This is a genomic window from Bradyrhizobium sp. IC4060 (genome assembly GCF_020193715.1).
Classification (GTDB): Bacteria; Pseudomonadota; Alphaproteobacteria; order Rhizobiales; family Xanthobacteraceae; genus Bradyrhizobium; species Bradyrhizobium yuanmingense.
The window spans coordinates 1-56289 of record NZ_JADYVJ010000002.1 but is presented as its reverse complement, the minus strand read 5'-3'; the positions used below and the strand labels follow the sequence as shown (position 1 = coordinate 56289).

51 protein-coding genes and 1 pseudogene (1 of these 52 only partly in view) are annotated in these 56289 nt (G+C 65.3%); 20 read left to right on the top strand and 32 right to left on the bottom strand.

Going from position 1 to position 56289, the window contains the following annotated elements; translation table 11 throughout:
• Together I6F16_RS07145 and I6F16_RS07140 are read left to right on the top strand one after the other, a co-directional pair.
• On the top strand, nucleotides 1-1016 hold the 3' portion of the coding sequence (locus I6F16_RS07145; protein ID WP_128263021.1) for a hypothetical protein. 34 nt of this gene lie to the left of the window's left edge; 1016 of the gene's 1050 nt are visible here — the last part of the coding sequence; its start codon lies off the left edge, out of view; it ends in the stop codon at nucleotides 1014-1016.
• Nucleotides 1017-1119: 103 nt separating this feature from the next.
• Nucleotides 1120-1323, top strand: a complete 204-nt coding sequence (locus I6F16_RS07140; RefSeq protein ID WP_036024831.1) for a DUF2158 domain-containing protein — start codon at nucleotides 1120-1122, stop codon at nucleotides 1321-1323.
• 216 nt (nucleotides 1324-1539) lie between these two features.
• On the opposite strand, the gene I6F16_RS07135 is transcribed toward I6F16_RS07140, so the two are convergent.
• From I6F16_RS07135 to I6F16_RS07110, 7 genes and pseudogenes are all read right to left on the bottom strand, one after another.
• On the bottom strand, nucleotides 1540-1893 hold the full coding sequence (locus I6F16_RS07135; RefSeq protein ID WP_109145945.1) for a cupin domain-containing protein: 354 nt from the start codon (nucleotides 1891-1893) through the stop codon (nucleotides 1540-1542).
• Nucleotides 1894-2056: 163 nt separating this feature from the next.
• Nucleotides 2057-2902 carry an outer membrane beta-barrel protein gene (locus I6F16_RS07130; protein ID WP_225114471.1) on the bottom strand — a complete coding sequence of 282 codons (846 nt, stop codon included), beginning with the start codon at nucleotides 2900-2902 and terminating at the stop codon, nucleotides 2057-2059.
• Between the two features lie 211 nt (nucleotides 2903-3113).
• Nucleotides 3114-3237: pseudogene (locus I6F16_RS38160) on the bottom strand (sulfite exporter TauE/SafE family protein); the annotation flags it as partial.
• Between the two features lie 61 nt (nucleotides 3238-3298).
• Nucleotides 3299-4555, bottom strand: coding sequence for a CCA tRNA nucleotidyltransferase (locus tag I6F16_RS07125; protein ID WP_225114472.1), 1257 nt, complete (start codon nucleotides 4553-4555; stop codon nucleotides 3299-3301).
• Between the two features lie 10 nt (nucleotides 4556-4565).
• Nucleotides 4566-4829, bottom strand: coding sequence for a DUF6111 family protein (locus tag I6F16_RS07120; RefSeq protein ID WP_036013774.1), 264 nt, complete (start codon nucleotides 4827-4829; stop codon nucleotides 4566-4568).
• On the bottom strand, nucleotides 4826-5497 hold the full coding sequence (locus I6F16_RS07115; protein ID WP_225114473.1) for a CoA pyrophosphatase: 672 nt from the start codon (nucleotides 5495-5497) through the stop codon (nucleotides 4826-4828). Before I6F16_RS07115 ends, I6F16_RS07120 begins: the two co-directional genes overlap by 4 nt.
• A gap of 2 nt (nucleotides 5498-5499) precedes the next feature.
• Entirely contained in the window at nucleotides 5500-6111 is a 612-nt protein-coding gene (locus I6F16_RS07110; RefSeq protein ID WP_057026263.1) for a DUF1285 domain-containing protein, read from the bottom strand.
• 268 nt (nucleotides 6112-6379) lie between these two features.
• Between I6F16_RS07110 and I6F16_RS07105 the strand changes: the two genes are divergently transcribed.
• From I6F16_RS07105 to I6F16_RS07080, 6 genes are all read left to right on the top strand, one after another.
• A complete protein-coding gene (locus I6F16_RS07105; RefSeq protein WP_036013780.1) occupies nucleotides 6380-7378 on the top strand; it encodes a MoxR family ATPase in 999 nt (332 codons plus the stop codon).
• Nucleotides 7378-8322, top strand: coding sequence for a DUF58 domain-containing protein (locus I6F16_RS07100; RefSeq protein WP_036024824.1), 945 nt, complete (start codon nucleotides 7378-7380; stop codon nucleotides 8320-8322). Before I6F16_RS07105 ends, I6F16_RS07100 begins: the two co-directional genes overlap by 1 nt.
• Nucleotides 8319-11129: a DUF4159 domain-containing protein gene (locus I6F16_RS07095; RefSeq protein WP_225114474.1), complete on the top strand. Its 2811-nt coding sequence runs from the start codon at nucleotides 8319-8321 to the stop codon at nucleotides 11127-11129. The genes I6F16_RS07100 and I6F16_RS07095 overlap by 4 nt, the downstream gene beginning before the upstream one ends.
• 7 nt (nucleotides 11130-11136) lie before the next feature.
• Nucleotides 11137-13200 (top strand): hypothetical protein, encoded by a 2064-nt coding sequence (locus I6F16_RS07090; protein ID WP_225114475.1) that lies wholly within the window; start codon nucleotides 11137-11139, stop codon nucleotides 13198-13200.
• Nucleotides 13201-13343: 143 nt separating this feature from the next.
• Complete coding sequence (locus I6F16_RS07085; RefSeq protein ID WP_036013788.1) at nucleotides 13344-13751, top strand: DUF2946 domain-containing protein; 408 nt, start codon at nucleotides 13344-13346, stop codon at nucleotides 13749-13751.
• Between the two features lie 144 nt (nucleotides 13752-13895).
• Nucleotides 13896-16298, top strand: coding sequence for a TonB-dependent receptor (locus I6F16_RS07080; protein WP_225173517.1), 2403 nt, complete (start codon nucleotides 13896-13898; stop codon nucleotides 16296-16298).
• Between the two features lie 279 nt (nucleotides 16299-16577).
• Here I6F16_RS07080 and I6F16_RS07075 read toward each other — a convergent pair whose 3' ends face one another.
• From I6F16_RS07075 to I6F16_RS07065, 3 genes are all read right to left on the bottom strand, one after another.
• The gene (locus tag I6F16_RS07075) at nucleotides 16578-17093 is read right to left on the bottom strand and encodes an N-acetyltransferase (RefSeq protein WP_036013792.1); all 516 of its coding nucleotides are present in this window, start codon (nucleotides 17091-17093) and stop codon (nucleotides 16578-16580) included.
• A gap of 91 nt (nucleotides 17094-17184) precedes the next feature.
• Nucleotides 17185-18126 (bottom strand): glycosyltransferase family 2 protein, encoded by a 942-nt coding sequence (locus I6F16_RS07070; protein WP_036024815.1) that lies wholly within the window; start codon nucleotides 18124-18126, stop codon nucleotides 17185-17187.
• Between the two features lie 87 nt (nucleotides 18127-18213).
• Entirely contained in the window at nucleotides 18214-18705 is a 492-nt protein-coding gene (locus tag I6F16_RS07065; protein ID WP_036013806.1) for an NUDIX domain-containing protein, read from the bottom strand.
• A 106-nt stretch (nucleotides 18706-18811) separates the two neighbouring features.
• Between I6F16_RS07065 and I6F16_RS07060 the strand changes: the two genes are divergently transcribed.
• Nucleotides 18812-19696: a metallophosphoesterase gene (locus tag I6F16_RS07060; protein ID WP_036013809.1), complete on the top strand. Its 885-nt coding sequence runs from the start codon at nucleotides 18812-18814 to the stop codon at nucleotides 19694-19696.
• 105 nt (nucleotides 19697-19801) lie between these two features.
• Here I6F16_RS07060 and I6F16_RS07055 read toward each other — a convergent pair whose 3' ends face one another.
• The 3 genes from I6F16_RS07055 to I6F16_RS07045 all read right to left on the bottom strand — a co-directional run bounded on the left by I6F16_RS07055 (nucleotide 19802) and on the right by I6F16_RS07045 (nucleotide 22456).
• Nucleotides 19802-20356 carry a hypothetical protein gene (locus I6F16_RS07055; protein WP_036024814.1) on the bottom strand — a complete coding sequence of 185 codons (555 nt, stop codon included), beginning with the start codon at nucleotides 20354-20356 and terminating at the stop codon, nucleotides 19802-19804.
• Nucleotides 20357-20540: 184 nt separating this feature from the next.
• Entirely contained in the window at nucleotides 20541-20750 is a 210-nt protein-coding gene (locus tag I6F16_RS07050) for a hypothetical protein (protein ID WP_036013800.1), read from the bottom strand.
• A gap of 71 nt (nucleotides 20751-20821) precedes the next feature.
• Nucleotides 20822-22456, bottom strand: a complete 1635-nt coding sequence (locus I6F16_RS07045; RefSeq protein ID WP_036024812.1) for an isocitrate lyase — start codon at nucleotides 22454-22456, stop codon at nucleotides 20822-20824.
• Between the two features lie 229 nt (nucleotides 22457-22685).
• Here I6F16_RS07045 and I6F16_RS07040 point away from each other — a divergent pair, with 229 nt between their 5' ends.
• The gene (locus tag I6F16_RS07040) at nucleotides 22686-24131 is read left to right on the top strand and encodes a short-chain fatty acyl-CoA regulator family protein (protein ID WP_036013804.1); all 1446 of its coding nucleotides are present in this window, start codon (nucleotides 22686-22688) and stop codon (nucleotides 24129-24131) included.
• A 148-nt stretch (nucleotides 24132-24279) separates the two neighbouring features.
• Here the strand turns inward: I6F16_RS07040 and I6F16_RS07035 are convergent, their stop codons facing one another.
• A complete protein-coding gene (locus I6F16_RS07035; RefSeq protein WP_036024810.1) occupies nucleotides 24280-24573 on the bottom strand; it encodes a hypothetical protein in 294 nt (97 codons plus the stop codon).
• A gap of 227 nt (nucleotides 24574-24800) precedes the next feature.
• Here I6F16_RS07035 and I6F16_RS07030 point away from each other — a divergent pair, with 227 nt between their 5' ends.
• Nucleotides 24801-25601, top strand: coding sequence for a hypothetical protein (locus I6F16_RS07030; protein ID WP_036024809.1), 801 nt, complete (start codon nucleotides 24801-24803; stop codon nucleotides 25599-25601).
• Nucleotides 25602-25765: 164 nt separating this feature from the next.
• Nucleotides 25766-26116 (top strand): hypothetical protein, encoded by a 351-nt coding sequence (locus I6F16_RS07025; protein WP_225114477.1) that lies wholly within the window; start codon nucleotides 25766-25768, stop codon nucleotides 26114-26116.
• Between the two features lie 418 nt (nucleotides 26117-26534).
• On the opposite strand, the gene I6F16_RS38155 is transcribed toward I6F16_RS07025, so the two are convergent.
• From I6F16_RS38155 to htpX, 3 genes are all read right to left on the bottom strand, one after another.
• Nucleotides 26535-26927, bottom strand: coding sequence for a DUF3551 domain-containing protein (locus I6F16_RS38155; RefSeq protein WP_081494629.1), 393 nt, complete (start codon nucleotides 26925-26927; stop codon nucleotides 26535-26537).
• A 209-nt stretch (nucleotides 26928-27136) separates the two neighbouring features.
• Nucleotides 27137-27778: a tetratricopeptide repeat protein gene (locus I6F16_RS07015; RefSeq protein ID WP_192893321.1), complete on the bottom strand. Its 642-nt coding sequence runs from the start codon at nucleotides 27776-27778 to the stop codon at nucleotides 27137-27139.
• A gap of 135 nt (nucleotides 27779-27913) precedes the next feature.
• A complete protein-coding gene (gene htpX, locus I6F16_RS07010; RefSeq protein ID WP_036037078.1) occupies nucleotides 27914-28852 on the bottom strand; it encodes a zinc metalloprotease HtpX in 939 nt (312 codons plus the stop codon).
• Nucleotides 28853-29139: 287 nt separating this feature from the next.
• On the opposite strand from htpX, the gene I6F16_RS07005 reads away from it, so the two are divergent.
• Both I6F16_RS07005 and I6F16_RS07000 read left to right on the top strand, forming a co-directional pair.
• The gene (locus I6F16_RS07005; RefSeq protein WP_036013829.1) at nucleotides 29140-30486 is read left to right on the top strand and encodes an HlyD family secretion protein; all 1347 of its coding nucleotides are present in this window, start codon (nucleotides 29140-29142) and stop codon (nucleotides 30484-30486) included.
• Nucleotides 30483-32423, top strand: coding sequence for a glycosyltransferase (locus I6F16_RS07000; RefSeq protein WP_074448122.1), 1941 nt, complete (start codon nucleotides 30483-30485; stop codon nucleotides 32421-32423). The genes I6F16_RS07005 and I6F16_RS07000 overlap by 4 nt, the downstream gene beginning before the upstream one ends.
• Nucleotides 32424-32462: 39 nt before the next feature.
• On the opposite strand, the gene I6F16_RS06995 is transcribed toward I6F16_RS07000, so the two are convergent.
• The gene (locus tag I6F16_RS06995) at nucleotides 32463-34787 is read right to left on the bottom strand and encodes an AI-2E family transporter (protein ID WP_050995924.1); all 2325 of its coding nucleotides are present in this window, start codon (nucleotides 34785-34787) and stop codon (nucleotides 32463-32465) included.
• A gap of 281 nt (nucleotides 34788-35068) precedes the next feature.
• Here I6F16_RS06995 and I6F16_RS06990 point away from each other — a divergent pair, with 281 nt between their 5' ends.
• The 3 genes from I6F16_RS06990 to I6F16_RS06980 all read left to right on the top strand — a co-directional run bounded on the left by I6F16_RS06990 (nucleotide 35069) and on the right by I6F16_RS06980 (nucleotide 38259).
• Nucleotides 35069-36364, top strand: a complete 1296-nt coding sequence (locus I6F16_RS06990; RefSeq protein WP_225143357.1) for a lytic murein transglycosylase — start codon at nucleotides 35069-35071, stop codon at nucleotides 36362-36364.
• Between the two features lie 111 nt (nucleotides 36365-36475).
• Complete coding sequence (locus I6F16_RS06985) at nucleotides 36476-36979, top strand: DUF1993 domain-containing protein (RefSeq protein WP_036013837.1); 504 nt, start codon at nucleotides 36476-36478, stop codon at nucleotides 36977-36979.
• Between the two features lie 179 nt (nucleotides 36980-37158).
• Complete coding sequence (locus I6F16_RS06980; protein ID WP_225173516.1) at nucleotides 37159-38259, top strand: alkene reductase; 1101 nt, start codon at nucleotides 37159-37161, stop codon at nucleotides 38257-38259.
• Nucleotides 38260-38495: 236 nt separating this feature from the next.
• On the opposite strand, the gene I6F16_RS06975 is transcribed toward I6F16_RS06980, so the two are convergent.
• The 7 genes from I6F16_RS06975 to glpD form a co-directional block, all read right to left on the bottom strand.
• Nucleotides 38496-40238, bottom strand: coding sequence for an ABC transporter substrate-binding protein (locus I6F16_RS06975; protein WP_036013842.1), 1743 nt, complete (start codon nucleotides 40236-40238; stop codon nucleotides 38496-38498).
• A gap of 130 nt (nucleotides 40239-40368) precedes the next feature.
• On the bottom strand, nucleotides 40369-40698 hold the full coding sequence (locus I6F16_RS06970; protein ID WP_036013844.1) for a DUF2160 domain-containing protein: 330 nt from the start codon (nucleotides 40696-40698) through the stop codon (nucleotides 40369-40371).
• A gap of 10 nt (nucleotides 40699-40708) precedes the next feature.
• Nucleotides 40709-41515 carry a carbohydrate ABC transporter permease gene (locus I6F16_RS06965; protein ID WP_036013847.1) on the bottom strand — a complete coding sequence of 269 codons (807 nt, stop codon included), beginning with the start codon at nucleotides 41513-41515 and terminating at the stop codon, nucleotides 40709-40711.
• Nucleotides 41515-42489 (bottom strand): sugar ABC transporter permease, encoded by a 975-nt coding sequence (locus I6F16_RS06960; protein ID WP_036024799.1) that lies wholly within the window; start codon nucleotides 42487-42489, stop codon nucleotides 41515-41517. The genes I6F16_RS06965 and I6F16_RS06960 overlap by 1 nt, the downstream gene beginning before the upstream one ends.
• Nucleotides 42489-43574, bottom strand: a complete 1086-nt coding sequence (locus tag I6F16_RS06955; protein WP_225114964.1) for an ABC transporter ATP-binding protein — start codon at nucleotides 43572-43574, stop codon at nucleotides 42489-42491. The genes I6F16_RS06960 and I6F16_RS06955 overlap by 1 nt, the downstream gene beginning before the upstream one ends.
• A 14-nt stretch (nucleotides 43575-43588) precedes the next feature.
• Nucleotides 43589-44665, bottom strand: a complete 1077-nt coding sequence (locus I6F16_RS06950; RefSeq protein WP_057026248.1) for an ABC transporter ATP-binding protein — start codon at nucleotides 44663-44665, stop codon at nucleotides 43589-43591.
• Nucleotides 44662-46212, bottom strand: a complete 1551-nt coding sequence (gene glpD / locus I6F16_RS06945; protein ID WP_036013856.1) for a glycerol-3-phosphate dehydrogenase — start codon at nucleotides 46210-46212, stop codon at nucleotides 44662-44664. Before glpD ends, I6F16_RS06950 begins: the two co-directional genes overlap by 4 nt.
• Before the next feature lie 228 nt (nucleotides 46213-46440).
• Between glpD and I6F16_RS06940 the strand changes: the two genes are divergently transcribed.
• Together I6F16_RS06940 and I6F16_RS06935 are read left to right on the top strand one after the other, a co-directional pair.
• The gene (locus I6F16_RS06940) at nucleotides 46441-46725 is read left to right on the top strand and encodes a type II toxin-antitoxin system Phd/YefM family antitoxin (RefSeq protein ID WP_057026246.1); all 285 of its coding nucleotides are present in this window, start codon (nucleotides 46441-46443) and stop codon (nucleotides 46723-46725) included.
• A complete protein-coding gene (locus I6F16_RS06935; RefSeq protein WP_225114965.1) occupies nucleotides 46722-47147 on the top strand; it encodes a type II toxin-antitoxin system VapC family toxin in 426 nt (141 codons plus the stop codon). The genes I6F16_RS06940 and I6F16_RS06935 overlap by 4 nt, the downstream gene beginning before the upstream one ends.
• A gap of 3 nt (nucleotides 47148-47150) precedes the next feature.
• Here the strand turns inward: I6F16_RS06935 and I6F16_RS06930 are convergent, their stop codons facing one another.
• Together I6F16_RS06930 and I6F16_RS06925 are read right to left on the bottom strand one after the other, a co-directional pair.
• A complete protein-coding gene (locus I6F16_RS06930; protein WP_036013860.1) occupies nucleotides 47151-47996 on the bottom strand; it encodes a DeoR/GlpR family DNA-binding transcription regulator in 846 nt (281 codons plus the stop codon).
• Nucleotides 47997-48102: 106 nt separating this feature from the next.
• Nucleotides 48103-48789 (bottom strand): HAD-IA family hydrolase, encoded by a 687-nt coding sequence (locus I6F16_RS06925; protein WP_225114966.1) that lies wholly within the window; start codon nucleotides 48787-48789, stop codon nucleotides 48103-48105.
• Nucleotides 48790-48941: 152 nt separating this feature from the next.
• Between I6F16_RS06925 and I6F16_RS06920 the strand changes: the two genes are divergently transcribed.
• Nucleotides 48942-49394: a nuclear transport factor 2 family protein gene (locus I6F16_RS06920; protein WP_036013866.1), complete on the top strand. Its 453-nt coding sequence runs from the start codon at nucleotides 48942-48944 to the stop codon at nucleotides 49392-49394.
• A 246-nt stretch (nucleotides 49395-49640) separates the two neighbouring features.
• On the opposite strand, the gene I6F16_RS06915 is transcribed toward I6F16_RS06920, so the two are convergent.
• The 5 genes from I6F16_RS06915 to I6F16_RS06895 form a co-directional block, all read right to left on the bottom strand.
• A complete protein-coding gene (locus I6F16_RS06915; protein ID WP_036013862.1) occupies nucleotides 49641-49832 on the bottom strand; it encodes a hypothetical protein in 192 nt (63 codons plus the stop codon).
• A gap of 233 nt (nucleotides 49833-50065) precedes the next feature.
• The gene (locus I6F16_RS06910) at nucleotides 50066-50419 is read right to left on the bottom strand and encodes an acyl-CoA thioesterase (protein ID WP_225114967.1); all 354 of its coding nucleotides are present in this window, start codon (nucleotides 50417-50419) and stop codon (nucleotides 50066-50068) included.
• Between the two features lie 60 nt (nucleotides 50420-50479).
• Complete coding sequence (locus tag I6F16_RS06905) at nucleotides 50480-52576, bottom strand: 3-hydroxyacyl-CoA dehydrogenase NAD-binding domain-containing protein (protein WP_225114968.1); 2097 nt, start codon at nucleotides 52574-52576, stop codon at nucleotides 50480-50482.
• 2 nt (nucleotides 52577-52578) lie between these two features.
• The gene (locus tag I6F16_RS06900; RefSeq protein ID WP_225114969.1) at nucleotides 52579-53862 is read right to left on the bottom strand and encodes an acetyl-CoA C-acetyltransferase; all 1284 of its coding nucleotides are present in this window, start codon (nucleotides 53860-53862) and stop codon (nucleotides 52579-52581) included.
• Nucleotides 53862-56129 (bottom strand): acyl-CoA dehydrogenase, encoded by a 2268-nt coding sequence (locus tag I6F16_RS06895; protein WP_225114970.1) that lies wholly within the window; start codon nucleotides 56127-56129, stop codon nucleotides 53862-53864. Before I6F16_RS06895 ends, I6F16_RS06900 begins: the two co-directional genes overlap by 1 nt.
• Nucleotides 56130-56289: the final 160 nt, after the last annotated feature.

Sequence of the window (56289 nt, the reverse complement as noted above, 5' to 3'; positions counted from 1 at the left end):
CGCGATCCCCGGTGAAGGCGGCGGGTATCTGGCAGAGAATTCAATCCTGGGACAGCCGCCTCTCGGTCACCAAGGGACTGACGGCCGTGACCCTGCTGACCGGCTTCCTGGGCGGATATTTCCAGTACCTGAATTCCTATGAACAGAAGGTCGGCGAGCAGGCCAAGGCGGACATGCAGAAGGCGACCGACACCTTCCTCGAGATCTCGGACGCCTTCGCCGACGTGCAGATCCAGCAGGAGACCATGCTGCGCGAGCAGTTCGGCTCGCTGAAGGCGCAGGCAAGCCCCGCTTTCATTCCGGTGGACTCCAAGACATTCGGCTCGTTCTCGGACTATTGGAAGGCGCGCACGTCGCTGCGGCGGAACGGCGCCATCTTCGCGCGCAAGGCGGAGATCTACATCGACTGGCCCAGCGACCTCGGGCGCGACCCGGCCGCAGAGCACACGCTCGACCAGGATCCCCTGACGGCAACGCTGCTCACCAAGTACAATTTCGATTGCGATTCCGACGCCAACCTTCCTCAGTTCAAGGGTGCGATCTTCAATGGCGCCGATCCCGGACGCCCCAGCGACGAATTGTGCAACGACCCGACGGCCAATGGGCTCAAATCCTACGTCAACCTCTGTGCCAGGCGGGCGGATGGCGAGATCGATGCGTTGCAGAAGGTCGTGACCATCAACTGGTGGAGCGCCAAGCACCACGTCCTGGTGATGCACCATTGCTTCGAGGTGCTCCGCGGCGGACCGAATGCGTTGCAAGCTCCGGCCTCCGGCAACGACGTGCCGAACGATCGCAAGCTCGACAAACCACGCGACAGCAATGAGCACAGGCTACAGCTTCAGGCCCGCCGGCTGGACGCGTTCATGACGCTGACCATGGCGCAGCTGGATCGTATCAGGGTGCGATACCGCCCCACCGGCTTCTTCTGCCATGTTCCGCTCGCGCGCGATGCCATCGGCTATTTCAGCAACCAGTGCCTGCCGAACCAGCCGGTCACGAGCGAGCGCAGCTGAGTCGTACCGCGGAGACACCTTCCGGCGCCGGCAGCCGGCGTGATCGGCCTGTCATGACGGCCTGTTAGCGTCGGCCGTGTCGATCAACCCGAAAGGACAATCCATGGATCTGAAGGCCGGCGATGTCGTGATGCTGAAATCCGGCGGTCAGCCGCTGACCGTCGCGGAGGTGAAGGAGAACGAGGCGCTGTGCCTGTGGATGGGCATGGAAGGCGACCTGTTCCGCGAGACGCTGCCGCTCGCCGTGCTCGTGCAGGTGGAAGAAGACGACGAGGACGACGAAGACGAAGATGATGACGAGGAGTAGGCACTTCTCGGACTGCATTCTCGTGCGAGCCGAGTTCGGCTCCGGCGCGCCCGATGTCCGCTTCCCTGTCAACCACAGGGCGATAGCGGACATCGCTGGATGTCGCAGAAGCGCAAGCGATGGATTTCGCAAGCGAAGCTCGCCGCCAATGGCTCGACGGTGAAGGCGCTGTGCGTCGAGGGCCTCACCGCGGCCCCGATGACGGGCGCGGGTTGATCAGACGAGGATACGAGGCGCCGCCGTGGCCCTGTCTCCGGAATTCGGCGTCCCCGTCGGTTCGATCAAGAGGATGTGCACTTCCCCACGCGCCACCGGCCGGTGCTCGACGCCCTTCGGCACGACAAAAACCTCGCCGGGGTTGAGGGTGACCGTGCGGTCCCGCAGCTCGATGTCGAGCGTCCCGCTGAGCACGAGAAAGAAGTCGTCCGTGTCCTCGTGCTTGTGCCAATGAAACGGCCCCTCAAGCTTGGCCACCATGATGTCGTTGTCGTTATAGGTCGCCACCGTGCGCGGGGAGAAGCGATCAGTAAAGGTTGCGAGCTTCTCGGCGAGATTTGCGGGTGCTTTCATGGCGTCTCCCTGGACAAGCAGCAGTCTGGTCCGCGTTTGCAAGACGAGCTGCGCCGGTTAGCACGAGCTGAATCACAATACGAGACTGCTGCGACGCCGGGAGTGGCACAAGGATGGGTTTCGCAACGGCGAAACCCATCCCTACGAGCTGATGCCGATCGGATCAGAACCGATAGTTGATGCCGCCCTTGGCTGTATGAAGCTGAACCTCGGTGTCCGTGAAGGACGCTCCGGGGAATGCAAGAGCATTGCCGTTCGACTTTCCGAGATTGATGTAGATGTACTCGGCCTTGAACGTCCAGCGCGGGTCGAAAGCCCATTCAATGCCGCCACCCGCGGAGAAGCCGACCTGGACGTCGGACGATGACGCGCTTCGCGTCAGGGCCGGGAAGAAGCCGTTGAAATTGGCGATATTCGGCGTGGCGAGATTGGAGGTGAAGATGCTGTTCTTGACGTGGCCCCAGGCGAAGCCACCGGTACCGTAGATCAGCAGGTTGTTCGCCGCGTATCCGAGACGTCCGCGGATCGTGCCGAAGACATCGATTTCCTGCTTGAGATTGAACACGCCGGTGAAGGCGCCATTGTCGCCGCCGATCGTTCCGGTGACGCTGAAGGGACGGCTCGCCGTTTCCCTGATGGCAGCGCCGCTGACATCCGCTTCCAGACCATACACGAACGTGCCGGACTGCCAGTTATAGCCGATTTGGCCGCCGCCGAATCCGCCCTTGGGGCTCACATCCAGGGTGAACGGCCCAGTGCCACCCGTGACGACATAGCCGGGCACCGTCCCGGTTGCGAGCGCGCCGGGATCGAAGGTCGCCGTCGGATCGCTCCAGCCATAACCGCCATGCACGCCGGCGTAAAAACCGGTCCAGCTGAATGCGACCGGCGCGGGCGGCGCCTTGGTGTAGGCCCTGGCAAGATCGGCCGCGGAGGCGGCGTGGGAGAGACACACAGCCGAGGCCAGAAGGGCAGCAGAGACGATGGATTTGGAGACAATGGATTTCATGACTTCCCTCGAACGCTGTGCGCGTGACAAGGCGGCACCGCCTGAGCCAAGGTATAGAGGTGGTCTCGCAATATTGCTGTAGCGTCGGCGACACAGCGTGGAACTGCGGAACACGGTTTGTGCGCGCGAAGTTCGCCTGACGCGACGCCGCCAGATTTTCGCGACATCAGATGCTCCTCAGACGCCAAGAACGCCATTTCAGCCGGCGTCGTTAGACCACGAGCTGCCTCGCCGCTGCCGAGATCATCACCAGCCCGCCGGTGATCACGGCGGCATCGAGGATCGCGGTGCGGATGTGCACCGGCATCGACGAAGGCCTTGGCGAAGAACGCCGGGCACGGCCATACCGAAGTAGAAGCTGCAGAAGCGAGATATCGGCGAAGCCCGAGACGATGGTCAATCTTTCTGGTCGCCTCTGATGCGGGCCACGGCTTGATCGGCGAGCGTAGCGAGCGCGGCTTCTTCCAGCGGGAAATCCGCTGCGAGCCAGGCGTCTTCAGCGAGCGCCAACACATGGCCGAGCGCAGGTCCTTCGGCGAGACCGCGGGCGATGAAGTCGGCGGCCTTCAGCGGAAATTTCGGCGCGGTCCAGCGCTGCGGCAGCTCGGCAAGCGCGCGCCAGCGCGGCGAATGCACGTCAGCGGCGGCGCGTGCCCAGCCAAGCAATACGCGATCGTGATAGCTCTCGGGCCCGAGCCGGTACAGCAAGCGCCGTGCATTGGCTTCGTCCTTGGTGGCGAGGCGCCACCAGCGGTGCCCCATCGAATCCAGCGCCTTGGCCTCGGCATTGGAGAGCCGCAGGCGCACGGCGAGGCGCTTGGCGTCTTCGGTGACGGCGACCGAGAGCGCGGCCAGGCGCCGCGTGCTGCTGGGGCTGAGGCCGAGCTCGCGCTCGATCGCGATCATCGTGTCCAGGGGACCCGTATAGACGACGCCGCCAGTCAACGCCTGCAGCAATCCGCCCTCGGCCATGGCTCGCACGGCCGCAGCCGCACCACCGGCGACCAGCAGCTTGAGCATCTCCATGCGCACCCGCTCGGCCGACAGGCTGGCCAGGCCCGCGCGTCGGCGGATGCAGGCGAGATAGCCGTCCGGGTCGGGATCGCCGGCGCCGAAGGCGGCATGGATGCGGAAGAAGCGCAGGATGCGTAAGTAATCCTCGGCGATGCGCTGGTCGGGATCGCCGATGAAGCGCACGCGCCGCGCTTTGGCGTCGTTGATGCCGCCGACATGATCGTAAACCACACCGCGTGCATCGACCGACAGGCCGTTCATCGTGAAGTCGCGCCGCTCGGCATCCTTCACCCAGTCGCGGCCGAACGCGACCTTGGCCTTGCGGCCGAAGGTCTCGGTGTCCTCGCGCAGCGTCGTGACTTCATAGGGGTGGGCATCGATCACCAGCGTGACCGTGCCGTGGTCGATGCCGGTCGGCACGCTCTTGATGCCGGCAGCCTTGGCCCGCCGTATCACCTCGTCCGGCAGCGCCGTGGTCGCGATGTCGATGTCACCCGGCGCAAGGCCGAGCAGCGCGTTGCGCACGGCACCGCCGACCACCCGCGCCTCCTCGCCATCGGTGCCGAGCAGCGCCAGGACGCGCGCGGTGCCGCCTGCGGTCAGCCAGGGCGCATCGGCGAGTAAAGGCTCCGCGCTCATGGACCCGCCCCTACTTTTCCGTGCCCGGCACGAGCTTGCCGTCCTCGATATGGGCGGGGACGTAGGTCGAATCCGGCGGCGCGCCGGAGAACTCCGCCAAGCCGATGAGGCCCGCGATGACCAGCACGATCGCCACCAGCGCAAGACGCGCGACGATCGCGACCGGCCATGAGGAGCGTGCGAACACACCGGACCGCGTCGCCGCCAGGAACAGCGCATAGACGGCAAAGGGGATGAGGAAGATTCCGATCTCGGTCAGAACCGTCCGGATCATGACGAATAGATCCGCTCATACAGCACACGCAGCATGCCCGCCGTCGCCCCCCAGATGTAGCGTTCCGCGAACGGCATCGCGTAGTAGGACCGCGGCGTGCCGCGGAATTCCTTGCTGTGCACCTGGTGGTTCACCGGATTCATCAAGAAGGATAGCGGCACCTCGAAGGCATCATCAACCTCGGAATGGTTGATGCTGAGCGAAAAGCCGGGCCTGACCTTCGCCACCGTCGGCAGGATGCGGAAGCCGAAGGCGGTGCCGTAGAGATCGAGATAGCCGAGCGGCTCGACGAAGTCGCGTGCCAGCCCGACCTCCTCCTCGGCCTCGCGCAGCGCCGCATCGAGCGGCGAGGCATCGATCGCGTCGATCTTGCCGCCGGGAAAGGCGATCTGGCCGGCATGGTCGTTGAGGTGCGCCGAGCGCTGCGTCAGCAGGATGGTGGGCTCGGGATGGTCGACCACCGCGATCAGGACCGCTGCGGGACGCACCGGCTGCTCGCGCGCGATGATCTCGAGCATCTTGTCGGTGCCGGGATCGCCCGAGGCGGGGATGATGTTGGGATCATAGAGGCCGGGCGGCACGTCGAAGCCGAGCCGCGCCCTGGAGCGGGCGAAGAAATCCGCAGCGCCAAGCGCGACCGGCTCGTTCGTCAGGATAGGGTTGTTCAAATTCAAAGCGCCGCCCTCACCTGCTCCGCATCGGCCATGGCGAAGAACTCGCCGGCCGACTCGACACCGAACATCGGCTGGCCATCGACCATCCGCTCCTCGCCCATGTCAACCAGATCGTAATAGAGCGCGCGCGTCACCTTGGCCCAGAGGTCCGCGCGGACGTGCAGATAGGGCGTCAGCCCGCCATCCTCCGCCTGCTCGAAGCGCAGCCGGTGCGCCGCGTCGCAGGTGACCCAGTCGTCGACGTTGGTGCGGAAGTGCAACACGCGATGGCTGCCCTCGCCGTCCTTCTGCATCTCGACCGCCATGAACGGCGCATCGTCGACGCGGATACCAACCTTCTCCACCGGCGTGACCAGGAAATGCTTGTCGCCCTCGCGCTTGAGAATGGTCGAAAACAGCCGCACCAGGGCGGCACGCCCGATTGGCGTCCCCATGTAGAACCAAGTACCATCGGAGGCGATTCGGATGTCGAGATCGCCGCAAAACGGCGGATTCCACAGATGCACCGGAGGCAGGCCCTTCTTGGCGCCTTCGGCATTGGCAGCGCTTTTGGCGGCGGCAGTCAGTCCCTCGAGACCCCGATCGGCGCTCTGCCCTTGGTTCGCCATGGTTTGCCCTGACTTTGTGATTGGCACGATTGGTGCAGGTCTACGTTGTACTTAGGTGCGCGGTTCCATCCGGAATAGCCCGGTGTGGAGGTCGCCACTTCGTGATGCCGTACATACCCCGAAGCCGATAAGGTGGGGATAGGTTAATTCAACGAATACATGGCCTTCCTGCAAGTCTAGCATGGGGCCCATGATCTGGCGTGATGACCTGACGTGACAGGCTGACGATGCAAGCAAGCCGCGTTGCACAGGCTGAAGGAGCAAGCGAATGGCGGAGAGTGTCGAGAAACTCGAGGACGGGATCGTCCGATCGGCCGAGCAGGTGTCGAGCCAGGTTCGCGCGGCCAAGGACGCGATCGCCTCGGTCATCTTCGGCCAGGATCGCGTGATCGAGAACACGCTGGTCACCATCCTCTCCGGCGGCCATGCGCTCCTGATCGGCGTGCCCGGCCTTGCCAAGACCAAGCTGGTCGAGACGCTCGGCGTCACGCTCGGTCTCGATGCCAAGCGCATCCAGTTCACGCCCGATTTGATGCCCTCCGACATTCTCGGCGCCGAAGTGCTGGACGAGAGCACCGCGGGAAGGCGCGCCTTCCGCTTCATTGCCGGTCCCGTGTTCGCGCAGCTCCTGATGGCCGACGAGATCAACCGCGCCTCACCGCGCACGCAATCGGCGTTGTTGCAAGCGATGCAGGAGCAGCACATCACCGTCGCCGGCGCGCGTCACGATCTGCCGAAACCCTTCCACGTGCTCGCGACGCAGAACCCGCTGGAGCAGGAAGGCACCTATCCGCTGCCCGAAGCCCAGCTCGACCGCTTCCTGATGGAGATCGACGTCGACTATCCCGACCGCGATGCCGAGCGCCGCATCCTGTTTGAAACCACGGGCGCGGAGGAGACGCTGGCCAAGGGCGCGATGACGCCGGATGCGCTGATCACCGCGCAGCGCCTGATCCGGCGCCTGCCGGTCGGCGATTCCGTGGTGGAAGCAATTCTCTCGCTGGTGCGCTCGGCCCGCCCGGGTCCGGACTCCGGCGAAGCCGGCAAGTTCATTGCCTGGGGTCCCGGCCCGCGCGCCAGCCAATCCCTGATGCTGGCGGTACGCGCGCGTGCGCTGATCGACGGGCGCCTGGCACCCTCGATCGACGACGTGCTCGACCTTGCCGAGCCCGTGCTGAAGCACCGCATGGCGCTGACGTTCCAGGCGCGCGCCGAAGGCCGCACGATTCCGGACGTGATCCGGCAATTGAAGACACGGATCGGTTGATGGCAGCGGAGAACGGGCGGGCAGCGAAGGAGATATTGGCGATCCGACGTGCCGATGGCGAAAGCCGCACGCTCGCCGCTTCGTTGCCGCGCTTGGTGCTCGAGGCCCGCCGCATCGCCGCCAACGTCATCCACGGCCTGCATGGACGGCGCCGCGCCGGCTCGGGCGAAAACTTCTGGCAGTACCGCCGCTTCGTCTCGGGCGAACCGTCGCAGAACGTCGACTGGCGCCGCTCGGCGCGCGACGACCATCTCTACGTGCGCGAGCTGGAATGGGAAGCCTCGCACACGGTCTGGATCTGGCCGGACCGCTCGCCCTCGATGGCGTTCGCCTCGAAGACCGCGCGCGTGTCCAAGCTCGAGCGGACACTGATCGTCGCCTTCGCACTGGCCGAGCTGCTCGTCGCCGGCGGCGAGCGCGTCGGCATTCCCGGGCTGATGGCGCCGACCGCAAGCCGCAGCGTCATCGACAGGATGGCGCAGGCGATGCTGCATGACGATGCAGACCGACTGAGCCTGCCGCCATCCTTCGTTCCGGCCGCGCTGGCCGAGATCATCGTGCTGTCGGATTTCTGGTCGCCGATCGCCGAGATCAGGACGACGCTCGCCGGGCTGTCCAGCTCCGGCGCGCACGGCACGATGGTGCAGGTGGTCGATCCCGCCGAGGAATCGTTCCCCTATTCCGGCCGCGTCGAGTTCGTCGAGCCCGAAGGTTTTGGCGTGATCACCGCCGGCCGCGCCGAGAGCTGGGCGCAGGATTACACCGCGCGGCTTGCGCTACACCGCGACCAGATCCGCGCCGAGACCAACAAGCTTGACTGGCTGTTCACGACGCACGCGACCGACCGCTCCGCCGCCGAGCTCTTGCTGTTCCTGCATGCGGGCATGCAGGTGAGCAAGTCGGGCGCCCGCACCACGACGATCAAGGCGGGGCCGGCCGCATGATGGGATTGCCGCTCGCCTTCACGCAACCGCTGCTCCTGATCGGCCTCCTCAGCCTGCCCGTGCTGTGGTGGCTCCTGCGCGTGATGCCGCCGCGGCCGCGCCGCATCGAGTTTCCGCCGACGCGGCTGTTGTTCGACATCACGCCGCGCGAAGAGACGCCCTCGCGGACGCCATGGTGGCTGACCGCGCTTCGCCTGCTCGCCGCCGCGCTGGTGATCTTCGCCGCCGCCGGCCCGATCTGGAATCCGCAAACGGGCGTCGCCGGGAGCAAGGCGCCGCTGATGATCATGTTCGACGACGGCTGGAGCGCCGCATCGCACTGGGACGTCAGGATCAGGACCGCGGACGAGCTGATCGCCAATGCCGACAATGACGGCCGCGGCATCGCGCTGGTGCCGCTGTCCGAGCCGAACCGCGACATCACCCTGATGCCGGCGGGTGCGGCGCGCGTCGCGCTGCGGCAGCTGGCGCCAAAGCCCTATTCGATCGACCGCGTCGAGACGCTGGCGGCGGTCGACCGTTTCCTCAAGGTGACCGGCGACTGCGAGATCGCCTGGCTCTCGGACGGCGTCGACACCGGCCGCGGCGAGGACTTCGTGGCCGGCCTCGGCAAGACCATCGGCGACCGCAGCCTGACCGTGTTCCAAGGCGGCACCTCCTCGCCGTTGGCCCTGGTCGCCGCCGAGAATGCCGCAGCGAAGATGACGGTGAAGGTGCTGCGCACCGACGGCGGGATTGCGGTCGGCACGGTACGCGCGCTGGACCAGAAGGCGTCGCCGATCGGCGAAGCGCGCTATTCGTTCGGCCCGCAGGACAAGGAAACCGAGGCGGCGTTCGACCTGCCGGTCGAGCTGCGCAACGACATCACGCGGCTCGAAATCTCCGGCGAGCGCTCGGCCGGCGCGGTGCAGCTGCTCGACAAGCGTTGGCGCCGCCGCGCCATCGGCATCATCTCGGGCGCGACCAGCGAGACCGCGCAGCCACTGCTGGCGCCGACCTTCTATCTCACCCGCGCGCTGGCGCCGTTCGCCGACGTCCGGCTCGCCGACAAAGGCTCGCCTCAGCAGGGCATCACGCAGTTCCTCGACCAGAAGCTGCCGATGATCATCCTCGCCGATGTCGGCACCATCGCCCCCGAGCTGCGCGAACGCCTCAATGCCTGGGTCGACCAGGGCGGCGTGCTGGTGCGGTTCGCTGGGCCCCGGCTGGCACAGGCGGAGGACGACCTCGTGCCGGTCAAGCTGCGCAAGGGCGGCCGCACGCTCGGCGGCAGCCTGACCTGGGAGAAGCCGCAGCGTCTCGCCTCCTTCGCCGTCGACGGCCCGTTCGCCGGCGTCGCGGTCCCCAAGGACGTCACCGTGAGCCGCCAGGTGCTGGCCGAGCCCGACGCCGTGCTCGCCACCAAGAGCTGGGCCTCGCTGGAAGACGGCACGCCACTCGTCACCGGCGAACATCGCGGCAAGGGCCTCGTCAGCCTGTTCCACGTCAGCGCCGACATGCGCTGGTCTGACTTACCGATGTCGGGCACCTTCGTCGAAATGCTGCGGCGGGTGGTCGACATGTCCGGCTACACCGCGAAGCCAGGCGCTGGCGTTGCCGGCGAAGCGACCGCTGAGACCGTGGCGCCGCTGCACATCCTCGACGGATTTGGCGCGTTCGGTCCGCCGCCCGCGACGGCCAAGCCGCTTCCTGCCGATTATCGCGACCGCGCCACATCAGATCATCCGCCCGGCTTCTACGGTCCGGCAGAAGGACCGCTCGCCGTGAACACGCTTGCCAGCGCCGACCGCATCGCCGCCCTGAACACCGCGAGCCTGCGCGCCCGGCACGCCACCTACACCAATGCCGAGCCGCGCGATTTGCGCGGCTGGCTGCTGTCGACGGCGCTCGCGCTGTTCCTGATCGACGCCATCATCATCGCGGTGCTCGGCGGCGGCATTGCCGCGCTGCTGCGCCGCCGCGCCGCGCCCGCGATGATCGTGCTCGCCCTGCTCGCGGGATTCGCGGCGCTCTCGCCGGCGCCGTCGCGCGCCGACGGCGTCACGGACGAGTTCGCGATGAAGTCGGTGTCGCAGACCCGCCTCGCCTATGTCGTCACGGGCAATGCGGATGTCGATTCCATCGTCAAGGCGGGAATGAACGGGCTGACGCTGTTCCTGGCCCAGCGCACGGCGCTCGAGGCCGGTGATCCCGTCGGCGTCGATCCCGCGCGCGACGAGCTCGCGTTCTTCCCGCTGATCTACTGGCCGATCGTGCCGGGCGCGCCGAAGCCGCCGCAGGACGCCATCAACAAGATCGACGTCTACATGAAGCAGGGCGGCACCGTGCTGTTCGACACCCGCGACGCGATCGAGGCGCCGCCCGGCGCCAACGGCGCGGCGCAGACGCCGGCGATGCAGACGCTGCGCGAGATCCTGTCCTCGCTCGACGTGCCCGAGCTCGAGCCCGTGCCGCGCGAGCACGTGCTGACCAAGACCTTTTATCTGCTGCGCGACTTCCCCGGCCGCTTCACCGCCGGCCAGACCTGGGTCGAGACCTTGCCGCGCGAAGACGACGATGAGAGCGCGCAGCGGCCGGCGCGCGGCGGCGACGGCGTCTCGCCGATCATCATCACCTCGAACGACCTGGCCGGCGCATGGGCGGTGCGGCCCGACGGACAGGCCATGCTGCCGGTGACCGGCGGCGACCCCCGCCAGCGCGAATTCGCCTACCGCGCCGGCGCCAACATCGTGATGTACACGCTGACCGGCAACTACAAGGCCGACCAGGTCCACGCTCCGGCGCTGATCGAACGGCTGGGGCAATAGGATCGACATGAACTACGGCATCGCGTTCACACCGCTTGTTCCTACCATCGTGCTGTGGCTCGCGCTCGCCGCGATCGTCATTGTCGCGCTCGTGCTGCTGCTGGCGCGCGCGCGCGGCGCCGCGGTGCGGGTGGCCGCGCTGGCGCTGTTCCTGCTGGCGCTTTCCAATCCCTCCTTCACCCGCGAGGACCGCGATCCGCTCACCTCGGTCGCCGCTGTTGTCGTCGACAAGAGCCCGAGCCAGAACTTCGGCAACCGCAATCGCGAAGCTGCGCAAGCGCAGGAGGCGCTGGTCGACAGCCTGAAGAAGATCAAGGGCCTCGAGGTCCGTGTCGTCGAAGCCGGACAGGCCGACGGCGAGACCGACGGCACCAAGCTGTTCGGCGCGCTGGCCTCGGCCTTGGCGGACGTCCCGGTCGACCGCGTCGCCGGCGCGTTCCTGATCACCGACGGCCGCGTCCACGACATTCCCGCGAACGCCGCCGCGCTCGGCTTCCAGGCGCCGGTGCACGCGCTGGTCACGGGCCAGAAGGACGAGCGCGACCGCCGCATCGCGATCACCGCCGCGCCGCGCTTCGGTATCGTCGGGCAGAGCCAGACCATCTCCTACCGCCTCGACGACCAGGGTGTCACCGGCGAGCGCGCCAGGGTCACGGTCCGCCGCGACGGCGAGGTCATCAACGAGCGCACGCTCTCCAGCGGCCAGGCCGCGAGCGTCGACGTCGACATCAAGCATGCCGGGCCGAACATCGTCGAGATCGAGGCCTCGCCGCTCGAACGCGAATTGACGCCGGTGAACAATCGCGCCGTCGTCGCCATCGACGGCGTGCGCGACAAGCTGCGCGTGCTGCTGGTCTCGGGCGAGCCGCATTCGGGCGAGCGCACCTGGCGCAACCTGCTCAAGTCCGACGCCAGCGTCGACCTCGTGCATTTCACCATTCTGCGCCCGCCGGAGAAGCAGGACGGCACGCCGATCAACGAATTGTCGCTGATCGCGTTTCCGACCCGCGAGCTGTTCCAGCAGAAGATCAACGAATTCCAGCTGATCATCTTCGACCGCTATGCCCGCCAGGGCGTGCTGCCGATCCCCTATTTCGAGAACATGGCGCGTTACGTGCGCGCAGGCGGCGCCGTGCTGGTCTCGGCCGGCCCCGACTATGCCTCGAACAGCAGCATCTGGCGCACGCCGCTCGATTCGGTGCTGCCGGCCGAACCGGTCGGCGTCACCGAGAAGCCGTTCTATGCGCATCTGTCCGACCTCGGCAAACGCCATCCCGTCACGCGCGGGCTGGAAGGCTCCGCCAGCGAGCCGCCGCGCTGGAGCCGGTTCTTCCGCACCGTCGATACCCGCAATGCGGTCAACCCGCCCGTCATGACCGGCGTCGACGGCAAGCCGCTGCTGTTCCTGTCGCGCTTCGGCGAGGGCCGCGTCGCGCTCCTGCTGTCCGACCACATCTGGCTGTGGGCGCGCGGCTATGAGGGCGGCGGTCCGCATCTCGACCTGCTGCGGCGGATGTCGCACTGGCTGATGAAGCAGCCTGATCTCGACGAGGAGGCGTTGCGCCTCCAGGTGCAGGGCAAGGACCTCGTCGTGGTGCGTCAGACCATGGCGGACAGCGTCCAGCCCGTCAGCGTGACATCGCCGTCGGGCGTGTCGCAGGATCTGACGCTGAGCGCCGGCGATCCCGGCGAGTGGCGCGCCAGCCTGCCGGCGAGCGAGCTCGGCCTGTGGCAGGCGACCGACGGCACGCTGAAAGCGCTGATCAATGTCGGCCCGACCAATCCGAAGGAATTTTCGGAAGTCACCTCCACGGTCGATACGTTGAAGCCGCTGACACAGGCGACGGGCGGCGATGCCGTGCGCGTGGCTACTAGCTCGAGCGTCGAGCTGCCGCGCATCCTGCCGGTGCGCTCGGTCGGCATGTTCCACGGCGACGGGTGGATGGGTGTGCGGATGCGCGATGCCAGCGTGGTCAAGGGCGTCGGCGTGCTGCCGATCTTCTCCGGCCTGATCGGCCTGCTGCTGCTGCTCGGCGCATTTGCGGCGACCTGGGTGCGCGAGGGGCGGTAGTTGCCCGAACGACACATCGGCTTGGCGGCTTGCATGCGCCGATCCCCCCGCCGTTGACATCGGTGAACCGGTCGGGCGATGTTATACTATAACATCGCGGCGTCCTGGGATTGACGCCTCGGTGTGGGGGTGGCGTTTTCCAGATGAAGTGGTTCCGGTCGAATAGCAGGCACGGCGCCCGGCTCGCGTTGTTCGCGATGCTGGTGCAGCTCGCGCTGACGTTCGGCCACAGCCATTGGTTCGCGCAGGCCGCGCCTTTTGCTCAATCATCGGTCCAGCACATCGAAGGCGGCGCCAAGGACGTTGCAGCAACCGACGGCGCCGCCGTCGAGAAGCAATCGCCCTCAAGTCCCGACCGCGAGCATTCGCGCGACGAGAGTTGCGCCATCTGCGCCATCATTGCGATGGCGGGCACGATCGTGTCGGCGACGCCGCCCGTGCTGTTGCTGCCGCAGGCGATCGAGCTGCTCCGGCGCAGCCTCGACGCCGAGTTCGCTCATCTGACATCGGCCCGCACGGCGTTCCAGCCGCGCGCCCCTCCTGCGTCCTGACTCCAACGCTTGATCACACCCAGCCTCGCCGCACATCGGCAAGAGCCTGGGAGAAGTTGAAGTCGAATTCCGTCGCGTCGCGACGGCAGGCCGCCTCCGATCAGCAGAGCATCATTCGGACGGCGCCTGAGTGGAATCAGGACCATGTCATTTCAATTGCGACGCGCGCAGCGCCTTGGCGGAGCAAGTCTGCTCCTGCTTGGCGCCGCCGCCACATCCGCGTTCGCCCAAGACTCGGCACAACGACCGGCACAACAGCCGGCACAAGACAAATCGTCGACCGAGCTCCCAGCCATCACCGTAACGGCGCCGAGCCCGATCGTACGCAGAGCAGTGGTGCCGACCCGCAACGCAGGCCGAGGCACGCGGACCGCGCGGGTGCGCAGCCGCGAGCAGGCAGCTGAAGCGGCACCGGCAGCTCCCGTGCCCGCCGCGCCTCAGCAAGGCGTGCTGCCTGTTGTGACCGATCAGTTCGCGACCGTCACCGTGGTGCCGAACGAGGAGATTCGGCGCAACGGCGGCGGCACGCTCGGCGATCTCCTGTTCTCCAAGCCCGGCATCACCGGCTCTGAATACGCACCCGGCGCATCCAGCCGCCCGATCATTCGCGGGCTCGACACCAACCGGGTCGGCATTATCGAGAACGGAACAGGCAGCAACGGCGCGTCCGATCTCGGCGAGGATCACTTCGTGCCGATTGATCCGCTCGCAGCCACCCAGGTCGAGGTCATCCGCGGACCGGCGACGCTGCGCTACGGCTCCACCGCGATCGGCGGCGTGGTCAGCGCAACCAACAATCGAATTCCGGATGCCTTGCCGTCCTGCACGGCGCCCTTCCCGACTTACGGACTCCCGACCAAGGCACCGCTGGCAAACGTGGGATCGCCGGGCTGCATCACCGCGGAAACACGGACGGCCGTAACTTCGGTCGATCGCGGGACCGAAGGTGCCGTGCTGCTCGACGCCGGCGGCGGCAACTTTGCCTTCCACGCCGATGCCTTTGGCCGCAAGGCCGGCGACTACAACATCCCGAGCTATCCGTTCTTGACCGACCCGACGCTGCCGTTCAACGGACGCCAGCCGAATTCGGCATCGCAGGCCTACGGCGGATCTGTCGGCGGCTCCTACATCTTCGACGGCGGCTACGTGGGCGCGGCGATCACTCAGCACGACGCGCTCTACCACATTCCCGGTATCGAGGGCAGCGAGTTCCTGACGCGGATCGACGGACGACAAACAAAGTTCACGACAAAAGGCGAATATCGGCCGGACGCGGCGGCGATCGATGCGATCCGGTTCTGGGCTAGCGCCACCGACTATAAGCACGATGAGGTCGGGCTCGCCGACTCCGCCGACCTCGGCTCGCTCGGCGTGAGACAAACCTTCACCAACAAGGAACAGGAAGGCCGCGTCGAGGTGCAGCTTGCGCCGTTCGACGTCCGCTTTGCTGCGCTGACCACCGCTGTGGGCGTTCAGGCGTCGCACCAGAAGCTGACCGCGCCGAGTCCGGACGATCCAGGCAGCCCGGTCAACGGACTGTTCGATCCGAACAAGAATACAAAGGTCGCCGGGTACATCTTCAACGAGTTCAAATTCAGCGAAGCCACCAAGGCCCAGATCGCCGGGCGCGTCGAGAACGCAAGGTTGAGCGGCACGGCGCCGGCCTTCGTCCCCGATGTGTTCGACCTCGCCGTCGATCCGGCCGCGATCGGCCCCGCAATTGCGGTCAACCGCAACTTCACGCCGGTGAGCGGGAGCATCGGCCTGATCCACAGCCTTCCCTGGGATCTGGTCGCCAGCGTCACCGGCCAATATGTCGAGCGTGCGCCGAAACCGGCGGAATTGTTCTCGCGCGGCGGCCACGATGCCACCACCACGTTCGACATAGGCAATCCCAATCTCGGCATCGAGACCGCCAAGTCGGTCGAGGCGGGACTGCGACGGGCAGTGGGGCCGCTTCGCTTCGAAATCACCGGCTACTACACCAAGTTCAACGGCTTTATCTACCGGCGTCTGACCGGCAACACGTGTGAGGACGGCGTTTGCCAGCTCGGCGCTGGCCTCGAACTGAATCAGGCGGTCTATTCGCAGCGCGACGCGACATTTCGTGGCGGCGAATTCCAGTTCCAGTACGACGTGATGCCGGTCTGGAACGGGATCTGGGGTATCGAAGGTCAATACGACATCGTGCGTGCGACCTTCGACGACGGCACCAACGTGCCGCGCATTCCGCCCCAGCGGCTGGGCGGTGGTGTGTACTATCGCGACGCCGAATGGTTTGCCCGGATCAACCTGCTGCACGCGTTCGCGCAAAACGACATCGCACCGATCGCGGAGACGCCGACGCCCGGCTACAACCTGCTAAGGGCCGAGGTCAGCTACAAAACGCAGCTCGATCAACGTTGGTTCGGCGCGCGCGAGATGCATGTGGGGCTCGTCGGCAACAACCTGTTGAACGAGAACATCCGCAATGCCGTCTCCTTCAACAAGGACCAGGTGCTGTTGCCCGGCATCGGCGTCAGGGCGTTCGCGAACTTCAAGTTCTAGGTAACGACACGCGCCGTCATTGCGAGGAGCCCTTGCGACGAAGCAATCCAGACCGCCTCCGCGGAAAGACTCAGGATTGCTTCGCTGCGCTCGCAATGACGGAGTATGACGCGCGCAGCCGCGCGTCTTCTCGACGGTCTCTTAGCCGGATGAGCTACGAGCAGTGTCGTAGCCCGGATGGAGCGTAGCGTAATCCGGGGTTCTCTCGTTGCGGAAGACCTTCCCGGATTGCGCTGCGCTCCATCCGGGCTACGGCGTTTCCAACGACGCGCGCCGCTCCTATGTCCGCGCTTTGCTCCAGTCGGGGCCGACCGCGCCCGACACGCCCTCGAAGGCGCCGTCGACGAGCTCGAACACCAGGATGCGCGCGGCATCGACCGGGCCGGGCATGGTGACGCGGCCCTTCGGCACCTGTTTGAAGCCGACGCGGCCGTAATAGGGCTCGTCGCCGACCAGCAGCACGAGGCGGTGGCCTTTTTCCCTGGCGTCCTTCAGCGCGCGCTCCATCAACTGACGGCCGATGCCGCGATCGCGGAACGGCGGCTCGACGGTGAGCGGCCCGAGCAGCAGTGCCGGCGTTTGGCCGATCAGAATCGGCAATTGCCTGACGGAGCCGACCAGGAGCGTGCCGATACGGGCCGTGAAGGACAGTTCGAGCAGATGGTCGACGTGCTCGCGGATCCGGTAGGCGCTCAGCACGAAGCGGCCGGGGCCGAAGGTGCGTTCGTGCAGCCGCTCGATCGCCTGAGCGTCGCCGGCGGCTTCGGGAAGAATGGTCAGTGAGAGATCGTTCATGTCAATTCGCGGAGTAGCACTTGCGCCTGCGAAGGTCCATGGCGGCGGCGGTGCCCCGTTTACCTCCCGGCGGGCGAAGTGCAAGCCTGGCTCAACCTGCGTTCCGTTTCGACGCCGGCTGGGACAGATAGGCCAGCATCTTCATCTCCCGCCGCCCTCGCGTCACCGTATCGAGCACGAGCCCTGACGACACCGACAGCAAGGCCATGATCATCAGGCCCATCGACAGCACGGCAGTGGGCAGGCGCGGCACGAGGCCGGTTTCGATGAAGGTGATCACGATCGGAATCGCGAAGATGATCGACGCCAGCGCCAGCAGGATTCCGATCACCGTGAAGAAGCGCAACGGCCGCTCGCTGCGATAGAGCTTCAGCATGGTGCCGAGGATGCGAAAGCCGTCGCGCCAGGTGTTGAGCTTGGAGAACGAGCCTTCGGGGCGCGCATAATAGGGCGTCTCGACCTCGGCAACCGGCAGCGACAATTCCAGCGCATAGACCGCAAGCTCGGTCTCGATCTCGAAGCCGTCGGAGAGGACGGGAAAGGACTTGACGAAGCGGCGCGAGAACACCCGGTAGCCGGACAGGATGTCCTTGAAAGCGTGGCCGAAGGTGTCGGACAGGAAGCCGGTCAGCATGCGGTTGCCGGTGCGGTGGCCGAGCCGGTAGGCAGCCTGGACCTGATCGACGCGAAGCCCGACCACCATGTCGAGATGCTCGTCGAGCAGCTTGTCGATCATGATGGGTGCGCTCGGCGCATCGTAGGTGGCATCGCCATCGACCAGCACATAGACGTCGGCCTCGACGTCCGCGAACATGCGGCGCACGACGTGGCCCTTGCCCTGTCGGCGCTCGCTGCGCACGATCGCACCGGCTTCGCGCGCGACCGCGGCGGTCCGGTCGCGCGAATTGTTGTCGTAGACGTAGATCTCCGCCGCGGGCAGCGCCTTGCGGAAATCGGCAACGACGGTCGCGACCGCGGCCTCCTCGTTGTAGCAGGGCACCAGCACCGCGATACGAAGTTGCGTTGTGGTCATCAGGGCAGCACTCCGAGGCTTGTCGGCTCGCGCCCGAGCGGCGTGGCCTGCCGTGCGCGTCGAGCGGGTTACTAGCACAAGCTGCCCTCAGCGCCACGTCGCAATCACGGGCCTGCCATCGAGCACTTCGGCGATCCGCAGCCGCGTGCCGGGCGTGGTGCCCTCGGGCAATGCGGCATTGTCGAAGAACCCGCATTCGACGATCTCGCGGTTGGGCTCAGGGACGCGGTCCTGCCTGAACTGCCTGACCACGTAGACCGCGACGTGGTCGCGGCGGGAGACGTGGCTGTTGAGGAAGACGCCGTGCAGGATCGCCTCGCCGGTCAGATCGATGTCGCCCTCCTCCTTGAGCTCGCGCCGCAATGCCTCTTCCATGGTCTCGCCGAAATCGACGCCGCCGCCAGGCAAATACCAGCCGCTGACGTAGCTATGCCTGACCAGGAAGACGCGATTGTCGGCATCCAGCACCACGGCACGGACGCCGAGCGTCATGCCGCGGACGAGGAGGAAATAGCCGTGCAAGAACCGCCGCAGCAGCGGCTCGGCTTTCCGTCGGGCTCGGTTCAGACGTTCTCCCATCAGGCTCCTCGACGCCCCGTTTCAGGCCCTGCTTGCGCGGGGCGCGCGACCTTGCCATTACAGCGGAGCAATAGCGAGGCATTCGCGCGCCATGACTCCCTCCACGCTGGCTCCCTTCACGCTCGCCCACCTGTCCGATCCGCATCTGGCGCCTTTGCCGAAGCCGCGGCTGATCGAGCTCGCGGGCAAGCGCGCGTTCGGCTATGTCAACTGGACGCGCAACCGCCACAAGTACCAGCGCCGCGAGGTTCTCGACGCGCTCGTCGCCGACATGAAGGCGCAGGCGCCCGACCACATCGCAGTGACGGGCGATCTCGTCAACCTGGCGCTGGAGGCGGAGTTCGCACCGGCGCTGGCCTGGCTCGAAAGCGTCGGCCCGCCCGACCGCGTGACCGCGATCCCCGGCAATCACGACGCCTATGTCAGCGCGACGCGTCATCGCTTCGGCGAGACGTTCCTGCACTACATCGCCGCGGACACACCCGGCGGCGCAGCCTTCCCAGCGGTGCGCCGGCGCGGGCCGCTTGCCCTGATCAGCCTGTCCACGGCGGTGCCGACCCTGCCGCTGATGGCGACCGGCACGCTCGGGCGCGATCAGCTCGCCGCGCTTGCGGAGGTGCTCGAGCGGCTCGCCGCGGAAGACGTCTTCCGCGTGCTGCTGGTGCATCATCCGCTGAAGTCCAGCGCGCGGGCGAAGCGGATGACGGACGCGCCGGAATTGCTGGGACTGTTGAAGCGCCACGGCGTCGAGCTGGTCCTGCACGGGCACGACCACATTCATTCGACGATGTGGTTCGAGGGTCCAAACGGCAACATTCCCGCGCTCGGCGTGCCGTCGGCCTCCGCGCTGGCGCACGGACGTTATCCGGCGGCGGCGTACAATCTGTTCACCATCGAGAAGGACAATGCCGGCTGGCGCTGCGAGCAGACGGTGCGAAGCCTCGGGGCGGGGTTTCAGGTTGGGCAGATCAAGCATGTGCGGTTGATTTAGCCCCGGTCGTCATTGCGAGCGCAGCGAAGCAATCCAGGAATCTCCGCGGAGGCAATCTGGATTGCTTCGTCGCAAGGGCTCCTCGCAATGACGAAGGAGAGAGCCTCACCAGCTCCGCAAGACCGCAAGCACTGCCACCCCGAACAACGCCGCAGCGCCGAGCACGAAGCCGAACACGAATGGCCACAGGCGCGAGCGGCGCGGCGGCGCGGCGGCCGGGGCCTGCGGTTCGGGCGCGACCACCATCGCCCGCTCGCGCTCGACCATGCGGCGCGCGACATAGTCGGTGACGGCCTCGACGATCACGGCGGTGTCGTGCGATTCGGCGAGCACGATGCGGCCGAAGCGGGTGTCCTGGACGAAGCGGTACATCCGCTTGTCGCGCCCCATCACGATGTGGGCGACGACGTCGATCCACAGCCGCGGCGTATCGCCCTGGCTGATGCCGCGGTCGAACAGGTCGATCTGATCAGGCACCTGCGCGAACAGGGGATCGAGCGCGTCGTTGAGGATCTCGAGCCGTGCCACCTCGGCGTCGCGCAAATCGACGACGACGCCGGTGCGGTCGGCCGCCTCGATCCGCGCGCGCAGCAGCGCATCGCGCAGCCGCACCGGGCGCGGCTGGCCGGGATCGGTCCCGCTGGTCTCGGGCTCTGACATTGTCGGCCTCGTCCTCGACTTATCCCCATTAACCTATCAGCTACCAAACCCTCCGCAAAGGCCTACAATTCCAGAGACTTACGGCGCCCACAGCTGGTTCACCTGTGCCAAAAACAGACGATCCCACCCAGGCAGGGCCTGGATGGGACCATCCGTCCTTGGACGTCTTCTTAAGTCGGGGCGATCAGGCCGAGACCCGCGAGGGCTCTTCCACGATCGAGAAGCGGACGCCGGCCTTGTGACGGCTTTCTTCCGAGACTTCCTTCCAGCACTCTTCGGCTTCCTTGCGGGTCTTGAACGGACCTTTGACCTGGGCCGAGCCTTCCACGAGCTTGTGGAAGTTCATCGAACCGAACTCGCCGCCGATCACCCAGAAATTGCTGCCTTTGGTCATTGTCAGTCTCCTGTTGAGGTGCGTGACCGGCCTGGACTCCAACCTGGCTTCCAGACCGGTCCGATCCGCCGTTAGCCGAACTGGTTCATCGTGTTGTGGACGCCGCCCGCCTTCAGCGCAGCTTCGCCCGCGAAGTACTCCTTGTGGTCGTCGCCGATGTCGGAGCCGGCCATGTTCTGGTGCTTCACGCAGGCGATGCCCTGACGGATCTCGGCGCGCTGGACGTTCTTGACGTAGCCCAGCATGCCCTGCTCGCCGAAATACTCGCGGGCGAGATTGTCGGTCGAGAGCGCGGCCGTGTGATAGGTCGGCAGCGTGATCAGGTGGTGGAAGATGCCGGCGCGCTTGGCCGAATCCGCCTGGAAGGTACGGATGCGCTCGTCGGCTTCCTTCGCCAGCGGCGTGTCGTCGTACTCCGCCTTCATCAGCTCGGCACGGTTGTACTTGCTGACGTCCTGGCCCGCTTCCTTCATCGCGTCGTAGACCTGCCAACGGAAGTTGAGGGTCCAGTTGAACGACGGCGAGTTGTTGTAGGCGAGCTTGGCGTTCGGCACCACCTTGCGGATGCGGTCGACCATGCTGGCGATCTGCTCGATATGCGGCTTCTCGGTCTCGATCCAGAGCAGGTCGGCGCCGTTCTGCAGCGAGGTGATGCAATCGAGCACGCAGCGGTCTGCACCGGTGCCGGGGCGGAACTGGTAGAGGTTGGAGGGCAGCCGCTTCGGACGCATCAGCTTGCCGTTGCGGTTGATGATGACGTCGCCGTTCTTGGCGTTCTCCGCGGTGATTTCCTCGCAATCGAGGAAGCTGTTGTACTGGTCGCCGATGTCGCCGGGCTTGTGGCTGACCGCGATCTGCTGCGTCAGGCCGGCGCCGAGCGAGTCGGTGCGGGTCACGACGATGCCGTCTTCGACGCCGAGCTCGAGGAAGGCGTGGCGGCAGGCGCGGATCTTCGCCAGGAAGACGTCATGCGGCACCGTGACCTTGCCGTCCTGGTGGCCGCACTGCTTCTCGTCGGAGACCTGGTTCTCGATCTGCAGCGCGCAGGCGCCCGCCTCGATCATCTTCTTGGCGAGCAGATAGGTCGCCTCCGCGTTGCCGAAGCCGGCATCGATGTCGGCGATGACGGGGACGACATGGGTCTGGAAGTTGTCGATCTTCTCGATCAGCTCGTTCTCGCGGGTCTTGTCGCCTTCCTTGCGCGCCTTGTCGAGCAGACGGAAGATGTCGTTGAGCTCGCGCGAATCGGCCTGACGCAGGAAGGTGTAGAGCTCCTCGATCAGCGCCGGCACCGCGGTCTTCTCGTGCATGGACTGATCGGGCAGCGGACCGAATTCGGAGCGCAGCGCCGCGATCATCCAGCCGGAGAGATAGAGATAGGTGCGGTCGGTCTTGCCGCCGAAGTGCTTCTTGACCGAGATCAGCTTCTGCTGGGCGATGAAGCCGTGCCAGCAGCCCAGCGACTGGGTGTACTTGGTGGGATCCTTGTCATAGGCGGCCATGTCGGCGCGCATCACGGCCGCGGTGTAGCGGGCGATGTCGAGGCCGGTCTTGAAACGGTTCTGCAGGCGCATGCGCGCGACGGCCTCGGCCGACACGCCGTTCCAGGTCGGCTGGGTCTCGAGGAGCGCCTGAGCCGCCTTGACCTCGTCCTGATACGAGGACGGACCCTGGAGGGTGCTGATACCGCGGGGCTGGTAATTCATGTGCCTGATCCTTTCGCTGACGATGGCGAGGCAGCCATCGACATTCTTGACAATGCATTGCGAGATGCGTGTCAGAAGCTAAACGCGAAAAGGAAAAGTTCGTACAGATGGCTTGTTTTTATTGGTGATGTCATGTAACATCTGAACGTGTAATACATGTCACTTTGTAAAACTTGTAAAAATAATAGGTCAACTGTTCTGACCTTGATTGAGTCTGGAGATCTGAGACATGCCCGCCGATTCCGGCAAGAAACTCTTCGTCGGCCCGCGCTTCCGGCGAATCCGGCAGCAATTGGGGCTGTCGCAGACCCAGATCGCCGAGGGGCTCGGGATCTCGCCCAGCTATGTCAACCTGATCGAGCGCAACCAGCGCCCGGTCACGGCGCAGATCCTGCTGCGGCTGGCCGAGACCTATGACCTTGACCTGCGCGATCTCGCCACCGCGGACGAGGACCGCTTCTTCGCCGAGCTGAACGAGATCTTCTCCGATCCCCTGTTCCGGCAGATCGACGTGCCCAAGCAGGAGCTGCGCGACCTCGCCGAGCTCTGCCCCGGCGTCACCCATGCGCTGCAGCGGCTCTACGCGGCCTATACCGAGGCGCGTCAGGGCGAGACCCTGGCCGCGGCGCAGATGGCCGACCGCGACGTCGGCACGCGCTTTGAAGCCAATCCGGTCGAGCGCGTGCGCGAGCTGATCGAGGCCAACCGCAACTATTTTCCGGAGCTGGAGCAGGCGGCGGAAAATCTGCGCGACGAGTTGAACGAGCCCGCCGAAGGGCTGTATGCCGCGCTGATAACGCGCTTGCGCGAGAAGCACTCGATCCAGACCCGCATCATGCCGGTCGACGTGATGCGCGAGACGCTCCGCCGATTCGACCGCCACCGCCGGCAGCTGCTGATCTCGGAGCTGGTCGATCCGCCCGGCCGCGCATTCCAGCTCGCCTTCCAGCTGGGCCTGGCGGAATGCGCGCAGGCGCTGGAGACCATCATCGGCCGGGCCGGCCCGCTGGACGATGCGCCGCGGCGGCTGTTCCGGATCACGCTCGGCAATTACTTCGCGGCCGCCGTGATGATGCCCTACCCGGCGTTCCTCGCGGCCGCCGAAGCGCTGAACTACGACATCCACGTGCTGGCACAGCGCTTCAATTCCGGCTTCGAGCAGGTCTGCCACCGCCTCACCACGCTGCAGCGACCGAATGCGCGCGGCATTCCGTTCTTCCTCTTGCGCGTCGACAATGCCGGCAACGTCTCCAAGCGTTTCTCCTCCGGCACCTTCCCGTTCTCGAAATTCGGCGGCACGTGTCCGCTCTGGAATGTGCATTCGACCTTCGACACGCCGGATCGCCTGCTCAAGCAGGTGATCGAGCTGCCCGACGGCACGCGCTATTTCTCGATCGCGCAGATGGTGCGCCGCCCCGTGGCGCCGCATCCGCTGCCGCAGCCGCGCTTTGCCATCGGCCTCGGCTGCGAGATCCGCCACGCCGCCCGCCTGACCTACGCCACCGGCATGGACCTGGAGAAGGCCGAGGGCACCCCGATCGGCGTCAACTGTCGCCTCTGCGAGCGCGAGAACTGCGCCCAGCGCGCCGAGCCACCGATCACACGCACGTTGATCCTGGACGAGACGACGCGGCGGGTGTCGAGCTTTGCGTTCTCGAATGCAAGGGAGTTGTGAGGCACACACTCTCTCTTCCGTCATGGCCGGGCTTGACCCGGCCATCCACGCGCTTCCGCGTACGCAGAAAGACGTGGATGCCAGGGTCAAGCCCGGGCATGCCGACCAAGTGTGTGGTCGCCGCTCCGGTCATCAATAGCGCGCGCCCTCACGCCAGCGTATGCACGATCACCGGTCCCGCCATGGCGCGGGCGTCGCCGGCGAGCAGCGGGCCGAGATCCTTCTCGATCCAGGCGATGGCGCGCTTGTTCGCTTCCTCGGCCTGCTCGAACTTGTCGAAGATCGAGATCGCGGTGACCGTGTCGTCGCCGCCATAGACGACGTAATAGGCGCGGAAACCGTCGACGTCGCTGATGATGGGAACGGCGCCGTCCTTGATGCGGCGCGTCAGCTCTTCCGCGCTCCCGCTTTTCGCCTTGGCCTGACGGATGGCGGCATACATGGCATCCTCCCCTTCCGGCTATGATGTGAGGGCCTCGAGCCCGGGCGGATGTTACGCCGAAGCGCGCAGCCGATCCACGCTTGGTTAACCCGACCCTAATCCGCCCGCGCGATCTGCAACCAACGGTTAAGCACGCCTCAACATCGGTGCCTTAGTCTCGCCGCACTCACTTTTCGCAAACAAGGGCGGCTTAATCTGCCGGGCGAAGTGACATCAGGGGGTTCACCATGCGCATTGCGTTGCTGCTGACCGCGACCATTGTCGGCGCGCTATTCGCCAGTCCAACCATCGCCGGGTCGCTCGATGCCGGCGCGGCGCAGCCGCTGCCGCCGGGCTTCCAGAGCTACCGCGGCTACATGTTCGACATCTCCGAGAACCGCGACCGCAAGGATGTCGACAAGCTCACCGAGAACCTGAAGAGCCAGATCGACGTCGTCGAAGGCGTCGGCCTCTCCCCGCGCGTGCTGCGCTTCTTCCACACCGTTCCGATCGTCGCGAGCGAACTCGCCTGCCTCGACGAAGGCGCCGCCACCGCCTGCTACGGCCGGGTCACGCCGGACATGCAGCGCACCGCGCCCCGGACCCTGACGGTCTGGGACCCCGCCAAGCAGCGCTGGACCAATCCTAATGCCGTCGACCTCGCGGTCGATTCGGGCCTCGGCGTGATCATGCTGCGGCCGGACATGATGCGCTACGAGAAGGAGGCCGTGCTGCTGCACGAGATGCTGCACGCCTTCCACGCGCGGCTGCTGCCGGACGGCTACGCCAACAAGGGCGTGATCACCTACTACGCCCTCGCCAAGTCCAAGGACCTCTTGCCCAAGGAATCCTATGCGATGAAGAATCCCATGGAATTCTTTGCGGTGACCGCCAGCATCTTCCTGGCCGGCAAGAGCGAATTCCACGATCCGAAGTCGCGCGAGGCGCTCAAGGAGAAGATGCCGGACTATTACAAATATCTCGTCGGCGTGTTCGGCTTCGACCCCGAGCCGGCGGCCTCGAACGGCCCGGTCGCCTCGCTGAAATGAACGGACGGCGCCAAGCCAAGCCAAAGAGCCGCGCGAACAGCGCGGCTTTTTTGTTTCGCAGACCGGAAGCTGCGGATGACGCACAGCCGGGAATTGCCAAGCCGGGGTCCGATCTGCATAGTCCCGCCCGCATCGATACCGTTTTTCGAAGGGGATGAGAGACCATGGCGGAAGCCGACCTGGATGTCGTGATCCGGCAACTGGCCAGACAGCTGCATACGGGCCTGATGACCCGTGCCAAGGAGCGGCGGGATCGCTTCAACAGCCTTGCGGCCAAGGCCAAGGGCAAGGAGACCGGCGAGCGCTTCAAGATGATGGCCAAGACCACCATGGAGCAGGCGACTGCGGCCGCCAAGCGCCTGCAGATGTCCGCCGATAACGTCGCCGACAGCTACGCGCGGTCGATGCGCCTCGCCGCCAGCACACCTGTTACGGTGAAAGCGGAGAAGAAGGCAAAGGACGAGAAGCCGGCGAAGAAGGCCGCAAAGAAAGCCAAAGCGAAAAAGAAGACGTAGTCGTTGCACCCAGGGCTATCGCATATGACTTGCGGCGGCGGCCTGCGCACGCGCCTCGTCCTTCGAGACGGCGCTGACGCGCCTCCTCAGGATGAGGCTAATCAGCATCGGTGCTCGTTGAAACTGCTGCCGCGCATCCCGCCCTCATCCTGAGGAGCCCGCCAAAGCGGGCGTCTCGAAGGATGGCCGCAAGGAAAAACTCCCAAATGCGATAGCCCTGCCGTTGAACCGATCGCCGCTACGGGATTGGCGATCTGGAGGCTCGCCGGCCTGTCTCCCAATTATCTCCGGCTTGATCGGATCGCCGCGTTGCGCGTTTGCGACGCGCTCCCTCGCGGCCGCCGCAATCGGGCCGACCGCGACCTCAACGATTCCTCCGCCCCAGGCATGGGCTGGTCGAACAGTCGAGCGACATCCCTCACATGTATTGCCTCACACTTTGGAGAAAGCGCTCTTTCTCGCCAGGCGCGTAACCTTGGGATGCCCCATAATAGGGTTCATTGAAGTGATTATAGGGTACCGCCCGGTACTGGACCGGCGGCCTCGGTGGCGCGTAGGTCTGGCGATGATGCCGCCGAGCGTTTCCTCTCGCCGGAGGACCGGCGTAGTAGGGATTGAGGACGCACATCTGGCCGTTTGCCGACGCCCTGCATTGGTCCATCGTCGTGAAGCTGCATCGGTAGTATGGCGTCATTCCGCGAGAAATGACGTTCAAGCAAACGGGATAAGCCGGGTCATATTTTTGGGCTCGAGCCTGCCCCGCTGTCAGAGCGATACTCAGGGTCAGAATCGTCAAAGCCCATTTGCACATTGGAAGCTCCTCCAGGGGCGCACGACATGGATGCACTCTGGACCCTGCCAGTATTGATCCAACTCAATACTAGTTGAATTGGTTCATACGCGCAGCAGACAGCCGCGACAGTCTCGCTTTCCGCATCTCTCACCGATCTCGCCGCTATGCGGCAAGCCACCTGTCCTAAAGACGTGAGAGGGTGCCGCCGCAAATGCCGCGCCAGATCCTCATCTTCGCGGCGCGGCCACCAGTGTCGGCTCGGCGCTGGCGAGTTCCGCGAGCTTGGCGCGCGCGGCCTCTCGCGCGCGACCGTCCTTGCCGGCGGGCAGCGCCAGCGCGGCCTCGAAATCGGCGCGGGCGTCGTCCGTCTGGCCGCGGGCGAGGAACGCAAGGCCGCGGTCGAGACGGGCCTGCGCATCGGTGGGGTCGAGGCGGACCGCCGTGCTGTAGCTCAGGATGGCGCGGTCGAGATCGCCCATTGCGGCGAGCGCGAGACCGCGCTGGTGATAAGGTGCCGCGCGCTTGGGATCGTGCGCGATCGCCTCGTCGTAATCCGCAATGGCAAGCTCGAAGTCGCCGTTCTGCCGGCGCGCCAGCGCCCGGTCGCGATAGAGCGAAGCGCGGTTGGGATTGAGGTGGATGGCCTCGTCGAAATCGGCGATCGCCCGCTTGAAGTCGCCGTGACGCAGCGCGATCCGTCCACGTCCCGCATAGGCGAAGGCGATCAGCGAGCCGCGCAGCGGCGAGAAGCCGATCACGGCCGAGCAGATGTCGGGATCATCCTCGTCGCCGCAATTGACGACCATATGCGTGGACAAGCCGACGAGCACGCAAAGGACGATCAGCAATGGTACGGCAATTCTGGTCATCTTCGACGGTGGCCGGCAGCGCGCCAGCCACCCATCCCCTTTCGAAGGAATGGTCACGCCGAGGAGTTAACACTGGTTGGGGACCCCCCTGTGTGCGCCAGATCACAAAGCCAGACGCAATCCTTGCCGGCTCCGTCAGCCCCAGGGACTGCGACGTGAGGAGGAGCGGCCCCACGGCCCGCGCGGTGGATAGTTCTCGTTGGCGCCGACCGACGGCGCCGCGCGCGCGCCGAGCTCGGCCGCCAGTTGCTGGAGCGCGGCGACGCGGTTCTGCGTCGAGGGGTGGGTGGCGAACAGGTTGTCCACCCCGTGGCCCGACAGCGGATTGATGATGAACATGTGCGCGGTCGCAGGGTTTCGCTCGGCCTCGTAGTTCGGGACCTGGTGCGCAGCGCCCTCGATCTTCACCAGCGCAGAGGCCAGCCACATCGGCTGTCCCACGATGCGCGCACCGAGATTGTCGGCGGCATATTCGCGGGTCCGGCTGATCGCCATCTGCACCAGCATGGCACCGAGCGGAGCGAGGATCATCAACAGGATCGAGCCGATGATGCCCGGACCGCTGTTGTTGTCGCGATTGCCGCCAAAGAACATGCCGAACTGCGCCAGCATCGAGATCGCACCGGCGATGGTCGCGGTGATCGTCATCAGCAGCGTGTCGTGATGCTTGATGTGCGCGAGCTCGTGCGCAATCACACCGGCGAGCTCCTCGCGGCTGAGCTGGTTCATCAGACCGGTGGTGACGGCGACCGCGGCGTTTTCCGGATTGCGGCCGGTGGCGAACGCGTTGGGCTGGATCTCATCCATCACGAACACGCGCGGCATCGGCAGGCCGGCACGGCCCGCAAGCTCGGCGACGAGGCCGACCAGCTCCGGCGCGGTCGAACGATCGACCTCATGGGCGCCGTACATCGACAGCACCATGCGGTCGGAGTTCCAGTAGGTGAAGAGGTTGGTTGCGGCGGCAATGACGAGCGCGATCATGGCGCCCGAGGCGCCTCCGATCAGATAGCCGACGCCCATGAACAGGGCGGTCAGGCCAGCGAGCAGCATTGCGGTACGAAAATAGTTCATGGCCGTCTCCTAGGGCGGCCGCGGGCGAACCTCTGGCCGGCACCTTCGAAGTATGAATGCGGCCGCCGGCTGCAAGGTTCGTGCGTCGTGGAGCCGCAGACGCCAGCGGCACCAGCCAGCCTTTCCGCCGCCACTAAAGCTTGACCGGGATTTGCGCAAAAACACACGCGGAGGCTTAGCAACCTGGAAAGCGCAATTTCCGCATAACTCGCGGTAACCGGGCACGCGGCATTGGCCTTGTGCATTGACCGGGTTCCCGTTGGCCTCCCGTCAGCAAGGTGACCGCCATGGTAGACCGCTCGAGCGCCGCCTCCGTCGCCCCCTCATCCGCCCCCCCTCCTCACGACGCCAGAACTGATGCGAAGGGTTTGCAAGACTCCCTGCACGAGCACCTCTTCACCAATGACGAGTCCGACCATGCTTCCACGACGCAGAGCGGGCAAGAATCGGGGCGCCGCTGGCCGTATCTGCGGCGCGGCGCCAAGGTCGCGATCGGGCTCGCCATCGTCGCCGTGTTCGGCTGGCTGCCGCTGCGGGCGATCTGGGAAAATTCGAGCGTCGAAGCCGTGCTGAATTCCCGCCTCGTCACCTTGCGGACTCCGATCGGTGGCCGCGTCGCAGCCGCCCAGCGCGTCACTGACCAGGCCAAGCTCGAAGCCGGGACCGTCGTCCTGCGCGTCTTCAACTCGCGCGGCGATCGCACCCGGCTCGACGATCTCCGGCGGCAGAAATCGCGCCTGGAGAATGAACGGCCGAGCCTTGCGGCGAAGCTCGCTTCGGCGCAGGCGGCACAAAAGGATCTGGCGCGGCAGGCCGCGCTATTTCGCGACGGACGCGTGCTCCAGCTCGAGGCCCGCATCGCGGAGATCCAGACCTCGATCGAGGCTGCGGCGGCGCGGCGGGACGAGGCCAGTGCCGCCGTCGAGCGCGCCTCCTCGCTGGCAAAATCGGGCAATGTCTCGACCGTCGAACTGGCACGTCTGACGCGCGAGCTCTCGGTGTCGCAACAGACCGAGCTCGGTGCGCGCAAGCGGCTGGACGCGGCCAAGGTCGAGCTCGCCGCGGCACGGAACGGATCCTTCCTCGGCGACAGCTACAACGACCGGCCAAGCTCGGTTCAGCGCGAGGAAGAGATGCGCCAGCGTGCCGGCGACCTCGAGGCCGATCTCGCGCGCACCGACACGGAGATCGCCTGGCTCGCCAACGAGATCATCGTCGAGGAGGTCCGGTTCGCGGATCTCACCGAAGCCAACATTACGACACCCGTCGCAGGCCGCGTCTGGGAAATGATGACATCGCCGGGCGAGGACGTGCAGGCAGGCCAGCCGTTGCTCAAAGTGCTCGATTGCAGCGGCGCCGTGATCACCGCCAATGTCACCGAGAACGTCTACAACCGCCTGCAGCTCGGCGACCACGCGACGTTCGAGCCCAATGACGGCGGCGAGCCGATCTCCGGCACCGTGGTCAACCTGACCGGCGCTGCCGGCGCGCCGGCCAATCTCGCCATCAATCCGGATGCGCTGAGCAAGGAGCCCTATCGTGTGACCGTGGCCTCGCGCGATGCCGCAGCTCGCGCCTGCACGGTCGGCCGCACCGGCCGCGTGGTGTTTGCACGGCACGAGACCGCACCGTGACGGCGGCGCTGACGCCCGGCCTGATCGCGCTCGGCGCCTTCATGGCTATCGTACCGCTGCTGAGGCGCGACAGCACGATGGCACGCTCGTTCCTGGCCATTGTCTCGGTGACCTTGCTGCTGCGCTATCTCTATTGGCGGATCATGTCGACGCTTCCGCCGCCGCGCCTGACCGTCGATGCCGTGATCGGCTACCCCTTCATGCTGCTGGAGGCGGCCTCGCTCGTCGCGGTCGCGTTGTCGCTGCTGTTCCTGAGCCGGACGCGCGACCGCACCGGCGCAGCGAAGGTCGACGGCCGCACCACCGATCCGGGCGCACCGCTGATCGACGTCTTCATCTGCACCTACAACGAGGAACGAGGGATCCTCGAGCGTACGATCATCGGCGCGACGGGCATGGACTACGGCAATTACCGCGTCTGGGTGCTCGACGACGGAAGACGGCCCTGGCTGCGGCGGCTGTCCGGCGAGCTCGGCTGCCACTATCTGACGCGGCCCGACAACCAGCACGCCAAAGCAGGCAACATCAATCACGCACTGAGGCATGTCGGGGCGCTGCCGGAGCGGCCGCAGTTCGTCGCCATTCTCGATGCGGACTTCGTGCCGCGGCCCGATTTCCTTGCGCGCACCGTCTCGCTCATGGACGATGCGTCGGTCGGCGTGGTCCAGACCCCGCAGCACTTCATCAATCCCGACCCGATCCAGACCAACCTCGCCGCGACCGACGTCTGGCCCGACGAGCAGCGCTTCTTCTTCGACATCCTGCTGCCGGCCAAGGACGCCTGGGGCGTCGCGTTCTGCTGCGGCACCTCCTCCCTCATCCGCTATTCCGGACTGATGCGGATCGGCGGCTTTCCGACCGATTCGGTGACGGAAGACTATCTCGTCACGCTGCGCCTCAAGGAACGCGGACTCAATACGATCTATCTCAACGAGCGCCTGACGATCGGGCTCGCGCCGGAAGGGCTGAAGGAATACATCACCCAACGCGCCCGCTGGTGCCTCGGCTTGATGCAGATCGTGCGCGGCCGCAGCGGACCGCTCTCGCGGGACTCGAAGCTGCCCTTCATCGACCGCCTCTCGCTGGCCGACGCCTTCATGAGCTGGTCCGCGGTCTACACCTCGAAAGTGGCGGGCCTTGTGGTGCCCTGGCTGTTCCTGCTGTTCGGCATCCAGGCGGTGCGGGCCGATCTGAGCGAGCTGTTGCGGGTCTTTCTGCCCTTCTATGTCTGGAACGGCCTCAGCATGGCCTGGCTTTCGCGTGGCCGCTCGCTCGCAATGATGACGGATGTCTCCCAACTGATTGCCGCGCCTGCCGTGCTCAAGGCGGTGGCGACCGGCCTGCTGAAGCCGAAGGGACACAAGTTCAAGGTCACCGCGAAAGGCGGCGACCGCGACCGACGCTTCGTCGAATGGCCGCTGCTGCGCATCTACGGCTGTGCACTTTTCATCACGCTCGCATCCATCGCTTATGCCTTCATCCTGCAGCAGCGCGGCGAGAACATCGCCTATGGCGGACTGGCGCTGGCCTGGAGCTTCTACAACGCGTTCATCCTCACCGTGGTCTGCTTCGTCTGCATCGAGCAGCCGCGCAAGCGCAAGGCGGAGCGCTTCAATCGCAACGAGCCGGTGCTGCTGCGCCAGGACGGCAGGTCGCATCTGGCGCGGCTCGCCGATATCTCCATCACCGGTGCGCGGCTAATCGATCCCGATCCGCCGGCGCCTGGGAGCACGATCGAGTGCCAGATCTACGGCCGCTCGATTGCGGCCATCGTGGTGCGGCGGACCATTGATGGATTTGCCGTGCGGTTCGCGGAAGGCATGGACACGCGCGTGCATGCAATCAGGGCGTTCTATGCCGGCGAATATGTTCGGGCCTATCGGGGCGTCAGGGCGCTCCCGGTCGGTAAGGCGCTGCTGATGCGGCTGTTCGGCTAGCGCCACGCACTGTCAGCGGCAAGGTCGGCTTCCTCTCCGCTAGGGGGCGGGATGCACCTCTCTCGAGCCATCCGACTCGACGCCTGTGGCCACTCGAGCGCTCTGGATATCGATCATCAATTGCTTCGCCATCTCCTGCAGGCGGTCACGATCCCGGTCGGTGAACTCCCGCGGCTGAGTATCGATCACACAAAGGCAGCCTACAACATGACCGGATGAAGTCCGGAGCGGGACCCCCGCGTAGAAGCGAATGCCTCGCTCCAGCACATGCGGATCGTCGGCGAAGCGCGGGTCTTCGGTCACATCCTCCGAAACCAGCATATCGCCTGCAGCGATCACATGCGCGTCGAGGGAGCCCTCGTGATTGCTCGGCAGACCTGCTTGAACTTCTTGGGCGCGGGCTTCAGCGGCGGTTAGCTGAATATGATCGACCAATGTCACCAGCGCGATCGGAACGTTGAACGCTTGCGCGACCTTTCTGGAGGCCTCATCCAGGTCCTGGCGTTTCGAGGCGTCCAAGCCAAGTCCGCGCAGCGCGGCGAGCTGCGCACGTTCGGCGTCGGCCGTGAGCTGGGGCGTATCGCCGAGAGCTGCCGCGCGACCGACCCATGCTTCAACCTGCTCGACGCATGCTTGGAGAGAGGCGAATGCCGCGTCGGCCGCCATCTGGGTCTTGAGCTCTCCCGTCTGTTCCGTTCCGGCGATCAAATTCCAGCAGCAGGCGGCAAGCTTCACCTGTGGAGCCCGACGGCGCAGGCGACGAAAGACATAGCGGGCGTAGACCTGCGGCTGCGGGTGAAAGTAGGACAGGCACACCACGTCGACCCCCTGGAGATCGAGTTGCTCCAATGCTCCCCGACTGACCGCGATCGGCGGCAAGACCTTGGCGCCGATGGTGCGCTCCTCGAGCACCTGCGCGAGCATCTCCGCCGCTGCATGATCGAGCTCCGTGCGTCCAGCGAGACAGAGGACGCATGGTCGCTGCGCGGTGTGATTTCCCTCGTCCACTGCATTCGCTTTTTCGCGGATATGGTCATCAACCTCCCGGACAACCGAGATAGCCGTATCCGCAACGAGACGCCGGTAATTGGTGTCGATGCTGCTGCGCTGACGATCATTCTCCGCCAGGCGCAGCGCCGGAATTCCGACGTTGTCGTACAGCTCGCGTGAGGAACACTCGTCGACATAGTTCTCGGCGAACTCAACCGCCTCCTCCAGGTTGCCGGCCAATAACCGCTGGTAGAGTTGCTCCTCCGGCGCGAGCACAGGGTCGCTGCCGAGCAGAACGCCCAAGAACTCCAACTGCGGGACGTAGCGCCCCATGACGACGAGGCAGACGGTCAAAGGTGTTGCCAGAAACAGCCCGACGGGTCCCCAGAGCATCGTCCAGAAGATCGCGGCGATGATAATTGCGAGGGACGACAGCCCGGTGCTGGATCCGTAAAGCCAAGGCTCGACAACATTGTTGCTGACGAGTTCAGCCGTAACGAACAAACCGACGACCCAGAACAGCATCGTCCAGCCTGGATCGACGGCGATGGCCAGGGCAACGGGAAATATAGCAGCCAGGAAAGGACCGAGGTAGGGAATGAATCGAAGTACCGCTGCGAGCAAGCCCCAAAGAATCGCGTTCGGCACGCCAACAAAGTAGAGTGCAACACCGATCGGCACGCCGTAAGTCAGATTGACAACAAGCTGCATCAGCAGATAGCGGCTGACCCGCGAGGCAGCATCGTTGATGGCCTGAGTACTCTTCTGAAGGTCACCGGCTCCGGCTAACTTGATGAATCGGTCGCGCAGGTCTTCGCGCTCGAGCAGCACGAAGATCACGAAAATGACGACCAGCCCGGAAGTCGCAAGCGGCGCCAGCAATGGACCTATGACCGATCGAATGAGCTCCAGCGGTCTCGGCTGTGGCGGCTCCACCCGCACGGTGACAGGCTCCCGACTCTCACTGCCGGTGCCAAGCCGGGAGGATGCAGCCGCCGACTTTTTCTCATCTCCCGAGATCTCTCTGCCGAGATCCTGCATCGTCGTGGTAACGGCGTCGACGACCCCACCGCCCGGCGCGGAGCTTTGCAACGAGCGGATCTTCTCGGTGATGGTGGTCTGATAATTGGGAAGGTTGCTGGCGAGCTGGACCAGTTGGCGCCCAACGACCAAGGCGATCCCTGCGACGACGATGAAGGCAATGGAAACGGCAATTAGCACCGCTGCAATGCGGGGCACTTTCCAACGTCTCAGCCAATTGACCAAGGGCGTGAGAACGAAGCTCAGCAGGATCGCAAGGGCAAAGGGAACGAAGATTTCCCGGCCGAGATAGAGGGCTCCGATGGCTAGGACGATGCCGCCGGCCGTGAGCATGGGCGAGGTTGCGGCTCGCACGGCCGGTGTTCGTTGCGTCGACGCCGGAGGCAACTCGGCCACAGAACGAGCCTTTCCGTAACGGTTTCGACAGGTCAACCCCGATTCGGCGGGATTGATCCAACCGAGCCGATCGCTTGATTTCTGAATACATGCCCCTGTGCACCAAGAGGGGCGACCACCCGTCCTCCAGATCAGGTGCAGGCTGGGGATGGCCTGGGGCGGCCGCTTCCCCTAAACTTCGGCCGAATCCACGCCTGCCCTTCCCCGCCGGAACCCCCATGGTCCAGACCCGATTTCCGATCGCGGCCCTCGCGCTTATCGCATGCACGGCCACGGCATCCGCCCAAATGCTTCCGCCTCCTGCCAAGCCCGCAGTGCCGAAGGCCCCCTCGCCGCGCGCCGCCTCGTGCCACAATGGCGCGAGCTTCGATCGCTTCCTGACCGAGGTGAAGCAACAGGCGGTGGCCGCCGGCGTGTCGCAGCGCACGATCGCGGAGGCATCGCCCTATCTCGTCTACGACCAGGGCATCGTCAACCGCGACCGCGGCCAGCGCGTGTTCGGACAGCTCTTCACCGAATTCGCCGGCCGCATGGCCGCGGCCTATCGCATGCAGAACGGGCAGCAGCACATCAAGCAATACGCCGCGGCGTTTGCGCGCGCGGAAAAGGAATACGGCGTGCCGCCCGCGGTGATCGCCGCGTTCTGGGGCCTCGAGAGCGATTTCGGTGCCAACATGGGCAATTTGCCGACGCTGAAATCGCTGGTGTCGCTCGCCTATGATTGCCGCCGTTCGGAGATGTTCGTGAACGAGACCATCGCGGCGCTGAAGATCATCGACCGGGGCGATCTGCATCCCGACGAGATGATCGGCTCCTGGGCCGGCGAGCTCGGCCAGACCCAATTCCTGCCCGTGCACTACGTCAACTACGCGGTCGACTTTGACGGCGACGGACGGCGCGACCTGTTGCGCTCGCCGGCCGACGTGATCGGCTCGACCGCGAACTACATCGCAAACGGATTGAAGTGGCGGCGCGGCGAGCCGTGGCTCGAGGAGATCAAGGTGCCGCCGAACCTGCCGTGGGAGAAGACCGATCTCACGGTACGCGAGCCGCGCTCGACATGGGCGCAACTGGGCGTCACCTATCCCGACGGCCGGCCCTTGCCGAACGACAATCTCGCAGCCTCCGTGCTGCTGCCGATGGGACGCTTCGGGCCGGCCTTCATGGCCTATCCGAATTTCGCGGCTTACACCGAGTGGAACAACTCGCTGATCTACGCGACCACCGCGGGCTATCTCGCCTCGCGCATCGCCGGGGCCGCGCCGATGCGCAAGCCGGCTGCGCCGGTCGCGCAGCTGCCGTTCAACGAGCTCAAGGAATTGCAGCAGCTCTTGGTGCGCGCCGGCTTCAACGTCGGCAAGGTCGACGGTGTGCTGGGGCAGCAGAGCCGCGCCGCGGTGAAGGCGACGCAGATCAAGTACGGCCTGCCGGCGGATTCCTGGCCGACCGCCGAGCTGCTTGCGCGCATGCGCGGCGGCACGGCGCAGGTCCTGCCCCAGACGACGGTGCGGTAGAATTTTCGCATCGCACAAGCGGCTTTCCGCGATTGCAATTTTCCATGAGGCTCCCATGTGAGTGGCTCAGGTTTCCTCCTGAGATTTCCCACCATTTGAAGCGAGCATCACATGTCCTTCTACGACGCCGTCGTCCCCGCCTATTTGCAGATGCTGAACAGCGTGACCGGGCTGCTCACCAAAGCTGAGGCGCATTGCGCGGCCAGGAAGATCGATCCCAGCGTCCTGCTTGGCTCGCGCCTCTTCCCGGACATGCTGCCGCTGTCGCGGCAGATACAGCTGGTCAGCGACTATCCGACCAGAGGCTGTGCGCGGCTGACGCATAGCGAGGTCCCCTCGACGCCCGACACCGAAACCAGCTTTGCGGAGTTGAAGCAGCGGCTGGCGAAAACGATCGACTATGTCAAATCCTTCAAGCCCGAGCAGTTTGAGGGCGCCGACGCCAAGGACGTCACCTTTCCGATCGGCCCCGGCAAGACCATCACCATGACGGGACAGCAATTCCTGAGCTCGTTCTCGCTGCCGAACCTCTATTTCCACGCCGCGATCGCCCACGGCATCTTGCGTCACAACGGCGTTGAGATCGGCAAGCGCGATTTCCTCGGCGCGAACTGATTTGTGAAATCGCACGACCGCGACAGTGGGATTTCGCTGTCGCAGCCGACATTGCACACGAATTATGCTACGCGCGCCCTGCCGCGTAGCTCGCCTGCACTTTGCGTATGGCTCATCCCTTGCGCCCGATGTCGCGATGCACAATTGTTCGAGACCTCTCACCGCCCGGAAGCATTCCCATGAGCCGTTCGACCAAATTGTTTGAGACCTACAAGCTCGGCCCGATCACGCTGGCCAACCGCCTGGTCATGGCGCCGCTGACGCGCAACCGTGCCGTACCCGGCACCTTCGTGCCCGGTCCGCTCGCCGCCGAATATTACGCCCAGCGTGCATCCGCGGGCCTGCTGATCACCGAGGCGAGCCAGGTCTCGCAACAAGGTCAGGGCTACCAGGACACGCCCGGCATCTATAGCAAGGAGCAGGTCGCCGGCTGGCGCAAGGTCACCGACAAGGTGCATGAACGCGGCGGCAAGATCTTCATCCAGCTCTGGCATGTCGGCCGCATCTCGCATGTCGATCTGCAGGCGAATGGCGCAGCCCCGGTGGCACCGAGCGCGATCCGAGCCAAGGGCAAGACCTTCGTCAACGGCGGCTTCGCCGACGTCTCCGAGCCGCGCGCCCTCGAGCTCTCCGAGATTCCCGGGATCATCGACGACTTCAAGCGCGCCACGAAGAACGCGCTGGAAGCCGGCTTCGACGGCGTCGAGATCCACGGCGCCAACGGCTATCTGCTCGAGCAGTTCGCCAAGGACGGCGCCAACAAGCGCACTGATGCCTATGGCGGCTCGATCGAGAACCGCGCGAAGCTGATGCTGGAGGTCTCCAAGGCCGTCGTCGCCCAGGCCGGCGCCGAGCGCACCGGCATCCGCATCTCGCCGGTGACGCCGGCCAACGACATCTCGGATTCCAACCCGCAGGCCCTGTACGATCACATCGTCGACGGCCTCAGCGCGCTGAAGCTGGTCTATCTCCATGTGGTCGAAGGCGCCACCGGGGGGCCGCGCGACATCGCGCCGTTCGACTATGCGTCGTTGCGCAAGCGCTTCTCGGGCGCCTACGTCGCCAACAATGGCTACGATTTCGACCTCGCCAGCAAAGTGCTGGAGGCGAACGCCGCCGACCTCATCGCCTTCGGCAAGCCGTTCATCTCCAACCCCGACCTGGTCGAGCGGCTGAAGCAGGGAGCGGCGCTGAACGATTGGGACAAGAACACGTTCTACGGTGGTGGTGCGAAGGGCTACACGGATTACCCGACGTTGGCGGCCGAGCCGGCGGAGTAGGTTCTTCTCCACACATGACGCTGTCATGCCCCGCGAAGGCGGGGCATCCAGTACGCCGCGGCTTCTCGGTTCAACCACGACCGTCTCTGGAATACTGGATTGCCCGCCCCTGTGCGCAATTGCGCACTAGGCGGGCAATGACACCGAGGTGTGAAAAACCCTCGCACCACAACGACAAAACAAAAAGGCCGGGATCGCTCCCGGCCTTTCGTGTTTGATATCGCTCTAAGCGCCGCTTACTTCACTTCCGCGCGCTTGGGCGGAGTGGCGGGCCACGACTTGATCAGGGTGTCGTAGTCCACCGTCTCGCCCTTCGGCTTCTCGTTGGCGAGCTTGCGCTGCGGCGCGATGGTGCCGTCCTTCTGGGCCTTGGCGAACCAGTACTCGGCCGACTCCTTCTTGTGCAGCTTCGGACCGCAGGCGCCCTGCACGCCGGACTTCTCCAGACGCTCCAGCACGGAATCCTGGGCCGCCGCGAGAGCATCCATCGCCTGCTGCGGCGTCTTCGCACCGGACGACGCATCGCCGATGTTCTGCCACCACAGCTGCGCGAGCTTCGGATAGTCGGGCACGTTGTTGCCGGTCGGGGTCCACTGCACGCGCGCGGGCGAGCGGTAGAACTCGATCAGGCCGCCGAGCTTCGGCGCACGCTCGGTGAACGACTTGTCCCAGATGTCGGATTCACGGATGAAGGTGAGACCGACATGGCTCTTCTTCAGGCTCACCGACTTGGAGACGATGAACTGGAGATAGAGCCAGGCTGCCTTGCGGCGATCCGGCGGAGTCGACTTCAGCAGCGTGGCGGAGCCAGCGTCCTGGTAGCCGAGCTTCATGCCTTCCTTCCAATAGGAGCCGTGCGGCGACGGAGCCATACGCCACTTCGGCGTACCGTCCGCATTCACCACCGGCAGACCCGGCTTCACCATGTCGGCAGTGAAGGCGGTGTACCAGAACATCTGCTGGGCGATGTTGCCCTGCGACGGCACGGGGCCGGACTCGGAGAAGGTCATGCCCTGCGCCTGCGGCGGGGCGTACTTCTTCATCCAGTCGAGATACTTCGTGATTGAGTAGACTGCGGCCGGACCATTGGTGTCGCCGCCACGCTCCACCGAAGAGCCGACCGGGCGGCAGCCCTCCATCCGGATGCCCCATTCGTCGACCGGCAGACCGTTCGGAATGCCCTTGTCACCGTTGCCGGCCATCGACAGCCAAGCGTCGGTGAAGCGCCATCCAAGCGAGGGGTCCTTCTTGCCATAGTCCATATGGCCGTAGACCTTGACGCCGTTGATCTCCTTGATGTCATTGGTGAAGAACTCGGCGATGTCCTCATAGGCGGACCAGTTCACGGGCACGCCGAGCTCGTAGCCATACTTGGCCTTGAACTTGGCCTTGTAGTCGGCATTGGTGAACCAGTCGTAGCGGAACCAGTAGAGGTTCGCGAACTGCTGGTCGGGCAGCTGGTAGAGCTTGCCGTCCGGCCCGGTGCCGAACGACTTGCCGATGAAGTCGTTCACGTCGAGCATGGGGTTGGTGACGTCCTTGCCCTCGCCGGTCATGTAGTCCGACAGCGCAATGGTCTGGCCGTAGCGGAAATGCGTGCCGATCAGGTCGGAGTCGTTGATCCAGCCGTCATAGACGTTCTTGCCCGATTGCATCTGGGTCTGGAGCTTCTCGACGACGTCACCTTCCTGGATGAGATCGTGCTTGAGCTTGATGCCGGTGAGCTCGGAGAATGCCTTGGCGAGCGTCTGCGCCTCGTATTCATGAGTCGTGATCGTCTCGGAGACGACGTTGATCTCCATGCCCTTGAAGGGCTCGGCGGCCTTGGCGAACCACTCCAGCTCCTTCTTCTGGTCTTCCTTCGACAGCGTCGAAGGCGTGAATTCCGCGATCCACTTCTGGATCACGGCCTCGTCGGCGGCGCGAACCGGCGCCGAGACGGCGAACGACACCGCGATGATCGCAGCGGCGCTGGACATGGTCAGAAAACTATTCTTGGTCAATGGACCTTTCCTTCTCCTAAACTGTCGCATGTTGTTCCTCCGTTGCAGCGACAAACTTTTATACAGGCCCGGGTTGGTCCCGGATCTGGCCGTCCCTTCGCAAGCTTCAGACCGTGCGGAAAATGAGCGCGGCCGTGACCAGCGAAATTCCTGATGCGAGCCACAGGCTCGAGATTTCAAACCCCTCCTCGCCGATAGGCAGCGTAGCGATCGCGTCGGTGCCGACGAGGCCGATCCAGGCGAGGTGGATGACGGCGGCCGCGATCAGCGAGATGAACAGACGGTCGCCGCGCGTGGTCGGGATGCGCAGCACGCCGACACGCTCGGCCTCGGGATAGACCGCGGCGAGCCAGGTCATCACGAGAAGCGTGCAGGCGAGCGCGGCGAAGAAGATCGCGGTCGGCAGCGTCCAGGCCATCCATGCGATGGATTCCATTGATGCCTCCTCAGACGCGGCCGAGCGCGAAACCGCGCGCGATGTAGTTGCGGACGAACCAGATCACCAGCGCGCCCGGAATAATGGTGAGCACCCCGGCGGCGGCGAGCAGGCCCCAATCCATGCCGGCCGCCGACACCGTACGCGTCATGATCGCTGCGATCGGCTTGGCATGCACCGACGTCAGCGTGCGCGCGAGCAAGAGCTCGACCCAGGAGAACATGAAGCAGAAGAAGGCGGCGACGCCGATGCCGCTCGCGATCAGCGGCACCAGGATCTTGATGAAGAAGCGCGGGAAGGAATAGCCGTCGAGGAACGCGGTCTCGTCGATCTCGCGCGGCACGCCGGAGACGAAGCCTTCGAGGATCCACACCGCGAGCGGCACGTTGAAGATGCAGTGCGCGAGCGCGACGGCCCAGGGGGTGTCGAACAGGCCGATCGCCGAATAGAGATTGAAGAACGGCAGCGCATAGACCGCCGCCGGCGCCATGCGGTTCGACAACAGCCAGAAGAATAAATGCTTGTCACCGAGGAAACGGTAGCGCGAGAAGGCGTAAGCCGCCGGCAGCGCCACGGCGATCGAGATGATGGTGTTGAGGACGACGTATTCGAGCGAATTGATGTAGCCCGAATACCAGCTCTCGTCGGTGAAGATGCGCTTGTAGTGCTGCAGCGTCGGAGTGTGCGGCCACAGCGTCATCGTCGAGACGATCTCGCTGTTGGTCTTGAAGCTCATGTTGACGAGCCAGTAGATCGGCAGCAGCAGGAAGATCAGGAACAGCCCCATGATGAGGCGACGGCCGGGGATCGAATGCATCAGGCCACTCCTTCCCTTGGCTCGAGTGCGGGCACGGGCTTGAGCGCGGCCGCGGGCTTGGGCTCCGCCGCCGGCTCGCTCGAAGCCTGGACTTTGCGTTCGACACCGGCATTGGTCATGACGGTGTAGAAGATCCAGCAGACGATCAGGATGATGAGGTTGTAGACCAGCGACAGCGCCGCGGCCTTGCCGAGGTCGAACTGGCCGAGCGCAATCTTGACCAGCTCGATCGACACGAAGGTGGTGGAATTGCCGGGCCCGCCACCGGTGACGACGAACGGCTCGGTGTAGATCATGAAGCTGTCCATGAAGCGCAGCAGCACCGCGATCAAGAGCACGCGGTTCATCTTCGGCAGCTGGATCGCCTTGAACACGGCCCAGCGCGAGGCGCCGTCGATCTGCGCGGCCTGGTAATAGGCTTCGGGAATCGACTTCAGGCCGGCATAGCACAGCAGCGCGACGAGGCTGGTCCAGTGCCAGACGTCCATCACGATGACCGTGAACCAGGCATCGACGTCGTTGGAGACGTAATTGTAATCGAAGCCCATGGCATTGAGGACGTAGCCGAGCAGGCCGATGTCGGGACGCCCGAAGATCTGCCAGATGGTGCCGACCACGTTCCAGGGGATCAGCAGCGGCAGCGCGAGAATGACGAGGCAGGCTGCGACGGTCCAGCCCTCGCGCGGCATCGACAACGCGACGACGATGCCGAGCGGCACCTCGATGGCCAGGATGACAAGCGAGAAGAACAGGTTGCGGCCGAGCGAGGCGAGGAAGCGGCCGCCGAGGTCGGTGGAGGGATCGAGCAGCTCCTTGAACCAGCCCACGCCGTTCCAGAAGAACTGGTTGTTGCCGAAGGTGTCCTGCATCGAATAGTTCACCACCGTCATCAGCGGCAGCACCGCCGAGAAGGCGACGACCAGGAACACCGGCAGCACCAGGAACCAGGCTTTTTGGTTGACGGTCTTGTCCATCAGGCGGCTCCCTCCACCAGAAGGCTGTCGGCATAGACGTGGACGTGCGACGGATCGAATTTCAGCCCGGCGGTACCGTCCGCGCTGGCGAAGCCGCCAGGAGCGCGCGCCGCGAGCTTGGCGTCGACGACGCGCACGCGCGCGAAGCGGATGCGGCCGAGATCGTCGATGCGCTCGATCCTGGCGGTGAGCAGGCCAGGTGTGGGCGCGACCACCTCGACGAATTCGGGACGGACGCCGATCTCGATCTTCGCGCCGGCGGGCAGATTGTCGTAGCTGCGGTTCAGCGCGATGACGTGGCCGTCGATCCTGGCCTCGCGCCCCCTCACCTCGGCCGGCAGGATGTTCATGCCGGGCGAACCGATGAAATAGCCGACGAACGTATGCGCCGGCTTGTCGAACAGCTCGGCCGGCGTGCCGCTCTGCACGACGCGACCGTCATGCATGACCACGACGGTGTCGGCGAAGGTCAGCGCCTCGGTCTGGTCATGGGTGACATAGATCATCGTGAGGTCGAGCTCGCGATGCAGCGCCTTCAGCTTGGAGCGGAGCTGCCATTTCAGCTCGGGATCGATCACCGTCAGCGGCTCGTCGAACAGCACGGCGGCAACGTCGTTGCGCACGAGACCGCGGCCGAGCGAGATCTTCTGCTTGGCGTCGGCGGTCAGGCGCGTGGCCTTGCGGTTCAGATAGGGCTCGAGATCGAGCAGGCGACCGATCTCGGCGACGCGCCTGTCAATGTCGGCCTTCGGCACGCCGCGATTCTTCAGCGGAAACGCCAGATTCTCCCCCACCGTCATGGTGTCGTAGATCACCGGAAACTGGAACACCTGCGCGATGTTGCGCTTCTGGGTTGACAGCGGTGTGATGTCCTTGCCGTCGAACAGGATCTTCCCCCGCGACGGCGTGATGATGCCGGAGATGACGTTCAGAAGCGTGGTCTTGCCGCAGCCGGAGGGGCCGAGCAGCGCATAGGCGCCGCCCTGCCGCCAGGTCATGGTGACAGGCTTGAGCGCAAAGCTCTCCTGCGGCGCATCGTTGCCGCCGTAGGAATGGGCGAGATCGACGAGGTCAATGCGGGCCATGGCGCATCTCCCTCCTAAGAGCCCGGTGCCGCGACCAGACGGTCGGCAGCATCGAAGACGAAGACATCATTGGGATCGAGCACGGCATCGAGCATCTGGCCCGGCTCGAACTCGTGCACGCCGTGCAGCACCGCCACCCAATTCGATCCGTCGCGGGTCAGATGCACGAAGCTCTCCGAACCCGTGATCTCGGTCACCGTGACAGTGGCGTGGAAGGCGTGACGGTCGGCCTCGCCATTGGCAAGCCCGAGCTGATGGGCACGAAAGCCAACGCGATAGAAGCCGTCGGGCAGACCGGCATAAAGCCCGGACGCGGGCGCTGCACTCCCGCCCGCATATTGGACCATGCCGTTCCCCTTCTCGAGGCCCACGAGATTCAGCGGCGGATCCGAAAACACCTGCGCAACGCGCAAGGTCTGCGGCCGGCGATAGACATTGGTGGTCTCACCCATCTGCAGTGCCTGGCCCTCCCACATGCACACCGTGTTGCCGCCGAGCAGCAGCGCCTCGGTCGGCTCGGTTGTGGCATAGACGAAGATCGCGCCGGAGGCCTCGAAGATGCGCGGCAGCTCCGCCCGCAGCTCCTCGCGCAGCTTGTAGTCGAGATTGGCGAGCGGCTCGTCGAGCAGCACGAGGTCGGCGCCCTTGACCAGCGCGCGTGCGATCGCGGTGCGCTGCTGCTGGCCGCCGGAGAGCTGGAGCGGCGTGCGCTTCAGGAACGGCTCGAGCCGCAGCAGCTTTGCGGCCTCGGCGACGCGCGCCTCGATCTCGTCGCGCGGCTTGCCCTGCACGCGCAGGGGCGAGGCGATGTTCTCGTAGACCGTGAGCGAGGGGTAGTTGATGAACTGCTGGTACACCATCGCGACCGAGCGCTGGCGCACGTCGGCGCCGGTGACGTCCTTGCCGTTGACGAACACCTTGCCCGTGGTCGGCTTGTCGAGGCCGGCGAGCAACCGCATGATCGAGGTCTTGCCTGACAGCGTCGGCCCGAGCAGCACGTTGAGCGTACCGCTCTCGAGCGTCAGCGAGACGTCACGGATGTGCGGCACGCCTTCCACGGTCCGGGTCACGTGATCGAGTGTCACGGTCATGAGCGTCCTCCCGTTTCCAGCAGGGGACTTTGCGCCACGGCATGGCTCCTGATCCAGTCGTCGAGGGTCGCGATCTCGTCGGCAGATAGTCGCAGGCCGAGCTTGGAACGGCGCCAGACCACGTCGTCGGCGGTGACGGCCCATTCGTTGGCCATGAGATAGCGGACCTCGCGCTCGGTTAGCGTGGCGCCAAAGGCCTGGCCGAGATCCGCAGCCGATTTTGCATCGCCGAGCAGCTTGATGGCACGGGTGCCATAGGCGCGCGCCAGGCGCCGCGCATGCTCATGGCTGAGGAAGGGATAGCCGCGCTGCAGCTCGGCGATCAGGCCGTCGATGTCGGATACGTTCATGTCACCGCCCGGCAGCGGCCATTTGCCGGTCCAGCCTTCGCGCGCTTTCGCACTGCGCAAGTAAGGCGCAAGGCGCTCCAAGGCCTCTTCGGCGAGCCTGCGATAGGTCGTGATCTTGCCGCCATAGATCGACAGCAGCGGCACGCCGCCGGGCGTGTCGAGCTCGAACACGTAGTCGCGCGTCGCGGCCTTGGCCTCGCTGGCGCCGTCGTCATAGAGCGGACGCACGCCGGAATAGGTCCAGACCACGTCGGTGGGCGCGACGGGCTTGGCCAGATATTCGCTGGCCGCCTTGCAGAGATACTCGATCTCTTCAGTCGTCGCCTTCACCTTGGCGGGATCGCCGTCATAGTCGCGGTCGGTGGTGCCGATCAGGGTGAAGTCATCCTGGTACGGGATCACGAAGATGATGCGGCCATCGGCATTCTGGAACATGTAGGCGCGGTCGTGGTCGTAGAGCTTCTTCACGACGATGTGCGAGCCCTGCACCAGGCGCACCTTGGCTTTCGCATTCACGCCGGCGCCGCGGCCGAGCACGTCCTCGACCCAGGGTCCGCCAGCATTGATCAGCGCCTTGGCCTGGATCTGCGAGCGCGCGCCGGTCAGCGTATCGACCATGCTGACGGTCCAGACGCCGTCCGACTGGCGAATCTCGGTGGCGCGGGTTCGGGTGCGGATCTCGGCGCCCTTGTCGGCGGCATCGCGCGCATTGAGCACGACGAGGCGGGCGTCGTCGACGAAACAGTCCGAATATTCGAAGGCGCGGCTGTAGCGGTTCGGGATCAGCGGCTTGCCGACCTCATCGCGCTTGAGATCGACCGAGCGGGTCGCCGGCAACAGGTGACGGCCGCCGATGTGATCATAGAGGAAGAGGCCGAGGCGCAGCAGCCAGGCCGGGCGCAGGCCGGCGTGATGCGGCAGAACGAATCGCAGGGGCCGGATGATGTGGGGCGCGATGCCCCAGAGGATCTCGCGCTCGATCAGGGCCTCGCGGACCAGCCGAAACTCGTAATATTCGAGATAGCGCAGGCCGCCATGCACGAGCTTGGTCGACCACGACGATGTCCCGCTCGCCAGATCGTTCATTTCGCACAGGAAAACGGTATTGCCGCGGCCCACCGCGTCACGCGCAATGCCGCAGCCGTTAACACCGCCTCCGATGATGGCGAGATCGAAAATACGCTCCAACAGACGCATCCCCCGGCGACCGCCCGTTCCATCAAGCGGCTACTTTCGCTTTTGATTAGATCACACCGAAAAACGAAAGCAAGATGAAAGAGAGGCGAAAGGAAGCGAAAGCGGAAGTTTCTTGGTGGGCAAGAGGAGTTCATGTTGGGCAGCGCCACGGCGATTTGGGAGGCACCAGCACCTTGATTGGTCAGCGTCGAGCGATTATAGTCATACTAGTCAAAATGGTTTATCCCTATGGTCAATCGTAACGTTGAACCCGACGCGCTTCCAACGAATGACAGCTGGACGTTGGCCAATGCCAAGGCGCGACTGTCCGAGGTGCTCGACCGCGCCCAGACCGGCCCGCAGGTCATCACCCGTCACGGCAAGCCGAATGCCGTCATCGTTTCCGTCGAGGAATGGGCGCGCAAGACAGCGCGCAAGGGCACCCTGGCCGAATTCCTGCTGGCCTCGCCGTTGCGCGGCGCCGACCTTGAACTCGACCGGCTGCACGACGCGCCACGCGACGAAGTGCCATGAACCTTTTGCTGGACACCAACGTGCTTTCGGAAGTTCAGCGGCCCGCGCCTTCGCCAAAAGTTGTGGCATGGCTGGATAGGATCGATGAGGACCGTGCGTTCATCAGCGTCACCTCGATCGCCGAGCTTCGCCGTGGCATCGCATTGCTTGAGGATGGTCGCCGACGCACCGCGCTGGCCGCCTGGCTTGCCCACGATTTGCCTGCGCGGTTTGCCGAGCGCGTCCTGCCGATCGACCAAACAGTGGCCGAGCGCTGGGGTGACCTCATGGCGCAGAGCCGCAAGAGCGGCGTCGCATTGTCCGTCATGGACGGCTTCTTTGCGGCGACTGCGCTGGTCAACGATCTCACGCTCGTCACACGCAACGTGAAGGATTTTGCGGCTTTCGGCGTTCCGCTGCTCAACCCGTGGGACGGCGCTTAGCCTCTATCTCAGCCGCACCACTGGTGCGGCTTCCGGTGCGGCATCCTGCACCTCGGCCGACGCATCGTCGACCTCCGCGCCCTTCGGCATCGCCTCGACCACCTCGATGCCCTTGCTGTGGCAGATGGTGGCGAGGCGCTCGGGCAGCTCCTGGTCGGTGACGAAGGTCTGGATCTGGGTGATGTGGGCGATGCGCACCGGCGCGCTGCGGCGAAGTTTTGTGGAATCGGCGACCAGCATGACGCTGCGGGCATTGGCGATGATGGCCTGCGCCACCTGCACCTCGCGGTAGTCGAAGTCGAGCAGCGCGCCCTCCTCGTCGATCGCCGAGGCGCCGATGATGGCATAGTCGACCTTGAACTGTCCGATCAGCTGCGTCGCGGTCGAGCCGACCACGGCGCCATCGGCGCGCCGCACCGTGCCGCCGGCGACCACCACCTCGATGCGCGGATGGCGGTAGAGCAGCATGGCGACATTGAGGTTGTTGGTGATGACGAGCAGATCCTCATGCGAGGTCAGCGCGCTCGCCACCTCCTCCGTCGTGGTGCCGATGTTGATGAAGAGCGAGCAGCCGTTCGGGATCAGCGAGGCGGCGGCAGCGCCAATCGCCTTCTTCTCGTCGGCGGCGACGAAGCGGCGCGCCTCATAGGCGAGGTTTTCCACGCCCGAGGCGATGATGGCGCCGCCATGGATGCGGGTCAGCGAACGCCGCTCACAGAGATCGTTGAGATCCTTGCGGATGGTCTGCGCCGACACCTCGAAGCGGCGCGCCAGCTCCTCGACCATGACGCGGCCGGAGGCGCGCGCGATGTTGAGGATTTCGGCTTGGCGATGGGTCAATCCGGTCACGGCAACGGCCTCAAATCAGAATGATGCATGGTGCGGCGGTTCGCGCCTGCGGTCAATGCGGACGCCGATCACGGTTGACGGATGAAGGTCCTCACCCCGCCATTTCTCACCATGCCATGGCACTTGCAAGACGTGCGAGCAGCGTCGGGTCGTCGAACGCGCTGGCGGAGGCGACCGCGCCTGCTCCAACCAGGTCAGCATGGCTGAGGCTGGTGCGGATGCCGACAGTCGGAATGCCGGCGGCCGTTGCGGACTGCACGCCGGTGCGGGAGTCCTCGAATGCGATCGAGGCTCGCGGGCTCGCGCCGACGAAACGCAGCCCCTCCTGATAGGGCAGCGGATGCGGCTTGCCGTGCGGCAGCTCGGCGCCGATCACCAGCGCCTTGAAACGATGCGTGATGCCGAGTCCTGAGAGCAGCAGCTCGGCGTTGAGACGCGGCGCGTTGGTCACCGCAACCATGGGAATGCCGGCGCCATCGGCGCGGTCGAGCAGCGCCATCAGGCCCGGCAGGGGCGCGATCTGCCCGGCCACCAGCGTGCGGAAGACCTCCTCCTTCTCTTCGAGGATGAGGGCGCGCCGCTCCGGCGCCTCGTGGGGCAGAAAGCGCTCGCCGATCGCGACATTGGCGAAGCCCTGCAGCTCGAGGGAGAAACGTGCGTGATCGAAGACGTGTCCGTGCGGGCCGAGCACCTGGTTGAAAGCCTTCAAGTGCAACGGATCGGTGTCGGCGAGCGTGCCGTCGATGTCGAACAACAGCGCCCGGCCCGTTCCATCGTGTTTGGTCTCGATCATTTCCGTACTTTCCCACATGCGCGGCGCATCGATGCGGAAGGCGTATCAATACGGCCTCGATCGCGCAATGACGCATCGACATGAGGCAGGTGACACTCGACAAAGTCGCGTGCGACTGCAACACTGATTGCAAGATCAAAAAGGAGGAAACGATGACGATCAACCGACGCGATCTGGCTCTCTCGACGCTCGCCGTGTCCGCGCTTGCGTTCGCCACGCCGGCGCTCGCCGCTTCGGCAGACGAGGACGCCGTGGCGAAGAGGGTCGAGGCCTTCCGCCTCGCCCAGATCGCGGCCGATCCCAAGGCGCTCGGCGCGCTCTGCGCGGAGGAACTGAGCTACAGCCATTCCAGCGGCAAGGTCGAAGACAAGGCGGCGTTCATCGCCAACGCCACCGACGGCAAATCGAAGTTTCTGTCCATCGAATACAAGGATCCCACCATCAAGGTCGTCGGCCCCGCAGCGATCGTGCGTTTCCACTGGCTGGGCGAGCAGGAGATGGCGGCCGATGGGAAAAAAGTATCGACCAACCTTCACATCCTGATGAACTGGCAGAAGCAAGGCGACGAGTGGAAGCTGTTGTCGCGGGCGGCGACGAAGTTGTGATCACGTCTTTCCCCTCTCCCCTTGCGGGAGAGGGTGGCTTCGCAAACCGAAGCCGGGTGAGGGGTATCTATCCGCGGATCTAACTCTCTATTGAATTCGCGGAGCCAACCCCTTATCCGGCGCTTCGCGCCACCTTCTCCCGCATCCGCCTTCGCCAAGGCTTCGGCGGACATGAGGGGAGAAGGAAGGAGGCAACATCAAGGGCGGCAAAAAATTCCGACCACGCCTCGCGGGCCGGAATGACAGTTACGCCGCCTCCTTCACGTCGCCATTCACCAGCCTGCGCGCGGCGCGCTCGGCTTCGCGGGCGTTGCGGAAGAGCTGGCCTTCGAGACGGTTGAAGCGGTGCGATGAGGCGAAGAAGCAGTAGCCTCCAGAAGAACGAACGACGATACCTGCGGTCTGCGAATCGACTTCGATGATGTAGCTGTCCGGCATAGTCCGTGGCTTCCTCAGTGCGGGCAAACAACGGCGCTCCCGCCCAAAGGTTCCCAAGGGCATTGCGGCGTTTCCACCCCGAATCGACACGCAATTGAGTACGCCGGGACCTCATCCGTTTTATGACTGGTTCTTGACTGGTTCTTGGCGAAGCCGCGACGATGTGACTTGCTCGTGCCGCGTTCTGCGGCGCTGCAAGGCCTCGCAATATGGGGACAGTGCGTCGCGCGCGATTACGTCGCGATCGGCGGATCGTTTTGCTGGATCGCCCGGGGACGGCCGTGGTCGTCGATCGAGACGTAGGTGAAATGACCGTCGGTGACGAGGAACGGATGCAACTCCTTGCGCCGCAATGCCCAGGCCTCGAGATGCACGGTCAGCGAGGTGCGCCCGACGCGCACGAGATTGGCGTAGACCGAGACGAGATCGCCGACATAGACCGCTTTGCGAAAATTCATCGCCTCGATCGCGACCGTCACGGTGCGCGACCGCGCGACCTTCGAGGCGAACACGCCGCCGCCGACGTCCATCTGGCTGAGCAGCCAGCCGCCGAAGATGTCGCCATTGGCATTGGTGTCGGCCGGCATCGCCAGCGTGCGGATGCAGAGATCCCGCTCGGTCCGGCCGCTTGTTCGCTCATATGGCTCTCACTTGAAATTGTCCCAGCCCGGATCGGGCGCGAAGCGCGCGCCGAATCGTTCCGCCAGCGCGCGCAGAGTGGATACGATGTTCTCCACGCCGCGCGTGCGCGCGTAATTCAGCGGGCCACCGCGGAAGGGTGCATAACCAGTGCCGAAGATCATGGCGCCATCGACCGCGTCGGCATCGTCGACAATGCCCTCGCGAAGCGCCGCGACGCAGACATTGGACATCGGCAACACCAGGCGGTCGATCATCTGGTCGGTGACCCGCGGTCCGGTCTCCGGCAACGCTGCTTTCTCCGCCTTGCCGTCCTTCCAGGTGTAAAAGCCCTTGCCGGTCTTGCGGCCGAGCTCGCCCTTGGCGACCTTCTCGCGCAGCCAGGCCGGCGTCGGCGGCAGGAGATCGCCGAACTTGGTGCGCAGCATATCGCCGACGTCGAGGCAGATATCGAGCCCGACCTGATCGGCCAGCTCGATCGGGCCCATCGGCATGCCGAACTGCTCGGCCGCTTCATCGATCAGGCGCTGGTCGATCTTCTCGTCCAGCATCACCATCGCTTCCAGCATGTAGGGCGTCAGCGCGCGGTTGACGAGGAAGCCGGGCGAGCTCTTCACAGGCAATGGCAGGCGGTCGATCGCTCCGACGAAGGCGAGCGCCTCTTTCAGCACCTGTGCATCGTTGCCGTCATGGCTGACAACCTCGACCAATTGCAGCCGCGACACCGGGTTGAAGAAATGCAGGCCGACCAGCCGCTCCGGCCGCGCCAGCGTGGTGCGCAGATCCTGCAGCGGAATGCTGGACGTGTTCGTCGCAAGGATGGCTCCGGGCTTCATCCGCGGCTCGAGTCCGGCATAGACCTTCTGTTTCAGTTCCAGCTTTTCCGGCACCGCCTCGATGATGAGATCGGCGTTGCGGACGCCCTCGCCGTCCATGTCGGGAATGAGGCGGTCGAGCGCGTCGCGCTCGTCGGTGGGCTTGCGGATGATCTTGCCGTAGAGGTCGGCCGCGCGTTTGACCGCGCCTGCGATCGGCTCCGGCTTCATGTCGGCGAGCGACACGCGAACGCCCTGCCCCGCACACCAGGCCGCGATGTCGCCGCCCATCGCGCCGGCGCCGATGACGTGGACATGCTTCACCGTGTTGCCGGCGCCTGCCGCCTTCTTCATCTGCTCGCGCAGGAAGAAGACCCGGATCAGATTTTGCGCGGTCGGCGTCACCATCAGCTTGGCGAACGAGGCCTGTTCCGCCTTCAGCATCGCGGATTTGCTGCCGCCATGCGCTTCCCAGAGATCGATCAGCGCATAGGGCGCCGGATAATGCTCGCGCGATGCGGCCTTCGCGGCCTCCGCTCGCATGCGCTTGGCCAGCAGGCCGCGCACCGGCCCGAGATTGGCGGCACGCATCAGCAGACCAGGCTTGGCCCGCTTCAGACGGCCGAACAGCGCATCCTTCACCGCGCCCTGGACATGCCGCTCCTGCGTCACGGTGTCGACGAGGCCGAGCGATCTGGCTCGGCGCGCATCGATGGTGCGCCCGGTCAGCATCAGCGCCATCGACTGCGTCGGATTGACGAGCGCAGTGAAACGCGCGGTGCCGCCAAGGCCGGGATGCAGGCCGAGCATCACCTCCGGGAAGCCGAAACGCGCCCCATCGATGGCGATGCGCGCCTGGCAGGCCAGCGCCACCTCGAGCCCGCCGCCGAGGCAGAAACCGTGGATGACCGCGACCGTCGGCAGCCTCAAGGCTTCCAGATGGTCGACCACCGCATGCGCGGCGCGGATGCGCGTCTCCACCATGCCGGCATCGCTGGCCCCGCGGAATTCATTGACGTCGGCGCCGGCAATGAAGCCGGACGGCTTTGCCGAGCGGATGACGAGACCGGCGGGACGCTCGGTCTCGATCGCCGCGAGCACGGCGTCGAACTCCTCCATCACGTCGGAGGACAGGGTGTTGGCGCTGGCATCAGCGCGATCGAACAGCAGCCAGGCGACGCCGTCTTCATCTCGCGTCAGCTTGAAGTGCTTGTAGGGACCATCCGGCGCAGGGCGCGGCCCGAGCTCCAGCACGCGGTCGGCGAGCACGGTCATGATCTTGGAATCCATGGTCATACCGCCTCGATCAGCATGGCGCCGCCGAGCCCGCCGCCGATGCATTCGGTGGCAATTCCGCGCCGCGTGCCGAGCCGCTTCATCGCGTTGACGAGATGCAGCACGATGCGATTGCCGGAGGTGCCGACGGGATGGCCGAGCGAGATCGCGCCGCCGTCGACGTTCAGCCGCTCGCGGTCGATCTCGCCGGCCGCGCCGTCGAGCCGCAATATTTCGCGGCAGAACTTGTCGTCGTTCCAGGCGGCGAGACAGCCGAGCACCTGCGTTGCGAAGGCCTCGTTCAGCTCCCAGGTCTCGACGTCCTTGAGGGTGAGGTCGTTGCGCTTCAGCAGCGGCGTCACCGACATCACCGGACCGAGCCCCATGATGCTGGGGTCGAGCGCGGCCCAATGGCTGTCGACGATCGCAGCTTTCGGCGTCAGCTTGTGCTTTGCAACGGCAGCGTCAGAGGCGAGGATCACCCAGGAGGCACCGTCGGTGATCTGCGAGGAATTGCCGGCGGTGACCTGGCCCCATGGGCGTTCGAACACCGGCCGGAGCTTGGCGAGCGTCTCCGCCGTCGAATCCGGGCGCACGCCATCGTCGTGGTCGAAGAACTTGCCGTCGCGGGAAAACGCGGTTTCGACCTCGCCTTTCAGATAACCCGCGCCTTGCGCATGCGCGAGCCGGCGATGACTCTCGGCCGCATAGGCATCCGACTGCGCGCGCGTGATGCCGAAGAGATGGCCGACGACCTCGGCTGTCTGGCCCATGTTCAGCTCGGTGACGGGATCGGTCAGGCCGCGCTCGAGGCCGATGATCGGCTTGAGATCGCGCGGCCTCAGCTTGAACGCCGAGGCGAGCTTCGCGGCCATGCCCTTTGCGGTGGCAAGGCCGGCGAACCAGCGCACGCCGGAATTCGGCCAGACCAGCGGCGCGTGGCTGAGCGCCTCGGTGCCGCCGGCCAAAACCATGTCGGCATGGCCTTCGCGGATATAGCGGTAGGCGGTGTCGATCGACTGCATGCCCGAGCCGCAATTGATCTGCACGGTGAAGGCGACCATGTCCTCGCCCATGCCGAGCCGGAGCGCGGCGACGCGGGCCGGGTTCATCTCGTCCGCGATCACGTTGACGCAGCCGAGGATGACCTGGTCGAAGCTATCGGGCGAGAACGGCTGGCGCGCCAGCAGCGGTCGGCCGCATTGCACGGCGAGATCGACCGGTGTGAACGGCCCTGGCCCCGAACGCGCCTTCAGGAACGGCGTCCGGCTGCCGTCGACGATGAATACCGGTCGTGCCATCAGCTCGCCGCCCTCTGCTCACCGAGTTCCTGGAAGAACTGATGCACATTGACGGTTTTCTTGTAAATCGGCGACAGCGCCTCCGGCGCAAAATCGTCGACCTCTATCACTTTTGTGACGGCTTCGCGGGCAGCGGCGAGTTGCTCGCCCTCGGCTTGCGTGATTACGCCCTTGGTCACCGCCTCCTTCCAGTCGCGGATATGCGCAGCACGCATGCGCCTGGCGATCGCATCCGTCGCCGCGACCAGCTTGAACGCGCGCTCCAGCCGGGCAAAGCCGCCGTCGTCGTCGACATGGGCCAGATCCGGCGTGAGGCGATCGCGTGCCGCGGACGGCTCCAGCACGATGGCAGCGCATTGGTGCACGATGCGGTCGGACGGGCCGAGCACGCGGGCGCCGAACGGCTGCACCACGAGCCTGAGGAAGCCGGCGACGAAGCGGTTCGGCAGATTGGCCAGGATTTCGGCAAGCCGGTTCTCGATGGTTTTGAACCCGGTCGCCATGCACCATTCCAGCGCGGCAAAATCCTCCTTCTGCCGCCCCTCGTCCTGCCAGCGCTTCAGCGCGGCCGAGAGCAGATAGAGCTCGGACAGGATGTCGCCGAAGCGGGCCGACAGCATTTCCTTGCGCTTGAGCGCGCCGCCGAGCGTCAGCAGCGCCATGTCGGCGCAGAGCGCGAAGGCCGCCGAGTAGCGCGAGAGCTGGCGATAGAAGGGCGTGGCATCGCCCGCATCGGGCACTGGGGCGAATGCGCCAAAGGTCCAGCTGCGACCCATGGCGCGGAAGAGTGTCCTGAAGCTGTGGCCGACATGCTTCCAGAACGCCTTGTCGAACGCGCCGAGGCCGCGCTCGCGATCGGTATCTGCGAGCGCGTTCATCTCGTCGAGCAGGTAAGGATGGGCGCGGATGGCTCCTTGTCCGAACACGATGAGATTGCGGGTCAGGATGTTGGCGCCTTCGACGGTGATGCCGACCGGCACGGCGCGGTGGAGATTGCCGAGATAGTTTTGCGGACCGTCGATCACGGCCTTGCCGCCATGGATGTCCATGGCGTCGTCGACCGCGGTGCGCATCCGCTCAGTCGCGTGCAGCTTCATGATGCCGGAGATGACGGCGGGATGGATGCCGGCGTTCAGTGCCGCGCAGGTGAGCCGGCGCGCGGCGTCGAGCTGGTAGGCGGTCGCGACGATGCGGGCGAGCGGCTCCTCGACGCCTTCGAACTTGGAGATCGAGATGCCGAACTGCTCGCGGATGCGCGCATAGGCGCCGGTGGTGCGCGCGGCATAGGCGGCCCCGGCCGCCGACAGCGACGGCAGCGAGATGCCGCGGCCGGCGGCGAGCGCCGTCATCAGCATCTTCCAGCCCTGCCCCAGCCGCTCCTTGCCGCCGATGACGTAGTCGAGCGGGATGAAGACGTCCCGGCCCCAATTCGGGCCGTTCTGAAAGACCTGCATGGAGGGCAGATGACGCTGCCCGATCTCGACGCCGGGCAGGTTCGTCGGGATCAGCGCCACGGTGATGCCGAGCTCTTCCCGGCTGCCCACGAGATGATCGGGATCATAGGCCTTGAAGGCGAGACCGAGCAACGTCGCGACGGGACCGAGCGTGATGTAGCGCTTGTGCCAGTTGAGGCGGAGGCCGACCACCTCGCGACCCTCGAATTCGCCCCTGCAGATGATGCCGGTGTCGACCATCGAGGCGGCGTCGGAGCCGGCTTCCGGGCTGGTGAGGCCGAAGCAGGGAATCTCGCGGCCGTCGGCGAGGCGCGGCAGCCAGCGCTGCTGCTGCTCTGTGGTGCCGAAGCGCATCAGGAGCTCGCCCGGGCCGAGCGAGTTCGGCACCATCACGGTGACCGCGGCCGCGATCGAGCGGGTCGAGATCTTGCGCACCACTTCCGAATGCGCGTAGGGCGAGAAGCCGAGGCCGCCGTACTCCTTCGGGATGATCATGCCGAAGAATTTCTCGCGCTTGACGAAGTGCCAGACGTCCGGCGGCAGGTCGCGCGACTCCCAAAAGATCTTCCACTCATCGAGCATGGCGCAGAGCTCGTCGACGGGGCCATTGAGGAAGGCCCGCTCCTCGTCCGTCAGCGTCGCCTGCGGGACGTTCAGCAGCTTCGACCAGTCGGGGTTGCCGGTGAAGAGATCGGCATCCCACCAGACGTCCCCCGCCTCCAGCGCCTCGCGCTCGGTGTCGGACATCGCCGGCAGCACGCCGCGCGCCCATGAGAAGATCGGCTTTGTGATGGTGTCGCGGCGGAAGCTCATGGCGGACCTCATGCATCGGCGCGGTTTTCGGGCATTTTAGCGGAAAGTGGCTGGCGGAGGCGAGCATCTCGCCTGCAACATTGACGCGGCCGGGCGGCCGCCCGAGCGATAACGGCGGGGGCTGTCCCTTATACACATCTCCGAGCCCACGAGACATCTC

Coding starts and splice junctions, on each gene's coding strand:
- I6F16_RS07130 (WP_225114471.1), bottom strand. CDS start 2,902: ATGAAATCCATTGTCTCCAAATCCATCGTCTCTGCTGCCCTTCTGGCC.
- I6F16_RS07035 (WP_036024810.1), bottom strand. CDS start 24,573: ATGTATGCCGCCATCCGTCAGGCCAAGGCGAAAAGCGGGAGCGCGGAA.
- I6F16_RS07090 (WP_225114475.1), top strand. CDS start 11,137: ATGAACTACGGCATCGCGTTCACACCGCTTGTTCCTACCATCGTGCTG.
- I6F16_RS06995 (WP_050995924.1), bottom strand. CDS start 34,787: ATGCTCACGGCCGGCGGCATCGTCCTAGCCATCGGAGCCCTCTATCTC.
- I6F16_RS06970 (WP_036013844.1), bottom strand. CDS start 40,698: ATGGAATCCATCGCATGGATGGCCTGGACGCTGCCGACCGCGATCTTC.
- I6F16_RS07075 (WP_036013792.1), bottom strand. CDS start 17,093: ATGAACGATCTCTCACTGACCATTCTTCCCGAAGCCGCCGGCGACGCT.
- I6F16_RS07095 (WP_225114474.1), top strand. CDS start 8,319: ATGATGGGATTGCCGCTCGCCTTCACGCAACCGCTGCTCCTGATCGGC.
- I6F16_RS07120 (WP_036013774.1), bottom strand. CDS start 4,829: ATGATCCGGACGGTTCTGACCGAGATCGGAATCTTCCTCATCCCCTTT.
- I6F16_RS07045 (WP_036024812.1), bottom strand. CDS start 22,456: ATGAATTACCAGCCCCGCGGTATCAGCACCCTCCAGGGTCCGTCCTCG.
- I6F16_RS06960 (WP_036024799.1), bottom strand. CDS start 42,489: ATGGACAAGACCGTCAACCAAAAAGCCTGGTTCCTGGTGCTGCCGGTG.
- I6F16_RS06920 (WP_036013866.1), top strand. CDS start 48,942: ATGACGATCAACCGACGCGATCTGGCTCTCTCGACGCTCGCCGTGTCC.
- I6F16_RS07015 (WP_192893321.1), bottom strand. CDS start 27,778: ATGACCAGAATTGCCGTACCATTGCTGATCGTCCTTTGCGTGCTCGTC.
- I6F16_RS07070 (WP_036024815.1), bottom strand. CDS start 18,126: ATGACCACAACGCAACTTCGTATCGCGGTGCTGGTGCCCTGCTACAAC.
- I6F16_RS07105 (WP_036013780.1), top strand. CDS start 6,380: ATGGCGGAGAGTGTCGAGAAACTCGAGGACGGGATCGTCCGATCGGCC.
- I6F16_RS07050 (WP_036013800.1), bottom strand. CDS start 20,750: ATGACCAAAGGCAGCAATTTCTGGGTGATCGGCGGCGAGTTCGGTTCG.
- I6F16_RS38155 (WP_081494629.1), bottom strand. CDS start 26,927: ATGTGCAAATGGGCTTTGACGATTCTGACCCTGAGTATCGCTCTGACA.
- I6F16_RS07135 (WP_109145945.1), bottom strand. CDS start 1,893: ATGAAAGCACCCGCAAATCTCGCCGAGAAGCTCGCAACCTTTACTGAT.
- I6F16_RS06950 (WP_057026248.1), bottom strand. CDS start 44,665: ATGACCGTGACACTCGATCACGTGACCCGGACCGTGGAAGGCGTGCCG.
- I6F16_RS06955 (WP_225114964.1), bottom strand. CDS start 43,574: ATGGCCCGCATTGACCTCGTCGATCTCGCCCATTCCTACGGCGGCAAC.
- I6F16_RS07110 (WP_057026263.1), bottom strand. CDS start 6,111: ATGGCGAACCAAGGGCAGAGCGCCGATCGGGGTCTCGAGGGACTGACT.
- I6F16_RS07065 (WP_036013806.1), bottom strand. CDS start 18,705: ATGGGAGAACGTCTGAACCGAGCCCGACGGAAAGCCGAGCCGCTGCTG.
- I6F16_RS07125 (WP_225114472.1), bottom strand. CDS start 4,555: ATGAGCGCGGAGCCTTTACTCGCCGATGCGCCCTGGCTGACCGCAGGC.
- I6F16_RS06910 (WP_225114967.1), bottom strand. CDS start 50,419: ATGCCGGCCGACACCAATGCCAATGGCGACATCTTCGGCGGCTGGCTG.
- I6F16_RS07055 (WP_036024814.1), bottom strand. CDS start 20,356: ATGTCAGAGCCCGAGACCAGCGGGACCGATCCCGGCCAGCCGCGCCCG.
- I6F16_RS06985 (WP_036013837.1), top strand. CDS start 36,476: ATGTCCTTCTACGACGCCGTCGTCCCCGCCTATTTGCAGATGCTGAAC.
- I6F16_RS07040 (WP_036013804.1), top strand. CDS start 22,686: ATGCCCGCCGATTCCGGCAAGAAACTCTTCGTCGGCCCGCGCTTCCGG.
- glpD (WP_036013856.1), bottom strand. CDS start 46,212: ATGCGTCTGTTGGAGCGTATTTTCGATCTCGCCATCATCGGAGGCGGT.
- I6F16_RS06925 (WP_225114966.1), bottom strand. CDS start 48,789: ATGATCGAGACCAAACACGATGGAACGGGCCGGGCGCTGTTGTTCGAC.
- I6F16_RS07025 (WP_225114477.1), top strand. CDS start 25,766: ATGGCGGAAGCCGACCTGGATGTCGTGATCCGGCAACTGGCCAGACAG.
- I6F16_RS06900 (WP_225114969.1), bottom strand. CDS start 53,862: ATGGCACGACCGGTATTCATCGTCGACGGCAGCCGGACGCCGTTCCTG.
- htpX (WP_036037078.1), bottom strand. CDS start 28,852: ATGAACTATTTTCGTACCGCAATGCTGCTCGCTGGCCTGACCGCCCTG.
- I6F16_RS06935 (WP_225114965.1), top strand. CDS start 46,722: ATGAACCTTTTGCTGGACACCAACGTGCTTTCGGAAGTTCAGCGGCCC.
- I6F16_RS07085 (WP_036013788.1), top strand. CDS start 13,344: ATGAAGTGGTTCCGGTCGAATAGCAGGCACGGCGCCCGGCTCGCGTTG.
- I6F16_RS06940 (WP_057026246.1), top strand. CDS start 46,441: ATGGTCAATCGTAACGTTGAACCCGACGCGCTTCCAACGAATGACAGC.
- I6F16_RS06980 (WP_225173516.1), top strand. CDS start 37,159: ATGAGCCGTTCGACCAAATTGTTTGAGACCTACAAGCTCGGCCCGATC.
- I6F16_RS06915 (WP_036013862.1), bottom strand. CDS start 49,832: ATGCCGGACAGCTACATCATCGAAGTCGATTCGCAGACCGCAGGTATC.
- I6F16_RS06975 (WP_036013842.1), bottom strand. CDS start 40,238: ATGTCCAGCGCCGCTGCGATCATCGCGGTGTCGTTCGCCGTCTCGGCG.
- I6F16_RS07030 (WP_036024809.1), top strand. CDS start 24,801: ATGCGCATTGCGTTGCTGCTGACCGCGACCATTGTCGGCGCGCTATTC.
- I6F16_RS06990 (WP_225143357.1), top strand. CDS start 35,069: ATGGTCCAGACCCGATTTCCGATCGCGGCCCTCGCGCTTATCGCATGC.
- I6F16_RS07140 (WP_036024831.1), top strand. CDS start 1,120: ATGGATCTGAAGGCCGGCGATGTCGTGATGCTGAAATCCGGCGGTCAG.
- I6F16_RS06965 (WP_036013847.1), bottom strand. CDS start 41,515: ATGCATTCGATCCCCGGCCGTCGCCTCATCATGGGGCTGTTCCTGATC.
- I6F16_RS07100 (WP_036024824.1), top strand. CDS start 7,378: ATGGCAGCGGAGAACGGGCGGGCAGCGAAGGAGATATTGGCGATCCGA.
- I6F16_RS06905 (WP_225114968.1), bottom strand. CDS start 52,576: ATGGATTCCAAGATCATGACCGTGCTCGCCGACCGCGTGCTGGAGCTC.
- I6F16_RS07005 (WP_036013829.1), top strand. CDS start 29,140: ATGGTAGACCGCTCGAGCGCCGCCTCCGTCGCCCCCTCATCCGCCCCC.
- I6F16_RS06895 (WP_225114970.1), bottom strand. CDS start 56,129: ATGAGCTTCCGCCGCGACACCATCACAAAGCCGATCTTCTCATGGGCG.
- I6F16_RS07080 (WP_225173517.1), top strand. CDS start 13,896: ATGTCATTTCAATTGCGACGCGCGCAGCGCCTTGGCGGAGCAAGTCTG.